General features: G+C 32.8%; 40 protein-coding genes and 3 pseudogenes. 11 read left to right on the forward strand and 32 right to left on the reverse strand.

Going from position 1 to position 43139, the window contains the following annotated elements:
- The 4 genes from Q428_RS08025 to Q428_RS08040 form a co-directional block, all read left to right on the forward strand.
- The coding region (locus tag Q428_RS08025; protein WP_035379862.1) for an ABC transporter substrate-binding protein at nt 1-965 on the forward strand (965 nt) is incomplete at its 5' end.
- 50 nt (nt 966-1015) lie between these two features.
- Nucleotides 1016-1762, forward strand: coding sequence for an ABC transporter ATP-binding protein (locus Q428_RS08030; protein ID WP_035379925.1), 747 nt, complete (start codon nt 1016-1018; stop codon nt 1760-1762).
- Nucleotides 1752-2558 (forward strand): ABC transporter permease, encoded by an 807-nt coding sequence (locus Q428_RS08035; protein WP_035379864.1) that lies wholly within the window; start codon nt 1752-1754, stop codon nt 2556-2558. Before Q428_RS08030 ends, Q428_RS08035 begins: the two co-directional genes overlap by 11 nt.
- A gap of 144 nt (nt 2559-2702) precedes the next feature.
- Nucleotides 2703-4676 (forward strand): methyl-accepting chemotaxis protein, encoded by a 1974-nt coding sequence (locus Q428_RS08040; RefSeq protein WP_035379866.1) that lies wholly within the window; start codon nt 2703-2705, stop codon nt 4674-4676.
- Between the two features lie 27 nt (nt 4677-4703).
- Here the strand turns inward: Q428_RS08040 and Q428_RS08045 are convergent.
- The 11 genes and pseudogenes from Q428_RS08045 to Q428_RS08085 form a co-directional block, all read right to left on the reverse strand.
- Nucleotides 4704-6436, reverse strand: a pseudogene (locus Q428_RS08045) (aldehyde ferredoxin oxidoreductase N-terminal domain-containing protein).
- A 3-nt stretch (nt 6437-6439) separates the two neighbouring features.
- Nucleotides 6440-6838: a 4Fe-4S binding protein gene (locus tag Q428_RS08050; RefSeq protein ID WP_035379868.1), complete on the reverse strand. Its 399-nt coding sequence runs from the start codon at nt 6836-6838 to the stop codon at nt 6440-6442.
- Between the two features lie 23 nt (nt 6839-6861).
- A complete protein-coding gene (locus tag Q428_RS08055; protein WP_035379870.1) occupies nt 6862-7512 on the reverse strand; it encodes a hypothetical protein in 651 nt (216 codons plus the stop codon).
- A 132-nt stretch (nt 7513-7644) separates the two neighbouring features.
- Entirely contained in the window at nt 7645-7929 is a 285-nt protein-coding gene (locus Q428_RS16550; RefSeq protein ID WP_035379872.1) for a hypothetical protein, read from the reverse strand.
- Nucleotides 7921-7974 (reverse strand): annotated as a pseudogene (locus Q428_RS16365) (hypothetical protein); the annotation flags it as partial. The pseudogene Q428_RS16365 and the gene Q428_RS16550, both read right to left, overlap by 9 nt.
- A gap of 14 nt (nt 7975-7988) precedes the next feature.
- On the reverse strand, nt 7989-8930 hold the full coding sequence (locus tag Q428_RS08065; RefSeq protein WP_035379874.1) for a helix-turn-helix domain-containing protein: 942 nt from the start codon (nt 8928-8930) through the stop codon (nt 7989-7991).
- A gap of 206 nt (nt 8931-9136) precedes the next feature.
- The gene (locus tag Q428_RS08070; protein WP_035379876.1) at nt 9137-10441 is read right to left on the reverse strand and encodes a helix-turn-helix domain-containing protein; all 1305 of its coding nucleotides are present in this window, start codon (nt 10439-10441) and stop codon (nt 9137-9139) included.
- A 139-nt stretch (nt 10442-10580) separates the two neighbouring features.
- Nucleotides 10581-10757 (reverse strand): YtxH domain-containing protein, encoded by a 177-nt coding sequence (locus Q428_RS15160; protein WP_152539093.1) that lies wholly within the window; start codon nt 10755-10757, stop codon nt 10581-10583.
- Between the two features lie 57 nt (nt 10758-10814).
- Nucleotides 10815-11759 (reverse strand): hypothetical protein, encoded by a 945-nt coding sequence (locus Q428_RS08075; protein WP_035379878.1) that lies wholly within the window; start codon nt 11757-11759, stop codon nt 10815-10817.
- 110 nt (nt 11760-11869) lie between these two features.
- Complete coding sequence (locus Q428_RS08080; protein WP_035379880.1) at nt 11870-12409, reverse strand: pyruvate kinase alpha/beta domain-containing protein; 540 nt, start codon at nt 12407-12409, stop codon at nt 11870-11872.
- Between the two features lie 2 nt (nt 12410-12411).
- Nucleotides 12412-12966: a flavodoxin family protein gene (locus Q428_RS08085; protein WP_051515055.1), complete on the reverse strand. Its 555-nt coding sequence runs from the start codon at nt 12964-12966 to the stop codon at nt 12412-12414.
- A 148-nt stretch (nt 12967-13114) separates the two neighbouring features.
- Between Q428_RS08085 and Q428_RS08090 the strand changes: the two genes are divergently transcribed.
- Both Q428_RS08090 and Q428_RS08095 read left to right on the forward strand, forming a co-directional pair.
- Complete coding sequence (locus Q428_RS08090; RefSeq protein ID WP_035379882.1) at nt 13115-14863, forward strand: ABC transporter ATP-binding protein; 1749 nt, start codon at nt 13115-13117, stop codon at nt 14861-14863.
- Nucleotides 14864-14866: 3 nt separating this feature from the next.
- Nucleotides 14867-16894: an ABC transporter ATP-binding protein gene (locus tag Q428_RS08095; protein ID WP_035379884.1), complete on the forward strand. Its 2028-nt coding sequence runs from the start codon at nt 14867-14869 to the stop codon at nt 16892-16894.
- A 346-nt stretch (nt 16895-17240) separates the two neighbouring features.
- On the opposite strand, the gene Q428_RS08100 is transcribed toward Q428_RS08095, so the two are convergent.
- Nucleotides 17241-17642 (reverse strand): hypothetical protein, encoded by a 402-nt coding sequence (locus Q428_RS08100; RefSeq protein ID WP_035379886.1) that lies wholly within the window; start codon nt 17640-17642, stop codon nt 17241-17243.
- Between the two features lie 507 nt (nt 17643-18149).
- On the opposite strand from Q428_RS08100, the gene Q428_RS08105 reads away from it, so the two are divergent.
- Nucleotides 18150-19895: a methyl-accepting chemotaxis protein gene (locus Q428_RS08105; RefSeq protein WP_051515056.1), complete on the forward strand. Its 1746-nt coding sequence runs from the start codon at nt 18150-18152 to the stop codon at nt 19893-19895.
- Nucleotides 19896-19911: 16 nt separating this feature from the next.
- On the opposite strand, the gene Q428_RS08110 is transcribed toward Q428_RS08105, so the two are convergent.
- Complete coding sequence (locus tag Q428_RS08110; protein ID WP_035379888.1) at nt 19912-21096, reverse strand: FprA family A-type flavoprotein; 1185 nt, start codon at nt 21094-21096, stop codon at nt 19912-19914.
- Between the two features lie 597 nt (nt 21097-21693).
- Between Q428_RS08110 and Q428_RS15165 the strand changes: the two genes are divergently transcribed.
- Nucleotides 21694-22386, forward strand: a complete 693-nt coding sequence (locus tag Q428_RS15165) for a hypothetical protein (RefSeq protein ID WP_161633609.1) — start codon at nt 21694-21696, stop codon at nt 22384-22386.
- 45 nt (nt 22387-22431) lie between these two features.
- Here Q428_RS15165 and Q428_RS08120 read toward each other — a convergent pair whose 3' ends face one another.
- The 8 genes from Q428_RS08120 to Q428_RS08155 form a co-directional block, all read right to left on the reverse strand.
- Entirely contained in the window at nt 22432-23388 is a 957-nt protein-coding gene (locus tag Q428_RS08120; RefSeq protein ID WP_035379892.1) for a sugar phosphate nucleotidyltransferase, read from the reverse strand.
- 137 nt (nt 23389-23525) lie between these two features.
- The gene (locus Q428_RS08125; RefSeq protein WP_035379894.1) at nt 23526-24044 is read right to left on the reverse strand and encodes a hypothetical protein; all 519 of its coding nucleotides are present in this window, start codon (nt 24042-24044) and stop codon (nt 23526-23528) included.
- Between the two features lie 235 nt (nt 24045-24279).
- Nucleotides 24280-24741 (reverse strand): peptide deformylase, encoded by a 462-nt coding sequence (gene def, locus Q428_RS08130; RefSeq protein WP_035379896.1) that lies wholly within the window; start codon nt 24739-24741, stop codon nt 24280-24282.
- Between the two features lie 34 nt (nt 24742-24775).
- Complete coding sequence (locus Q428_RS08135) at nt 24776-25207, reverse strand: MOSC domain-containing protein (protein ID WP_035379898.1); 432 nt, start codon at nt 25205-25207, stop codon at nt 24776-24778.
- A gap of 4 nt (nt 25208-25211) precedes the next feature.
- On the reverse strand, nt 25212-25685 hold the full coding sequence (moaC, locus tag Q428_RS08140; RefSeq protein WP_035379900.1) for a cyclic pyranopterin monophosphate synthase MoaC: 474 nt from the start codon (nt 25683-25685) through the stop codon (nt 25212-25214).
- A 2-nt stretch (nt 25686-25687) separates the two neighbouring features.
- Nucleotides 25688-26632 carry a GTP 3',8-cyclase MoaA gene (gene moaA / locus Q428_RS08145; protein WP_035379901.1) on the reverse strand — a complete coding sequence of 315 codons (945 nt, stop codon included), beginning with the start codon at nt 26630-26632 and terminating at the stop codon, nt 25688-25690.
- 11 nt (nt 26633-26643) lie between these two features.
- Nucleotides 26644-28518 carry a molybdopterin biosynthesis protein gene (locus Q428_RS08150; protein ID WP_035379903.1) on the reverse strand — a complete coding sequence of 625 codons (1875 nt, stop codon included), beginning with the start codon at nt 28516-28518 and terminating at the stop codon, nt 26644-26646.
- Between the two features lie 4 nt (nt 28519-28522).
- On the reverse strand, nt 28523-29719 hold the full coding sequence (locus Q428_RS08155; RefSeq protein ID WP_035379905.1) for a molybdenum cofactor synthesis domain-containing protein: 1197 nt from the start codon (nt 29717-29719) through the stop codon (nt 28523-28525).
- Between the two features lie 107 nt (nt 29720-29826).
- Here Q428_RS08155 and Q428_RS08160 point away from each other — a divergent pair, with 107 nt between their 5' ends.
- Genes Q428_RS08160 through Q428_RS08170 form a run of 3 tightly spaced genes read left to right on the forward strand, consistent with a single transcriptional unit; the run spans nt 29827 to nt 31337 of the window.
- Nucleotides 29827-30315, forward strand: coding sequence for a MogA/MoaB family molybdenum cofactor biosynthesis protein (locus Q428_RS08160; RefSeq protein WP_035379907.1), 489 nt, complete (start codon nt 29827-29829; stop codon nt 30313-30315).
- Between the two features lie 32 nt (nt 30316-30347).
- Entirely contained in the window at nt 30348-31067 is a 720-nt protein-coding gene (locus tag Q428_RS08165; RefSeq protein ID WP_051515057.1) for a HesA/MoeB/ThiF family protein, read from the forward strand.
- Nucleotides 31068-31112: 45 nt separating this feature from the next.
- Nucleotides 31113-31337: a MoaD/ThiS family protein gene (locus Q428_RS08170; protein ID WP_035379908.1), complete on the forward strand. Its 225-nt coding sequence runs from the start codon at nt 31113-31115 to the stop codon at nt 31335-31337.
- A gap of 19 nt (nt 31338-31356) precedes the next feature.
- Here Q428_RS08170 and Q428_RS08175 read toward each other — a convergent pair whose 3' ends face one another.
- From Q428_RS08175 to Q428_RS08225, 11 genes and pseudogenes are all read right to left on the reverse strand, one after another.
- Complete coding sequence (locus Q428_RS08175; RefSeq protein WP_035379910.1) at nt 31357-31878, reverse strand: hemolysin XhlA family protein; 522 nt, start codon at nt 31876-31878, stop codon at nt 31357-31359.
- A gap of 189 nt (nt 31879-32067) precedes the next feature.
- Nucleotides 32068-32631, reverse strand: coding sequence for a Uma2 family endonuclease (locus tag Q428_RS08180; RefSeq protein ID WP_035379912.1), 564 nt, complete (start codon nt 32629-32631; stop codon nt 32068-32070).
- A gap of 151 nt (nt 32632-32782) precedes the next feature.
- A complete protein-coding gene (locus tag Q428_RS08185; RefSeq protein WP_035379913.1) occupies nt 32783-33412 on the reverse strand; it encodes a V-type ATP synthase subunit D in 630 nt (209 codons plus the stop codon).
- Nucleotides 33413-33414: 2 nt separating this feature from the next.
- Nucleotides 33415-34797: a V-type ATP synthase subunit B gene (locus Q428_RS08190; RefSeq protein WP_035379915.1), complete on the reverse strand. Its 1383-nt coding sequence runs from the start codon at nt 34795-34797 to the stop codon at nt 33415-33417.
- Nucleotides 34790-36510, reverse strand: a pseudogene (locus tag Q428_RS08195) (V-type ATP synthase subunit A). Before Q428_RS08195 ends, Q428_RS08190 begins: the two are co-directional and overlap by 8 nt.
- A gap of 55 nt (nt 36511-36565) precedes the next feature.
- Entirely contained in the window at nt 36566-36895 is a 330-nt protein-coding gene (locus Q428_RS08200) for a V-type ATP synthase subunit F (protein WP_201769268.1), read from the reverse strand.
- Complete coding sequence (locus Q428_RS08205) at nt 36882-37871, reverse strand: V-type ATP synthase subunit C (protein ID WP_035379917.1); 990 nt, start codon at nt 37869-37871, stop codon at nt 36882-36884. The genes Q428_RS08200 and Q428_RS08205 overlap by 14 nt, the downstream gene beginning before the upstream one ends.
- Nucleotides 37872-37891: 20 nt before the next feature.
- A complete protein-coding gene (locus Q428_RS08210) occupies nt 37892-38497 on the reverse strand; it encodes a V-type ATP synthase subunit E (RefSeq protein ID WP_035379919.1) in 606 nt (201 codons plus the stop codon).
- A 17-nt stretch (nt 38498-38514) separates the two neighbouring features.
- Nucleotides 38515-39018, reverse strand: coding sequence for a V-type ATP synthase subunit K (locus Q428_RS08215; RefSeq protein ID WP_035379921.1), 504 nt, complete (start codon nt 39016-39018; stop codon nt 38515-38517).
- A 13-nt stretch (nt 39019-39031) separates the two neighbouring features.
- On the reverse strand, nt 39032-41257 hold the full coding sequence (locus Q428_RS08220) for a V-type ATPase 116kDa subunit family protein (RefSeq protein ID WP_051515058.1): 2226 nt from the start codon (nt 41255-41257) through the stop codon (nt 39032-39034).
- 199 nt (nt 41258-41456) lie between these two features.
- On the reverse strand, nt 41457-43139 hold a 1683-nt coding region (locus Q428_RS08225), incomplete at its 5' end, for a B12-binding domain-containing radical SAM protein (RefSeq protein ID WP_152539095.1).

Below are 43139 nucleotides of genomic sequence, written 5' to 3' on the forward strand. Positions count from 1 at the left end.
CTGGCTTTTACGGATGTGGTAAACAAAAGGATGATAAATTAGTAAAAATTCGATTAAATGAAGTGGTTCGTTCCATTTTCTATGCACCAATGTACGCTGCAATAAATAATGGATACTTTAAAGATGAAGGTATAGAAATAGAACTTTCAACTGGTCAGGGAGCAGATAAAACAATGCAGCAGGTTTTATCTGGAAATGCCGATATCGGTTTCTGTGGTCCAGAGCAGGTTATCTATCTTTATAATCAAGGAAGAGATGATTATGCAGTTTTATTTGCACAACTTACTAAAAGAGATGGCTCATTCCTTGTTGGTAGAACAAAGGAAGAAAATTTCCAATGGGAAAATTTAAAGGGAAAAACAGTAATAGGCGGCAGACCTGGCGGGGTACCTGAAATGAGTTTTGAATATGTCTTAAGAAACCACGGCCTAACACCTGGAAAGGATGTAAATGTAATAACTAATCTTGCCTTTACAGCAACTGCAACGGCTTTTAAATCTGGAACTGGAGATTATGTAACACTATTTGAACCTACAGCAAGTATGCTTCAAAAGGATGCTTCAGGATATATAGTTGCATCTATAGGTAAAGCATCAGGAGAAATACCATATACTTGTTTCTTCAGTACAAAATCATATATGGAGAAAAATCCTGACATTATAAAAAAATTTACAAGAGCAATTTATAGGGGTCAGCTTTGGGTTGAAAAAAGCAAGTCAGAAGACGTTGCAAAGGCAGTAATAAGCTTTTTCCCAGGTTCAGATATTGACGTTTTAACTATGGTTGTTGATAGATATAAAGCACAGGATACTTGGAATAAAACACCTGAATTAAAGGAAGAATCCCTAAGCAGATTAATGGATGTTATTCAATCATATAAAGCTGATTTGATTCCAAAACGACCACCTTTTACTGATATTGTAAACAATAAATTTGCTGAGGATGCAGTAAAAAACATTAAATAGTTATTCTGGAGGGGATAATAGTGGCTCTTCTTAAAATAGAAAACTTATCAATGAGATATCACACATTAGAAGGTGAGACTCCTGCCTTAAATAACCTGAACTTTGAAGTTAATTCAGGTGAATTTGTAAGCATAGTAGGTCCATCTGGCTGTGGAAAATCAACCCTTCTTTCATTAATTGCAGGTCTTATTCATCCTTCTGAGGGGAAAATATTATTAAATAACAAGGAAATACAAAACCCTTGTAATGAATGCAGTAAAATCGGTTACATGCTTCAAAAGGATCATCTTTTTGAGTGGAGAACTATCTACAAAAATATAACTCTAGGCCTTGAGATACAAGGGAAACTGAGCAGTGAAAATATCCAAAGGGTTGATTACATGATAAAAAAATATGGACTTGAAAATTTCAAAAACTATTATCCCCAACAGCTTTCCGGTGGTATGCGTCAGAGAGTTGCATTAATAAGGACACTTGCTGTTAATCCTGAAATACTACTGTTGGATGAACCCTTCTCTGCACTTGATTACCAAACAAGACTGGCAGTTTCAGATGAAATTTATAAAATTATAAAGGATGAAGGTAAAACTGCTGTTATGGTAACCCATGATATCTCTGAGGCCATTGCAATTGCTGACAGGGTAATAATTTTAACTAAACGTCCTGCAGAAATTAAAGACATTTTAAATATTAACCTTTCTATTGAAAATAGAACTCCACTTAAATCCAGAGAAGCTCCAGAATTCAGGCATTATTTCAATGCCATATGGAAGGAGCTGGATGTCCATGTTGAATAATAATTTATCAAAGGAACATCAGATTTTCTTAAAAAGAGTTAAGAGAAGAAAAAATCTTATAGTTTTAACACAGATTATAATACTTCTTGTATTTTTCATACAATGGGAGCTTACCGCAAGATATAAGCTTGTTGATCCATTCCTTGTGAGTCAGCCTAGCAGAATGTTTAAGTTTTTAGTGAAGCTTTACGGTGAAGGAATGCTCTTTAGGCACATTTTTGTAACTTGCTATGAAACAATCGTAGGCTTCCTCTTAGGCACAGTAATCGGAACTCTGATTTCAATAATTTTGTGGTGGTCAGACTTTATATGCAAGGTATTAGACCCTTATTTAGTTGTTCTAAATGCCCTACCTAAGATTGCACTTGGGCCTATATTGATTTTCTGGATTGGAAACGGTCAGCCTGCCATTATAATGATGGCACTTATGATATCCCTTATTGTAACAATAATCTCTGTACTCTCTGGATTTAAAGAGGTTGATGATGATAAGATAAAACTTATAAAAACCCTTGGAGGAAACAAGTTTCAGATACTAAAATATGTAGTTCTTCCAGCCAGTATACCAACGATGATTTCGGCACTTAAAATAAATGTCGGACTTTCCTGGGTTGGTGTTATTGTAGGTGAATTTCTTGTAGCCAAAGAGGGACTAGGATTTTTAATTGTCTTTGGCGGTCAGGTTGCTCAACTTGATATGGTAATGGTCAGTATATTGATTCTTTCAATAGCTGCCTATCTTATGTATGAAGCAGTAACTGCCCTGGAGAGACGATATATTAAATATAGATCCTGAAACAGGAACCATATTGATGGTTCCTGTTTTTATGGTAATTATAGCTTGTTTTAACAATATATTTAATTATTTTACAATTTGTATAAAGTTTTAGAATTTTTTCTCGAAAACTATTTATGTAATAGCTATTGAGGAGGATTCAAAATGAGAAGAAAAAGTTCTATCAAATTTAAGCTAATTTCAATCTTTATTATTTTATCAACGATTCCTATAATTATTGCATCTACCTTTTCAGTTTTCCAGGCAAATAAACTTGTAATTGAAAAGGTTAACGAATTAACCCATCAAATTGCAACTGAAAAGGCTGCTTATATTGATTCTTTTATTATTTCAGTTGAAAATTCTTTAAATGCACTTTCATCTATGGATTCAGTTATAAACCTGAATGAAACTCCATTGATGGCTGAACTTAAAAGAACACAGGAAACCAACGGAAATCTGTTATTTGCATACGTTGGAACAAGTGATAAAGAAATGTTTAAATATCCTTATACCAAGCTCCCAGATGGTTATGATCCAACACAAAGACCTTGGTATAAACAGGCTACCCAGTTTCCTAACACTATAATTATTACAGAACCATATAAAAGCTCATCAACAGGAAAATTAGTCGTTACACTGGCAAAGTCAGTTATGACAACCAAGGGAAAAACTGCCGTTGTTGGACTTGATGTTGAACTTACAAAGCTTTGTGAACAAATAGCACAGACTAAAGTTGGACAGACAGGTTATGCTTCTTTATTACTTCCTAATGGAGTAATTTTAGCCCATAAGGATAATAATTTAATCTTAACAAACATTGCAGAAAAATATGACTGGGGAAAGGAACTTATAAGCAAAAAAGAAGGAAATATTAAATACAACTTCCAAGGCACAGACAAGATAATGGGTATAAGCCAATCTAAAAAAACTGGCTGGCTCTCTGTGGCAAGTATAGGCTCAACAGAATATGCAAGCAACTTAAAACAGTCTACATATATTATATTTGCTTTAGTTGTTATAATGGCAATAATAAGTTCATTTATAGGATTTGTTTACACCAAGAAGATAACCAATCCACTTAACAAACTTTCAGAACTTATGAAAAAAGCAGAGGAAGGTGACTATACTATTGATATAGATGCAAATAGGGCTGATGAAATTGGTCAGATTCAGCTAAGCTTTAAAAACCTTGTTGAAACCCAGAGAAATCTATTAAAGGATATAGTATCTTCATCAAAACAGCTTTTAGGTGCATCAGAAGATATGCTTAAAACTTCAGCGGTTTCAGTAAATGCCATGAATAACATCAACGATTCAATAGGAGAGATAGCAGCCTCTGCACAAAACAACGCTGCAAGCCTGGAAGAAGCTAATGCAGGAATTGAAGAGATGGCTTCAAATGCTCAAACCGTTGCTATGGCTGTTCAAAAAGTAAAGGACAATAGCGAAGAGTCTGTAAAAATAGCAACCTCAGGTTATGAATCGGTTGATTTGGCAGCAAAATCTATGGCAAAAATCAAGGATTCTGCTGAAGATATCAACCTTGTAGTTGGTGAGTTATATGAAGCTTCAAATCAAATAGATACTATTGTAAAAACAATTACTACAATTGCTTCCCAGACAAACCTTCTGGCTTTAAATGCTGCTATTGAAGCTGCAAGAGCTGGGGAAGCTGGCCGTGGTTTTGCAGTTGTTGCAGATGAAGTTAGAAAACTGGCTGAGGAAAGCAGCTCAGCTGCTAAAAATATTGAAAATCTTATTGTCAGCATACAAAGTAAGGTCAAGGCAGCTGTAAGTACAACTGAACAGGAAATCAAACTTGTTGAAGAAGGAACACAAAATTCATTGCTAGTTATGGAAGCCCTTGATAAAATAGTTTCTTCAATAAAATCACTTAACAACCACATTGAGGAGGTTGCAGCTGCCTCAGAAGAACAGTCTGCAGCTGCTGAGGAGATGTCTGCTGTTATTAACAATATAAATCACTCTATTGAACAAACTGTTAAAAATACTGAAGAAATGGCAGGTACAACTAACGAGCAAAAAAGAGTTATTCTTGAAGTTGAAGAATCAGCAAAGCAGCTTGAGCAACTGGCAAATACCTTATCTTCACAGGTTGAGAAATTTAAAATATAACATAAAAGGATGGGGTTTTCCCCATCCTTATAATTCTTCTATCATTTTCTTATACATCTCAACCATTTTCTTTGCCTTTTCACTATCCAGTTTTCCATTTAAAGTTTTGGTCTGGAAAAATCTTTCTGGTATTTTCACACTGTCAAGACTGTAGCCTAATTTTTTCTTTATTTCATATTTTAGTTTTAAAATTTCTTTTGCTGTTTTTGTAAGTTCCTCATTTGTAACTTTTATTCCTACAGAATCAAGTGCTTCGATTATAACTTCCCTTGAATATACTTTTCTTGCAAATAAACATATAACAAGGCTTGTTAAAATGTTTCTCTCTAGTTCTTCAAAGAGAAGATTTTTTAATATATCTTCTTCCTTAACTCCTGCCTGGTCAAAGGAATATCCACCATTATCAAGGTGTGAATGTCTTGAACCCACAGCAAATCCAACAACACTGCCATATCCTGTGTGATAACCTGGCATTTCGTTACCACCAAGATGACAGCAAAATCATTACCTCCATATATATTTGATGCATAATCAACGCCATATCCCAGATCTTTGTAGAATTTATTTTTCCTTGATGCTATGTATTTGACAGCAACCATATAGTTCTGAAGTATTCCAAAGTCTAATGGCAGCAAAGTATCATCAATGGTTATGATACCCCTTTTATAGGCCTCAGTTGCCCATCCTAAAGCAACTCCGGTTGAAATAGCATCAAGTCCTTCACTCTCAACAACATCAATAAGTTGAAGAATCTCATTTGTTGTTTTTAGTCCTAAAAAGCTTCCAAGTGCAAATACAAGCTCATGATCATAAGAGACATCAACTGTTTCAAACTCATAACCTACATCAAATTCCCTTCTAAATTGACCTATGTGAATACAGCCAATAGGGCATCCTGAACAAGCAACCTTTCTGACTAAGGTTTCCTTTGCAAACCTCTCCCCTGAAATATCATCAGCAAAATCAATTTTCGTATTCTGCAGATTTAAGGAAGGTAAAGAATTCATTTCATTTAGTGGAATAACATTAATTGATGTTCCAACCTCATGATATTTTTTCATTACGTCGGTTTTTATTACTGTATCATATATTTTATCATATACATCTCTGTATTTCTTTCTATAACCATTGTCTATTGGTATAGAATTATCACCTATAATAACTATACCCTTTAGCAGTTTAGAGCCAAAACAAGCCCCAAGTCCAAGTCTGCCAAAGTGTCTGTAGGTATCTACATTTATCCCCGCATATGTAACCAGATTTTCTCCTGCTCTTCCTATTCTCATGGAACTTCTTATACCACTGCCACCTGTATGCTGTCTGAAAATTTTCCCTGTTTCCTCAACAGAGAGTCCCCAGATTGCCCTTGCATCCTTAAATTTTACCTTATCATCAATAACAAGATACTCAGGATGCTTTGCCCTTCCTGTAATAACCATTGCATCTATCCCACTGAAACGCATAGCCATAGCCAACCTGCCACCTGCGTGACTTTCCCCATATTCCTTTGTATGAGGGGAGTAAAAGGTTGCAACTACCTTTGTACAAACCGGCATAACAAAGGACAATGGTCCATTTGCAAATATTATAGGCTGCTCAGGATCAAGCGGATCTAAATCAGGTTTTATGTTTTCATCTAGTAACTTTGCAGCAACACCTGTTCCACCTATGTATTTTACTAAATCCTTTCTCTCTTCATATCTGAATTCTTCTTTTTCTAAGTCTATATATAAGACGTTAATATAATCTTTACCAAGCATATTCTAAACCTCCTTTGTGGTTATGCACCTATGGGGACAGTATTTTGCACAATATCCACAATGGCTACATATAATAGGATATTTATCCTCATCCATCCTTATGGCGGATACAGAACAAGCCTTCGCACACTGACCGCATCTTACACAATTATTTTTGTGGAAAACAACTCCCCCGCCTTTTCTTAAAGTTAATGCATTAAATTTACAAGCCTCCATACATGCTGGCTCATTGCAGGCTCTACATATGTTTATAACAAATTCCCCTGTAAAACCACCTGATGTTTTTACGTCTATAGCTGAATTAGCAGCTGAAAATTCACCCCTTAACCTGGCACAAGCCTGACGACAAGAGAGACATCCTATACATCTTCTTCTGTCCACAACCTTTAAAACCTTAGGCATCCTAACTCCTCCAAACTCTTTAATTAAGAAATTTTCTCTATCATTTCCTTTACATTTATCAATGAGTTGTACGATAGATTTACTAAATTCTTTCCCTGCTTGATACATTCATTTTTGGGGTAAGAATAACCTATCTTCAAGTTAAAAATAAAATTATCTTCTTTTATATTATTCTCAATAAACAAAATAAAATTATCATAATTTTTATTGTTTATCTCAAGGGAATTTAACTTCAGTTCATTGGATTTTCTATTTTTTTTGCTAAATTCAACATGCATATGCATAAACTTGCTTGATAATACAAACTCCCATAATTTCATTTTTTTACTGGTTAAAATATCAATTATTTTATAAGCCTCATCCTTCGTAGAGGAAGAAAATATGGCTTCAATACTGAGGGCATCCTTATCTAATTTTATAATCACCTTGGAATCATTAAAACCACCCTTGTATTCACTATATATATCAGTACTCTTCTTGTTAAAACTATGAAAATCCCTCTGTAGTTCCAGCACTCCCCCAGTTTTGCTATGATGATTTTTCTGCATTTGATAACATAGTGCTCTAAAATGCATTTTTAAATCATTTCTAACCCTTTCATACTCCTCCTTTGCTAATTTATCCTTATTTTTAAAATAATCAAAGTCTACCCCAGTTAATCCATTAAACTCCATATTAACTCCCCCTCATTCTATAAAAAAGATGTTAATTCCATTTTCTATTAATTATACACAAATAATAACAAAAATGATATTAACACCTTTTGACTTTTTTCTACCTATATCTACTTTTTTAACACTATACTATTAAATCTGTTCAAGGAGTTTATTAGCTTTCATCATATATTCTAAAGCTGCCTTTTCATCATTGTTGTTTTTATACATCTCTGATAGCTTTAAATACATTTGTGCTTCCTCCTTTATGTCCCCTATTTTTTGTATTAAATCTACAGCTAAAAATGCAGTAATCTCGGCTCTCATAAAGTCTTTAAGCTCTGCTAAATATTCAAATTTTGTTTTAAAAACTGAAACTAACCCATCTGTATTATTATCCTTTATCATAACGTTTTCAGCCTTCTCTAAGACTTCCATTGATTTATCCAGTTTATTAAGCTGTTTATAAAAATCCGCTAAATTTAAATAACTCTCAACTAGATACTATCCTCACTATTCTCCTTATATTCGATAGCTTCATTTATATATTCTATAGCCTTTTCCCTATCCCCAATTTCCCAAAGACAAAGAGCCGCGTTATTTCTAGCCCTTCCCATACCAGCAATATCCCCTTCTTTTTTATATCTCTCAAAGGCTTCATCGAAATTTTCTATTCCTTCCTGATTTTCTTTCTGTTCAATTATTATGAGTCCCTTCATCATTTCTAATCCAGGATATAAGCTTTCTTTTTTGCTGAAATCGTTTTTATTAAGAAAATCATATGTTTTTTCGATAAATTCCTTTGCTTCGTTATATTTTTTAAGACTTATATAGCATAGGGATATGTTGTATAGAATTTTTGCAACAAGATTTTTATCTGTTTCTTGATTAGCGTTTCTGTATGCACTTAAATAATATCCAACTGCCATATCATACTTCTCAGTATGATATAAACATGTACCTATTTTAAAGAAAATATCAACTATTGTCTGAATTTCTTTTGTCTTGAGGTAATATGTAAGAGCCTGAATATTAAGTTCAAAAGCTGCATTATAGTTATTCTGAGTATAATGGCATTTTCCCTTTATATAGTAAAAATAGCCTTTCTGCGAATCATCCAGATATTGAAATATATCCTTAGCCTTTTCAACATTCTCAGCAGCAGCATCATATTTTTTTTCATTAAATAGGTTTTCACATTCTTCCTTTATTAAGCTGAATTTTTTTCTATATCTTTCTTCTTCTGTTAATATAAAATAATCAACATCAACTTCTAATTTTTCTGATATATATTCTAATAAAGCACTGCTGGGTTTGCATTTTCCCTTTTCTACAGCACTTATCTGAGCAGCCGTAACCCTGTCACCAGCTAACTCCTTTAATGTAAGTCCCATCTGTTTTCTTCTCTTTCTTATTTTTTCCCCCAGATTTAAATTCATAATTTCACCTACTTCATAACCTTAAGCTGTTCACCAGAATAATACATTATTTTCTATAATATTCTTCAATTTTTATAAAATTCCTTCTTTTTTATAAAATCTACTTAAATTTGACATGTTATATGTTTATAATATTATTCTTTAATCCTGATTAAAGTTTTAAAATAAAAACTGTACTCTTTGTACAGTTTTTACTAAATTTTTATTTATTCATTTAATATAATTCCCATTTCTTTAAATATTTCTAATCCCCTGTTTATATAATTCAATGCCAGCTCCTTTTCACCTATTTCAATATAGAATTTACCAAGAAGTATTGAAAAGTCAGCAAGCTGTTTTTTATATCCTAAAGTTTCAATGTATCTTATTGCTGTTAGTAATGTTTCTTCTGCTTTAGGGGCATTATTCATTTTTTGATTTATTTTATAAAGATATTCATAGCATTTAATTCTATACATGTGCTGCTCATCATCAATTACATTTAAAACCTCATCAACGATTTCCTTAGCCTTCTCATAATCACATATCTGTATATAATTATCACATATCTTTAACATTGTATCAGCCAAAGTCTCATCCTTAATATCCTGCTTTAATTTTATAGCTTTATTTAAATGCAAGAAGGATTCATCCATGTTGTTTCCCTTGGCAAATATCACTCCAAGGTTTGTTTCAATATCTGCCATTTCACGAACATCATTTATTTCATTAAATATTTTACTTGCTTCCTTTGCATATTTCAGTGCTTCTTTAATTTTCTTTTCCTGACTGTATGCAATACTTAAAATCATAAGGGTTTCAGCATATTCCTTCTTATTTCCAAGAACATTGAGCTTGTCCCTTGCCAGCATAGCAAAATCTATTGCCTGGGAAACGTTGTTCATCTTACTATGGCAGGATGCAATGTAAAAGTATATCCTTGCCTTTAGCATTTCATTCATATAGTTACTTTCATTTAAAATATTATCTGCCTGCATAAAATAGTTTAAAGAGGTAGGTATGTATCCCATCTTAAGTGTAATAATTCCAAGAAGAATAAAACTTTTTACAATTTCTTCTATATTCTCAGTTTTTAAAAACACACTGTTTGCTGAAAGACAGTATTGTTGAGCCTCTTCATATTCTTCATTGATAAATTTTAAATTTGCCAGGGCCATTTCAAGTTTTCCCTTGAAATAACTTAAATTATATTTCTGAGCATAATGAATTCCCTTATCAATTACCTCCTGTGCCCTTAACTTGTTGCCACTATTAATAGCTGACTCAGCAATATTAGAATAGAATTCACAAATCTTAGCCGCCTGTTTTTCTTCACTTTCCATAAAATATTCAATATCGGTATTTAATTTCTCTGCCATGTATTCCAGTAAATCAATACTTGGATTGGATTTACCTGATTCAACGAGACTTATTTGTCCAGGAGTAATTCTATCTCCTGCAAGCTCCTTCAGTGTCATATTCATTTCTTTTCTTTTTGCCTTTATCTTTTCCCCTAAGGTTAATATTTCCATATTCATCACCCTCTGTTAATATATACTGTTTCTATTATACAAAAAAATTACAAAAATATATAGATATTTGTCAAATTGTTAAAAAAATTACTTTAAATAAATGAAAAACTTTCAAAAAAAATAAACCGGGAATTCCGGTTTATCTTCGATATTCTCTCATATTGTCCATTAAATCCTGAGTCATGTGTCCTAATCTCTTTCCTGCTCTTTTTACCCTTCGTCTTGTTCTATAATCCATCTGTGGCATCATCATCATTCCTGCTGCTGCACCTAACAAAGCTCCAGCTGCTAAACCACTGAAAAAACGTCCTCTCATTTTACACACTCCTTTCATTTTATTAATTATAGAGTGTGCAGTTTAGCATATTGTAAACTAGTAAACTGTATCCTCAATTGTTTTAAATTGGATAATTTTGAAACCATTAAGGGTTTCTATTATATATCTTATTTTATTGGTCTCAATATTATTGCTTTTATTTCCATCTGCTATAAGATACGAATTCCATTGCTCTATAACATCAATATAAATAGTTCCATTACTGTCTATAACAGCATTTTCTGTTTTAAGGGATATAAATTTCTTGTTTATCTTATAGTCCTGCTGATTTAACCATTTAATTTCTTCAGCAACTTCATTATAAACCCCTGAATTTTTATCTATACAATTGATTTCTATTAGCTTCCTATTATTAACAGCATTTTCCTTAAACTTTAAGTACTCCTTTATTATTTCTTCACATTTTTTTACCACTTCCTTTGAAACATTAAGCTTTATCTCCATATCCTGACCAGCCATCAACCTTGAATGGTACTTATCACAGTTTTTCATTTCAACATCTACATCGTAGGTTGCAAAGGGGATTTTGCTAATTAAAACTTCTCCATCAATATTTTTAAATTCTTCACCATTAATAAATAACCTTGCATTGTTTGGTAATTTAATATGCCAGTTATAGATATAGTCATTAAATATCCAAACATATTTTCCTTTAATTTTATTTACGCTTATATTTTTTACTCCCTGATCAGTCTGTAGGTTAAAAACAATCTCATCTTTTAAATTATTTTTACCAACTATCTCATAATTTTCACCAAAGTTATGTTTCATATATGACTTAAAAATATTTTCTGAAAAATCTGGGCTTTCAATATAGCTGTAAAGTTTTTTGTAATCCATATTCTTCAATGCTTCTTCAAAGGAATTCTTAAAACTTATTGATGATATAATTAAATAAAAAAGCATTATAATTAGTGCTGCTGAAAAAGATTCCTTTAAAAGAAAAATCTTTTCCTGCTTATACAATCGTCTTATCTCCATAACCTGCCTCCCAAAAGTACTAATAATTACTCATTAATGAGATTCTATCCAAAATGTCAGGTTATATACATGTATATGCACCTATAACGCTTATTATTCATTCATTTATGTTACAATGGCTTACAGATAATTTCTTTAACTTTAGTATCCAATATTGTAGCTGCATGTGAAGGTCTTAATATAACTGCAGTATCTGCACCATAGCCAGTTCCACCTATCGCTATAATATCCTTGCCATAGGGTATTAAACCTGCATCTAGTGCCATTACTGAAATCTCCACAGCAACTTTAACCCCCTGTCCAAACATCCTTAAAGAATTTGCAATTATTTCCACAGGATAAACTCCTGTAAACTTTCTTGAAAGTCCTCTTTCTGCTCCTGATAAAACATGGGTACCAGTATAAACATTAAATCCATAGCCCTTTAATTTTTCTATAGTTTCCCTAGGCATTTCCATAACTCCTGGTTCTTTAAAACCATTTACATGTGTTACAACTACAATATTTTTATCAAGTCCCTTTAAAAACTCAGCTGTATATCCTGTATTAGATGCTACAACAATATCTTGAATATTCCTATCCATAGAAGCTTTTATTGCCAGTTCTATTGTCTTTTGAGTATTTAATTTTCCTGCACTTTCAAAATACATTTTTATAACCTCCCTGCTTTAATTCCTTTTTTATATATGCTTTTTAAAAATTCATCATCAATTTTTACTCTATCTAATCCCATTGCATAGATACTTTCTACAAGTGTACTATTACATGATAACATGAAATATTTTGCACATAGTTCCATTGATTGAAGCATTTTTTCACTACTCCTCCCTGAAGTAAATATTAAATATCCTCTTTTCTTATCACTTAAAGGTAAGTTACCCTTAAAGTTCTTACTAAACAAAGCTTGACACCTATCAATAACCAATTTCAGCTGAGCTGATACTCCAGCGAAATATACCGGAGAGGATAAAATCAATATCTTACAGTCCTCTATTTCTTTATAGATCAAATTCATATCATCACTTATGACACACTTCCCAGTTTTTTCACAGGCAAGGCAGCCATTACATGGATTGACCTTCATTTTTGTCGTATCAATAAAAACTACCTCAATATCTGCCTCCTTTAATCCCTTAATAAACTCATTTGTTAATAACCAGGTATTTCCTTTTTCCCTTGGGCTTCCAAACAGCACTAGTGCTTTCATACATACCACCGCCAAAATTTCTATTCTTGTAGCTTACTATAACCATATTATAGCATAATATTAATTTTTCGTATTTCGAAAATTTCGACTTGATAAATTTTGTAAATTAATACTATAATTATTAATACAGAGGGAAGGGAGGAATTATATGAATAAATTTAAATCACTAATCAGATATACTTCTAAATATAAATTTAGATACTTAATAGGAATTACATTCCTGCTGTTAATAGACTTAATTCAATTGATACCTCCAAAACTTATTGGCTATTTAACTGATTTATTGTCAAAGGGAAATGCAACAAAGGCTCATCTTATAAAATATATATCCCTCATAGTTTTAATTTCATTTTCAATGGCAATTGGTAGATACATCTGGCGAATTTATATTTTCGGCTCCGCACGCCTTGTAGAATTTGATATGAGAAATAAACTTTTTCAACATCTTCAAAAACTCTCACAAAACTTTTATAATCAACACAAAACAGGGGATTTGATGGCACTGGCGACCAATGATTTAAATGCAGTCCGAATGACCTTAGGTCAGGGAATTATCATGATAACCGATGCCATTGTATTAACAATTACTACACTTTCAATAATGCTTTCTATAAATGTTAAATTAACCTTAATCTCACTTATACCTCTACCCTTCGTAGCTCTAGTTGCCACAAAATTTGGTAAGATAATTCACAACAAATTTCTAAAGGTTCAGGAATCTTTCTCAAAACTTACAGATATAGTTCAGGAAAATTTTTCAGGTATAAGAATAATTAAATCCTTTGTTCAAGAAGAAAAGGAATATATAAAGTTTACCAAGGAAAATCAACATAACTATGAGACAAATATGGAATTAGTAAAAATATGGGGAATGTTTTTTCCTCTTGTTGAATTTATTGCTTCCCTAAGCTTTGTCTTTCTCACTGGTGTAGGAGGAACATATGTAATATATGGATATATTTCATTAGGGGACTTTATTGCCTTTAACATGTATATAGGAACTTTAGTATGGCCTATGATGGCATTTGGTTGGGTTATTAACATAATTCAAAGGGGACTTGCTTCACTTGAGAGAATAGAAAATATACTACACCAAAAACCTGATGTTTTTGATAATGATGTTAAGGACCTTAAATACCTGAATGGGGATATTTCAATTAAAAACCTTACTTTCAAATATCCTGATACTGAGTCACCTGCACTGGAAAATATTAATCTTACAGTAAAAGAAGGTCAAACACTAGGTATTATAGGGAAAACAGGAAGTGGAAAGAGTACTTTGGTAAACCTCTTACTTAGACTATATAACGTTAATGATAATACTATCTTTATTGGCGGAATAGATATCAACAGAATCCCTTTAAAAATATTAAGGGAGAGTATAGGTTTTGTACCACAGGATTCCTTTTTATTTTCTACTACAATAACTGAAAACATAAATCTTCCTTTGGAGCAGCTTGATATGGCTGAAATAATTGAAAGCACTAAAGCAGCAGATATTTACGACAATATATTAAACTTTAAGGATGGATTCGATACGATAGTTGGAGAAAGAGGGGTTACATTATCTGGGGGACAAAAACAGAGAATAAGCATTGCAAGGACCTTGATTAAAAATCCAAAAATCCTTATTTTCGATGATTGTCTTTCAGCTGTTGATGCTAAGACCGAAGTGAATATACTCTCTAACCTTAAAAATATAATGAAGGAAAAAACTTCTATAATTATTTCCCATAGGATTTCAGCTGTTAAGGATGCTGACCTGATTGTTGTCCTTGATGATGGAAAAATCGTTGAAATGGGACTTCACAGCCAACTGATTGAGATGAATGGAATTTATAAAAGTATATTTGATAAACAGCAAATAGAAGAAAAAATTCAGAGTGAGGAGGTGTAGGATATGGAAAATTTTCAGATGGAAGAAGCTGTAGTAAAAGAATATGATTCTAAACTAATGAGAAGACTTCTTACATTTACCAAACCATACCTTTCATCCTTTGGCCTTGTTATTATAATAATGTTTGTTTTAACAATAGCCGATCTTTATATACCAAAACTTGTGAAGGATGTAATAGATAATAATATAAATGGCTATACAAGAGATTACAGCATCCTGAAATCTTACTCCCCTGAGAGCTGGAAAATTGGAGACCTTTATATTAAAGAAGGAAACATAAAAAATGCTGTTAAAGCTTCTATTGTTTATTCTGATAATGCCTACTATCTTGTTGAAGGCAGGGTCAATCATAAGGAACCCTATAAATTTGTAGGCGATAAACTTCTACAGGGTAAAAATATCTTCAAATCATATAAAATTAAACCTTCAGAAATAAAGGAAGTAAGAAGGTCGGATGCTAAAGGTGTTCTTAATAAAACCATGTTAATGCTTTTTTTATCAATCTTGGTATTTCTATTAGGATATATTCAGGTTTATCTTATTTCAAAGACGGGGCAGAAAATAATTTTTGATATACGTCAAAAACTGTTTAGGCATGTAGAAGATTTATCACTATCGTTTTTTGACAGCAATCCTGTTGGAAGACTTGTAACTCGAATCACCAATGACGTAGAAACACTTAATGAAATGTATACAAGTGTTTTACTTAATCTAATAAAAGACGCATTTTTAATCATATTTATTCTCGTTGCAATGTTTTTACTGAATGTCAAACTAGCTTTGATAACCCTCTTTGTTATCCCAGTGATAACGGCTGCAATCATTATATTTAAAAGATATGACAGAGAAGCCTATAGAGATGTCAGGGTAAAACTAGCCAGAATAAATGCCTTTCTCTCAGAAAATATATCAGGTATGAAAATAGTTCAGATTTTTGCTAAGGAAGAAAAAAAATATAAAGAGTTTGCGAATATTAATAGAGAGTATTTTGATGCCTCCTATCATCAATTACAGATAATTGCCATTTTCAGACCTTTTATTGATTTAGTATATTCCCTTGCTCTAGCAGCTCTTTTATGGTTTGGTGGAATAAGGGTTATAAATAATAATTTAACCTTTGGTATTCTTTTTGCTTTTGTAAGTTATCTTCAGAAATTCTTTCAACCAATAAATGATATAAGCGAAAAATATGATATCCTTCAGTCTTCTATGGCATCATCTGAGAGAATATTTATGTTACTTGACAAGGATGAAAGAATTAAAAATCCAGATAATCCTGTTAGCATAGAAACTTTAAAGGGAGAGATAGAATTTAAAAACGTTTGGTTTGCATATAAAGAAAATGATTGGGTTTTAAAGGATGTAAGCTTTAAAATTAACCCTGGGGAAAAGGTTGCTTTTGTAGGTGCAACAGGAGCAGGTAAAACCTCAATAATAAGCCTGATTAGCAGGTTTTATGATATTCAAAAAGGAGAAATCTTAATCGACGGTATCAACATTAAAAATATGAATAAAGAAGATCTAAGAAAAAATGTAGCAACAGTTCTTCAGGATGTTTTCCTATTCACAGGAGATATAAAGGGAAATATTCGTTTAAACAATGATGAGATTTCTGATGAAACCATCATCTCAGCAGCAAGATATGTAAATGCAGATAAATTTATTGAAAAACTTCCAGACAAATATGACTCATATGTGAACGAAAGGGGAACTACTTTCTCTCAGGGAGAACGTCAGCTTATTGCTTTTGCCAGAGCCATTGCCTTTAATCCACCCATTTTAGTACTTGATGAGGCCACTGCAAATATAGATACAGAAACAGAAAGCCTTATACAGGATGCCTTGGAGAAGATAACAGAAAATAGAACAACAATAATTGTTGCCCATAGACTTTCTACAATAAAAAAAGCAGATAAAATTATAGTTCTCCATAAAGGGAAAATACGTGAAACAGGTACCCATGAAGAATTATTGAAAAGGGAGGGTCTATATTATAATCTCTATCAGCTTCAATATAAAGATTTAGCTTAAAATAAAACACCCCCAAAAGGGGGTGTTTTATTACTTATAGGGGGTAACACCATTCCAGAGGAATGGCACATGGATCACATAATAATAAATTCTAATTTATTGAATTTTTATACAATTTGAAGTAAATTTATTGAATTAATTATAAACTTATTTTATCACTTTAAAGTCAAAAGGTCAATATTTATTGAAATTATTTTTTTAACAAATTCTATATTCAGAATTTTCAATTAATTATATTTTTTAGATGTTTTACAATAAATCTTATAACTTCATTTAATTTAAAATTGATTGACTAATTTCAATAAGCATAATATTTAACAAATAAAAAATTGCCATCAGGCAATTTTTATATTTCCAATTCTTCAAGTATTTCGTCAATATCAAAATCCTTATCCTCATCAGCAAAAACAATAGTAAACTCACATTGTTCATAACTGTTTTTATCCATTTCGTATGCAACAAACTCTCCCTGTATATCCATATCTTCACATATCTCTTCTACTATTTCTCTTACATTATCACTTGCTATGTCAGTAAGGTATGGTAAGAAATATACATCATACCAATCTGATTCTCCTTTTGACTCATCGTAATTTTCATTTGCATATTCCTTTGCCCCATCTAATTCTGTATCATCGAACTCGTAGAAAAAATTAAGTACAAGCATATCTTTTTTGTACTTTATCTCGTCGATTTCTGAGAAACCTTCTTTTTTAAGACGTTCAATTATTTCTTTTTTTTCTAACATTTTATCACCTCTTGGAAATTATATTTGAAGACTATCTTCCTTATGTTAATTTGTACAAATACATGAAAATTATACTTCATTAACCACAATATATTCAACTATCAGTAAAATTTATATAGAACTATTTTATATATTACTATAGCAAAAATAATTAACTGTCCCTATTCATTTATCCCTATCCATTTAACTATGATGTAGAGTATCACGAAGATTACTGGGGAAATGGCAATGATACTGTATAAAGTTAACAATTCTTTATAACTAATATTTTTCATCTCCATTCCTTCTTTCTTATAAAAATAATAATTTATATTGGATTTGAGTGATGCTTTCCCTTAAATTTATTATACTCTACGTTTTAAATTTTCTGATTAATTTTTATTGTTGAAATTTGATGACATTTGTAATATTGTTTTGTTAACTATTTATGTAAAAAATATTATTTTTTTCTTTTTTATATCGATAACTAAAATAATGAAATCTATACATTCTCTGGGGGGATACTGAATGAAAAAAAAGCAAAAAGTACTTAAGGAAAAAAATAAGGTAAGAAGAAAAAAAACTCATAATATAGGCCTTGTAAAGGGTATAATTTTTATGGCCTTAGTATCTGTTTTTTCTATATGTGCTATAGGAATTACAGGCTTCTTTGATATTTTTAAAATCAACTCAAACGTAGAAAAAATATATAAAGAAAGATTGGCATTATCAATGCAAATGAATCAGGTATTAAATGAAGTACAAACTATAAAAATGAATATTACAAACACAACTGACTTAGGTTATAATGAGGTCTATTCCGAAAATATTGATTCTTCTTATCGAGATATACAGCTTATATTAAATAGTAAAGAATTTAAAAATTTAACGGAAAATGAAGCAAAAACTCTGGAGCTCATAAAACAGTCTCTCTCTAAATATATGAATAACTGGATTAGTATAAGGGATAAATTTATCAACTTCTCCATGTATAGTCATTTGGAAGTTGAAGAACTTGAAACAAATGCCGAAGATGTTATTGCTCAAATAAACAAATTTATAGTTTTAAATAATAAAGCTTCAGAAAACCTTTACTTAGAAAGCAAAAATACATATAAAATCAGCATTGTTATTTTTGCCATACTGTTTCTATCCTGCCTGATTTTAATTTGTGCTTCTTCAGTAATATTACTTAAGTTAATAAAGAAATCCTTAAATGATTTAAGGGAGAACCTGACAAAAATATCTGAGGGTGATTTATCTATTGAAATCGATGATTCTGCTAAAAATGAGTTTGGACAGTTGAATTCTTATCTAAAAATGTCTTTATCAAATATCTATAGTATTGTTAGCTCAATTAAAAATACCTTTGAACAAATTAATGAAAATGCTCAGTCTTTAGCTGCTATATCTGAAGAGATGTCGGCCTCCTCAAGTGAAGTTTCAGGCTCTGTTCATGATATTACAAGTGGGACTTCAACCCAGGCTGATGAATTATCAAAAATCATGGGCATCTTGAACAATTTCGATAATGAAATGGATACTATATCCAATTCAATAAAGAATTTAATTTCAAACACAGAAAATATAAGTTCTATGGCAGATAACAGTAATAACAACCTACAGCTGCTTATTGATTCAATACATAATATTAACAGCTCATTTGATGATGTTAAAACAAAAATTTCAAAATTAAACATAAGTATAAATAAAATTAATGAAATAACTAATGTAATAAACAGTATCGCTGACCAGACCAATCTTTTAGCTTTAAATGCAGCAATAGAAGCTGCAAGGGCAGGAGAAGCAGGCCGTGGATTTGCAGTTGTTGCAGATGAAATAAGAAAACTTGCGGAACAATCAAAACGTTCTTCATCAAATATTGGTTTATTAATAAACGAAATTTCAAGTGAAACTTCAATAGTTGTTAATACAACGGACACCGTAAGCAATGCCCTTGTAAATCAATTAAATACGATAAATACTACAATTTCATCATTTAAAAACATTATAACTTCAATTTCTGAAATACTTCCTATGGTACAGAACATAGATAACTCTAATGAATCTTTAAATAAGGAAACAGATAACATTATGTCTCTTATTGAGGCAGCCTCCTCACTGGCACAGGAGATATCAGCCTCAACTGAAGAAATATCAGCCTCAAGCAATAATATGACAACTTCAACTTCAGAAGTTGCTGAATCTGCGGCAGCTTTAAGTAAACTCAGCAGGGGAATGATGACAGAGCTAAACAAGTTTAAATTAAAATAGGAGCAGTTTCCTGCTCCTATTTTATTAATGCTGCAATTTCTTTTCCAATTGATTTTGCTTTTTCAATATCTTCTTCTGTTGGTACAAACTGAACTTTTAAACCTGGCTCTATTGTTTTAAACTTTAGTCCTTTTAATCTGTCATTTATAAGCTGAACTGCCTCACCACTCCATCCGTAAGAGCCAAAAGCAAATGCTGCTTTACCCCTATTCATCATTGGAGACACAAGTGATAAAACGTCCCATACGGGTTTTACCGCATCCTGATTTATAGTAGGTGAACCTATAATAAGTGCCTTTGCTTTATCAACCTTTGTAATTATTTCATTCATATCAGTTTCTATAATATCATGGATGTCAACCTCTGCTCCTGTTTCCTTTAAACCTTCAGCTATTGCCTTTGCAATCTCTCTGGTATATCCGTAAGCTGAAACATATAAAATAAGTGCATAGTTGTTCTTTGGAATATCTAAAACATCCTTGCTCCAATCCCAGTAAATGTCCACATACTTTCTTGGATTATCTCTAAGAACTGGTCCATGACTTGTGCAGATAACGTCTATACCTAATGGCTTAATTTTTTCTATGGCGGAAATGACATTTTTCTTAAAAGGTCCCATAATTACATTGAAGTAATATTTATATTCATCAGAAAAATCTCCTGCTTCATCATTAAAAATTCCATCTCCACAATAATGACATCCAAAGGCATCCCCTGTGAAAATCACTTTATCCTTTTCATCATATGTAAAAATTGTGTCTGGCCAATGAAGAAGTGGTGCTGAAATAAATCTTAAAGTCCTTTCCCCAATCTTAAGAACATCATTTTCTTTAACTTCAACACTGTTGAAATCTTTATTTATTATATTTCTTAGGTTCATAATAGCTGCCCTTGAAGCATAAACAACAGCATCAGGGTAATATTCTAAAAGCTTTCCAGCAGAACCACTATGATCAGGTTCTGTATGATTAACAACTACGTAATCAATATTCCTATCCCCTATAACACTTTTTATGTTCTGGATAAATTCGTTAAAATATCCGTCTTTAACTGTATCTACTAAAACTATCTTCTCATCAACAATTAAATATGAATTATATGTAGTTCCATTTTCAGTTTTCATAACAATATCGAAAATCCTAAGATCTGGATTTTTGACCCCAACCCAATAAATATTGTTTTTAATTTCTATTGCTCCCATAAAAAACACCTCCAAACAGTTTTCAAGGATATATTTCCCTTTATTTAACATTGTTATTACATATATTATACAACATAAAAATTTTATATAAAATACATTATGGAAAATATTTATCTGAAGAAACTATTTATTTATTTTTTCTTTCACTTATTTCTTACCTAATAACTCATAACCTGTTTGTAATTAAAATATACTTAATATGTAGGATTTATGGAGGTGTTTTTGTTGCTGATTTTTTTATTTGCAGTTTTATGGGGTGGTATTACTGCACTTATTATGTGTGCTCCCTATGGATATTATCCCCTTTTCATCAGCTTGCTTATAATTTCTATTGCTGCTTATTTTATTTCAAATAAGTTTTTTAAAAAGCCCAGTAGATATATGTGTTTGTTATCCATCGCTATTTTTTTACTTTTTTACTCTCTGTGCTCATACATAATTTTTAAACCTTCAAATTACTATTTTCATGATGTAACAAATCTTACTAAAAATAAAAAAGCAATTATTTTTTATTGTGAAGGTGAAATGGAAAAATACACCCCTTATTATGCAAATCACTATTACGAAAATGTACCAGTCATATTTAAACCCTTTTACATGCTGAAATTGAAAAGAATCTACAGTTCAATTGGAATAAACACAAAAAACAAAGATTTATTAGCAGTGGCAGCAGACACAAAAAACTCATTGCTTAACTATAAACCATACTATTTCTATATTGCCTTTAAAGGATATTCACCTGATATTAAAGATTCTGTTAATTCTGCAATAACCGATGGCTGCAGTGAGATAGTTTTTGTAAATTATACTCATAACCAGGAAATTAAAGATATTATATCTAAAGAAATCCCTATTGAAATTCTCTCATCTAAAGGGATAAACTTTAAATTTTCTGAATCTGTTTATCTTAACGACAAATTTGCCAATACCTTTGTTACAAAAATCATTAATATGCCATTTAAATGGGACGGAATTTTGCTTTTAGATAATGAAACAAGAACTTCCAATCTTATAAAAAACGAGCTTATAAATCTTGGGTACTCTACTTCTCAGATTGTAATTACAACTGATATTGATAATGCAATGAAAAGTTTTAGAGAATTAAATGCAAAGAATATACTATATGTAAACCTGTTAGAAAGTGGAAACGGAATAAAATCTGAGATAACTATACCTGAAAGTTTTGAAAAATACAGCAGTGAGTTTAAAATAACAGGTATAAAGCACTGGGGTTATGATAAAAACTATGTTAAGGCTGTTATAGATGTAATATTAAAGACTGAAGAATAATAATTTGGGCACTTGATTTTATAAATATCAAGTGCCCATACTTTATCATCGATTTGTTATAAAAAGCTTGCTCTTATGTCCAAAGACTCCTCTTATTTTTCCATTTCCAGAGATAGTTGAAAAATTTCCAACTATACTGTCACTGATCTCAACTCCATCAATTATGCAGTCATCCATAATTATGCTGTTCACTATTTTGGAATTCTTGATTACCGTTCTTTTCCCAATAGATACAAATTCTCCAATTGTACTATCTGAGATTTTTGAACTAGAGTCGGCTATATTTTTCTCTGTGCCCTTTGAAAGTACATATTTGTTGCACTGAATCAAGTTTTTTATTTTTCCAATGTTTATGCACTCAGAAGTTATCATCTCAGAATGTATATGGGCATCTTTCTCAATTAAATTCTGTATAATCTCTGCTATACCATTTTCTCCTTTGTCAGGGTGCCTTAACTTTGATAAACCCCTTATTGTTTCTTCTTTGAACAAATATATTCCCATTATAGCTACATTGCTTTCATTAATCTTAGGTTTATCAATTACCCTTACAAGTCTCTTGTCCTTATACAGTCCAATAGTATGTTCCCATATATTTTCAACTTCCTTTGTAAACACTACTCCATCATATCTTTTTACTCTAAATTCCCGGATTTGATTTTTTATAGAAAAATCAAAATAGTTATCTCCTGATATTACAACAACATCATCATCTATAAAATCCTTCGCCCTTAAAAGAGCATTAACTGTCCCTGCAGATTTGTGATGAAAATAATACTTTATTTTACAATTTAACCTATTTCCATCCCTTAGATAATCCACAAACTGCTGCCCATTTTCCCCAACCACTATTGCAATGTTTTTTATTCCATCATCAACAAGTTGCTTCACAGTATATTCTATCAAGGGTATATTGGCAATAGGGAGCATTGGTTCAGGACAGGTGTAGTTAAGGGGATCTAATTTTGTTTTTATCCCACTACACAATATAATACCCTTCAATTTTTACCACCCCATACACATTACTTTAAGTTGTAAAAATGCCATAATATAAATTATGCAAATTTTATATGTTTGTTAACTTAAAATCCACATATATATGGGGAGTTTTAAAGGTATCTTTAATTTAAAGCTTTATACTAACTTACTTTTTTATTACCAAAAATCTGGATATCATTTAATTTTAGTGACTTTTTTAAAATCCCTGCGATGAAAACAGCTATAGCTGAATCTATTGCGTGGTGAATTGCAGTACCTAGAGCTACCACTACCAACACCTTATATAGATTAAGACCCATAAATGGGATTACTACTAATGCCTCTAAAATTGCATGGATAGGTAATGTAATTCCAAGGGCAGCAGGATAAGGTAGTCCCCTTTTAATGAGCTTTGCTCCAACAAATCCAACAATGGCATGCATAAGTGCCCTTGATCCTACAATTGGTCCGAGTTTTATAAAAAAGCCTAGTGCAGAAACAAGTCCAACCATTACTGCAGCTAACGGACTTATTAACATTGATAAAAACAATGGTACATGGGACATTATCGTTGCAGTAAATGGAGGTATAGAAACCATTAAAAATCCTCCAAAAGCAAGTGGAATTAAAAGTGCCATAGCAGAAAGTAAAGCCGCTACAACTAATTCTTTAGTCTTCATGTTAAAACCCCCTATAATTTTTTTCCTTTGTTATTATTATACTGTAAAGACACCTGTATTGTCTACACTTTACATCTGTTTTCTCATATATTTTTATTTTAACTTATCTATTAGTATTATTAATTTCATTATTTTTTAGCCATATTTGTTGTTTAAAGTCAACATAAGCTAAATTTACATTAAAATCAAAAGGGAGCTAATGGTTTTATCCAATAACTCCCCTATATTTTATCAGTTATTCTTCTTTATATAATTCGTATGCCTTGTCAGTAAACATAATTCCATCTAGATGATCTATTTCGTGACAGAATGCCCTGCAAAGAAGCTCTTCCCCTTTGTATTCAACCTCTTGTCCTTCTACGTTAAGTCCTCTGACAACAACTTTTTTAGGTCTTTCAAGGAAACCATAATATCCTGGATAGCTTAAACAACCCTCTTCACTTTCCTGTTTTCCTGTTTTTGCAACTATCTTAGGATTTATTAAAACTATTGGCTCCATTCCATCCCTTAGATCTATCAGTATAACCCTTTTATTCACAGCAATCTGGGGTGCAGCAAGACCTATGCCTGTCCCTGCATAAAGAGTATCCTTTAAATCCTGAACTAAACTTAATATACTATCATCTATGTCTTTAACTGGTTCGCTTATCTTTGACAAAGCTGGATGTCCTTTTTGAACAATTTCCCTTACAGCCATTTATTCAACCTCCAAACTGCAAATTAAATTACTATCATAGAATCTCTATTCTATCTTCAGGTCTTATTTTACCACCTTTAATTACTCTTGTGAATATACCTTCCCTTGGCATAACACAATCTCCAACAATTTTTTTAATTTGACAGGAATTATGACATTCCTTTCCTATTTGCGTTACCTCTAAAACCACTTCATTTATCTTTAACTTTGTTCCAATCTTCAATGTATGAAGGGTTATACCTCTAGTAGTTATATTTTCCGCAAATACTCCATAGTCTAAATTTTCTCCTCCAGCTTTTTTCATTTTCTCTATACTTTCTACCGCAAGAAGACTAACCTGTCTGTGCCATTTTCCTGCATGGGCATCCTTATCTATTCCGTAATCTTCAATCAGTGTTATTTCATCAACAGGTTTTTTAATTACTCCCTTTTCACTGCTTATGTTAACTGCTACTACCTCCAAAATTCATCTACCCCCTTATAAACTCTCCTGATTTTCCGCCTTTTTTCTCTAAAAGTTTTATATCTCCAATTATCATATCCTTTTCAATTGCTTTACACATATCATAAATTGTAAGGCCAGCTGCTGAAACTGCAGTTAATGCTTCCATTTCAACCCCAGTTTTTCCAAAAGTTCTTACAGTTGAAATAATATATATCCTGCAGCTTGTAAAATCTATCTCAAAGTCTATATCACAACCTGTAAGAGATATATTATGACACATTGGAATTATTTCTGAAGTTTTCTTGGCAGCCATTATTCCAGCCACCTGAGCAACAGCCAGTACATCTCCCTTTTTTACTTTCCCATCTGTAATGGCCTTTAATGTTTCTCTTTTCATTTCAATATAACCGCATGCCTTGGCATATCTTTCAGTATCTTTTTTATCTCCAACATCAACCATTTTTGCCCTTCCTGAAGTATTAAAATGTGTTAGTTCCATTTTCATCCCCCTATTCTAACCATTTCTCTAATGCTGTTACTAATGTTATCTATGTTTAATCTATGTTCCTTCTCCTTTTCTAAAATACCCTCAGCGATTTTATTTTTTAAAAGTTCAATATTATGGATAACTGGGACTAAATCGATTTCATCTCTGCTATGAAGGCATGTCTTTAACTTTCCGTCAGATGTTATTCTCAATCTGTTACATGTAGCACAAAAGCTGTGGGATATAGGAGAGATAAAACCAACCCTTCCTTTATACCCAGTAATCCTATAAACCTCCGATGGTCCACCACTGTTTTGTTCTTTGCCTACAGGGGTTAAGTTTTTAATCAAACCCTTTATTACATCTGAGCTCATACCTAAATAATTTATACCTGGACCTAGTGGCATCAGTTCTATAAATCTTACATCTATATCCTGATTTTCAGTTAAATTTATAAAATCCATTATCTCGTTATCGTTAATACCACGTATTGGTACCATATTTATCTTTACTTTCATTCCAAGTTCAATACAATGTTCTATACCATTTAATACCTCTGATAAACTACCTCCGGTAATTACTTTATATACATCTTTCTTTAGTGAATCTAGACTTACGTTAACTCTATTAAGCCCTGCCCCTTTAAGTTTTTCGGCATATGCAGACAATAAAGTTCCATTAGTTGTAATCCCGATATCCTGTATTTCACTGTATTTCCTGATGCCATAAATTATTTCTATAATATCCTCCCTTAGAAGTGGTTCTCCTCCAGTTATCCTTATCTTTTTAACTCCAAGTCCAACCAGTGCATTAATTATATTATCTATCTCTGATAAATTAAGTGATTTATAATTCTTTGCAATATATCCCTCCGGCATACAATATATACATCTTAAATTACATAGGTCGGTTACTGATATCCTTGCGTAATCTATATTACGCATATATCTATCCCTCATGATACACTCTCCTAAACATAAATAATTTTACCTGTGTCCTCTAAATCATATCCTCCAATACTCATTACCTTGTCCTTAAAACCCTTTGATGTGATTATTTTATAAAAGCATTTAAACCTCTCATCCTCCAGCATTGACTTGTGAAAAACAATATCATAATCCTCATTAGCAATTGGAATAAAGTCTAAATTCATACAAATTGCAGCAGATAAAACTCCCAAGCCACAATCTCCACTTTTACCTGCTATCTGGGCAGCAACAGTTAAATGTGTTAATTCCTCTCTGGTATACCCATTAATTTCATTTTTATCAACTTCGTTCTTTTCAAGAAAATAATCTAAAAGAAGTCTTGTACCTGAACCTTTTTGTCTATTTACATATCTTATCCTTGTTAAATCCTTAAAATTATTTATATTTAATGGATTCCCCTTTTGAACCATAAAACCTTGAACCCTTTTAATCAGCTTTAAAATAACATAATCCCCCAGATATCTCTTAACATAATCAATATTATATATTCCATTTTCACCCAAAAGATGAATAGGAGCTATGTGGGCTTCATTTCTTTTTAAAGCCATTATTCCCCCCATACTGCCAACATGACTTGAGCTTAAATCATAACCCTCCATATTCATCATATCAGAAATAATATCCATTACTATGTCATGGCTTCCTATAGAAACAAGGGTTTTATCAATGTTGCTTTTATTTTTTAAAATCTCAACCATTACCTTTTCTCCAGCTTCTATCCCCTCATGATTTTTGTCAATCTTAACAACCCCGTCAGCATTTGTTAATGACATAGTTACCCCTGCTCCTCTTCCTAGGGGACTGGCTACTAATTTTTGACCAACCTTTCCCAATTTTACTCTTAAAAATTCATCATTTTTCAAGGATGAAACTACCTTCCTTGAAATATATGCCTCTACCCTTTCTCTTTCCCTGAAGCTTTCATTTTTAACTTTAAAAAAGGCATGCTTTACAATATTATCCATAACAAAGAAAGCTGAAACAGGGTATCCTGGGACTCCAAAGACAGGTGTATCTTTTATAAGTGCAAAACTGGCTGGCCTTCCTGGCTTTATTGAAACCCCATGAAATTTAACTTCCCCAAGGGATTTTAATACCTCTTCTGTAAAATCTCCCCTTCCCTTTGCAGATCCTGCATTTAAAATTACCATATGACATTCATTAACAGCTCTTTTTAGGGTATCCCTAATCAATTCATAACTGTCCCCTACTATGTCATATCTTATTGGATTACCTCCCCATTCCTCAATCATAGCTGCAAAGGTCCATGAATTATAATCAATTAACTGTCCCTTATCAGGTGATTCCCATACATTTACAAGTTCATCTCCTGTTGGAATTATGCCAACCCTTATTTTTTCATAAACAGAAACTTTATTTATTCCTGCCGCAAGTAATGAGGATATGTCTATTGCCCTGATTTTATGCTTAGATGGCAGAACCATTGTACCCATTGCAATATCTTCTCCTATTGGTCTTATGTTTTGATATGGCACAGCAGGCTTTCTTATTACTACTCCCCCCTCAACCTCTTCTATATCCTCAACCATTATGACAGCATCAAAATCATCCCTTACCAAATCCCCAGTATCAACAACTTCATATTTACTATTTTCCAAAAACACTGGTTTTGTAATATCCGCTTCTAACGTGTGAAGATAATTTACTGCTATTCCATCCATTGCTGAAGCTGTAAAATGGGGTGATGAAATCATTGCAAAATGGGGTTCATATGTTGTTCTTCCTAAGGAAAATCTGGTATCTATCTCCTCATTTTTCAATTCAAGTGTTCTGCAGCCTTCTTCAATTATTTTTTTTGCTTCTTCTAAGGAAATATTGTTTAAAAATATCCCCATACTTTCACCTCATTACAATTATTTTTTCTCCTTTTTCTATTCCTTCACAATCCCTTGGCAGTTTTATAAAACCATCTGCTTTTGATAAAACACTGATTGCCGAAGATTTAGCATATAAAGGATATATAACCCCTTCTTCAATCTTTACAGGTAAATACTCCTCTCTGCCCCTTGCCTTGTGATAATTAACACCCATTGTGCCTTCAGTATTTATATCATCTGTTATTCTTCCGTACATTTTGTCAAGGATTTTCTTTACAATAAATTTATATACAACAGCACATGAAAGGGGATGTCCTGGAAGTCCAATTATATACTTCCCATTACACTCTGACATAAGGGTTGGCTTACCTGGCTTTATTGCTAATCCATGAAACAACACTTTCCCATGTCTTTCCATTATATCTATGGTAAAATCCTTATTCCCAGCTGAACTTCCCCCAGATATTAGTACTATATTATTTTCATTTAATGCCACTTTAACAACTTCATTTAATTTTTCCTTATTGTCAGAAACTATTCCGTAATACCTTCCTTCACAACCATCCTCCTCAACTGCTGATTTTAAGTAAAAACCATTTATATCCCTGACTTTAGGTACAGGACAGCTGCTATATGGTGACACCAGCTCGTCCCCTGTTGATACAATCCCTATCTTTATTTTTTCTTTAACACAGACTTCAGTTACTCCAATACCTGCAAGTACTCCTATATGGTGTGGTTTTATTGTAGTTCCTTTTTTTAATAGAACCTCATTCTTTACAACATCCTCATCTGACATCACAAGGTTTTCTCCCTTAGCTACCGGCTTGTTTATTAAAACTTCATTAAATGCATCTTCGCTGTCCTCAATCATAACAACTGCATCTGCACCGCTAGGCAACATTCCTCCCGTTGGAATGTAAACAGCTTCACCCTCTGAAATTACAAAGGGAGGGATTTCACCAATTTTAACTTCTCCTAAAAGTTTTAGAACAGATGGCATACTATCACTGCATAGATATGTATCATTTGCCTTTACAGCATATCCATCAACGGAAGAACGATTAAAACCTGGTAAATCGCAAGGTGATATTATATCTTTACTTAAAACTCTATTATATATTCTATCTATATCAATTATTTCTTCCTGTAATTCCTGTAATTCCTTTATATTCTCAATTAATTTTATAAATTCCTCTAAAGTTATAACCTTTAACATGGAAAATTCCTCCCTAATAAGTTATACTTATATTATAACACCATTTTTTGTAAATAACAGATGATTCACTTTTATCTCAGTGATATAATTATTTTAAGGGAGGAGATATCTTGAAGGCTGGAATTATTACTGTAAGCGATAAAGGTTCACTTGGTTTACGCACTGACACTTCAGGACCCAAAATAAAGGAGTTGCTTTGGAAAATAGGATGTGAAGTTGTTGATTATGTTATCATCCCAGATGAGAGAGAAATTATTTCCCAAGAAATTATTCGAATGTGCGAAAAGGATTTACATATGGTTTTTACAACTGGTGGGACAGGTTTTTCAAAAAGAGATGTCACCCCAGAGGCTACAACTGATGTTGTAGAGAGGTTGATACCAGGGATTCCTGAAGCTATGAGGATGAAGTCTCTTCAGATTACACCAAAGGCTATGCTCTCAAGGGGAATTGCTGGCATCAGAGGAAATACTATAATTATAAACCTTCCTGGCAGTGAAAAGGCTGTTAAGGAACATCTGGAAGTTATTCTTCCTGTATTAAAGCATGGTGTAGAGATACTTCGTGGTGAGAGCTTTGAATGTGGAAATGGCTGATATCCAGAATCCTGAAATAAGGGGTGGTTTAGATGTTAGAAAGATATGACAGGCAAATTGCCTATGAAGGTATTGGTAAAGCTGGTCAAGAGAAAATAAGCAAATCAAAGGTCTGTGTCATTGGCTGTGGTGCCCTTGGAACTACAATCTTAAATTCTCTTTGCCGCTCTGGCATAGGCCACATCATCTTTGTAGATGATGACACGGTAGAGTTAACAAACTTGCAGCGCCAGATGTTATTTGATGAGAATGATGTTGGAAAATATAAGGTTCATGCTGCTTTTGAAAAGTTGGACGTTATAAATTCTGAGGTGATTATTGAGGGTTATGTAGATAAAATTTCAGCTGATAATATATCTATTTATGCAGAGGACTGTGATATTATTTTAGACGCAACTGACAACTTTCAAACAAGGCAGGTTATAAATACTTACTGTATAGCAAATAATAAACCATGGATTTATGGTGGTGTTGCTGGCAGCTGTGGTATGGCTACTACTATAATACCTTTTAAAACTCCTTGTTTAAACTGTCTCTCTGACTTTAAGACCAATGAAGGTTATACTGCAAAAACATCAGGTATAATAAATGCCATAACTGCCTCAATAGGTTCAATAGAGGCAAATCTGGCTATAAGATATCTTATTGATAAGCCATCGGATAAGTTTATTTATCTTGATTTATTTAATGATATCTTTGAATGTTTTGAGTTGAAGCAAAATCCAAACTGTAAAATCTGTGGAAATAAGTAAAAGATATTTGATTGCTTTGTAAACCAAAAGAAAAGAGTTGATTATATGATTAAAATTACAGTTAAGGCATTTTCATTTCTTGAAAAATTTATAACCGAAACCACTTTAACCCTACCTGAAGGGGTTTCCTGTGAAGATGTTTTAAGAAGGCTTAACATTCCTAAGAAAGATGTTTTTGTTTGCATCGTCAACGGAAGTAATGTTCCCTTTAATACTAAATTAAAAGACAATGATAGTTTAAGCCTTCTTCCACACCTGGAGGGCGGTTGATAAAATTTATCTGTATTATTTAACCTTTAATTGTTCTTGTTGCTTTGAGGTAACTAATATCATAAGTATTTTGTTTAGTTACAATTTCCACTTCACTAAGTTCGTTTTTAATTTCCTTTACATCCTTTGAAATAACATGAACAACATTTTCTATCACATTAAATCTATCCTCGACTAATTTTGTATGTTCTTCAAATTGTCTTTGATTTTGCTCATAATGGCTTTCCTGTATCTCAGCCATCTCCTCTATTTTATTTTCTATAGCTTCGATTCTAATTGTATTTTTTGCCACTTCTTTTTCCAATAATAATTGTCCTTCTTCAATCTTATCAAGTCTTTCCTCTACTCTGTCTAGTCTTTCTTCTACTCTGTCTAGTCTTTCTTCTACTTTGTCTAATCTTTCCTCTACTCTATCTAATCTTCCCTCTACTCTGTCTAATCTTTCCTCTACTCTGTCTAATCTTTCGTTTACACCTTTAAACCCCTGCTGCATTTCTGAATACATTTTTTCCATAAATTCAAATAGCTTTTCGTTATCCATTTCATCATCTCCTTAGTGTCCTTTATATATATTTTACTATAAATTATGCTATGTTTGTAGTTAATGTTTTTTACAAGCTTAAAATACCAAGGATATTACAAATGACAATCGATTAATATTATCTTGTACCTATTGTATATTTGATACCCACTATAAATATATATAATTTCCATTATATGGTCGCCACTATTATTTATAAATATATTCTAAATCTATACTAAATCCATCTAATATCTTAGATTTAACTTCTCCTCTAATTGCTTTCATATCATATTGTTCATACATCTCTTCATCATTTAATGTATATACTGTTACAGATTCAAGCATTGGATTTACTATCCAATACTCCTTTACACCGTATTTCATATAAAGGTTAAGCTTAGTTATTAAGTCATGTGACTGATTAGATGGACTAAGTATTTCTACAATAAGTGCTGGAACACCTATATATTTAGCTTCTGTAAAACCACTTTTGTCACATATCACACTTATGTCCGGTATAACTATTTTAGTTCCTTCAATATCTTCTCTTTTTAATTCTATATCATAGGGAGCACCAAACACCTCACATGATGTTCCCTCTACAAATAGTCCAAGTTTTATTTGAAGCCTACTTGAAACCCTTTGATGCTTTGTAGATGGTGAAGGTGTCATATATACAACTCCATCTATATATTCCAATAAACTTTCACTGTTATCTCTCATTTTATAGAATTCTTCTATAGATATGAATGAACTTTTAGCTAATGCCATTGCACTCACCCCTTTATATACTTATTAATCGAACCTATGCGTTCTAAGTTCCCTATTCTCTCTTTTAATTACTATTATTATACTTATTCTTTTAATATTTTTCATCCTCTTTATGTGAAAATAATCCCTGGGGATTCTCCCAGGGATTATTTTATTTTTGTATCATTGATTTAACTTTCATAAGTCTTGTTAATGTTCCTCTTTCGTTTTCCTCAAGCTTCATTGTGATGTACTTAATTGTTTCTTTGAATTGAGGTATCATTACGTATTCAAGGGCATTAACTCTACGTCTTGTTTTTTCGATTTCGTCAGCCATTAGCTGGCAGGACTTTTCTACTTCTGCAAGCTGTAGAAGTTGTGGAAGAACGTTGTGAAGCTTTTTGATGGCTCCGTCAAGTTCTGCTGAGGTTTGAGCAAAACCATATGGGTAAATGCTTGCACCCTCTTTTCCTTCCCTTACGAATTCCATAACTGGAACGTTAACGCTCATAATATTCTTCTTAGAAACGTTTAAGCTTATCTTTTCAGTTGGCATTATGATAGCTTCTTCAAGCATTTCTGTTCCCATTACTGCCTTTGCCATCATAAAGTCCTTTAAGCTCTCTGTCAATTCGTCCTCTACTGCTCTTCTTAATTCGTCATTTTTTCTAACAAGATCAATGAATTTTTTCATTAACTCGTCCTGTTTATCCTTTAAAAGCTTATGTCCTCTTACCGCAACCTTAAGCCTTGTTTTAAGTCGGGTAAGCTCCATTCTGGTAGGGTTTACGTTAAGCTTCATTTTTATTCAACCCCTTCTTTTGGAAGGTATTTTTCTATATATTCATCTCTTATTCTCTTAAGCTCGCTCTTTGGAAGTATAGCAAGGAGTTTCCAGCCTATTTCCAAGGTTTCTTCTATGGTTCTATCAGTATATTCTCCCTGTGATACATATATCTTTTCAAATTGATCTGCAAATTTTGCATAGAGCTTATCTGTATCTGATAATGCTGATTCTCCAAGGATAACTGCCAGTTCCTTTGCCTGCTTGCCTTGTGCATAAGCTGCAAAGAGCTGGTTCATTGTATCTGCATGGTCTTCCCTTGTTTTACCTCTTCCTATACCCTTATCCTTAAGTCTTGACAATGAAGGAAGAACGTCTATTGGAGGCATAACCCCACTTCTATAAAGCTGTCTGCTTAATATTATCTGTCCTTCTGTAATATATCCTGTAAGGTCTGGTATTGGGTGAGTTTTATCATCTTCAGGCATTGTAAGGATTGGAATCTGTGTTATTGAACCTTCCTTGCCCTTAATTCTTCCTGCTCTTTCGTATAATGTTGAAAGGTCAGTATATAGGTATCCTGGGTAACCACGTCTTCCTGGTACTTCTTTTCTTGCTGCTGATACTTCTCTTAGTGCTTCAGCATAGTTTGTCATGTCTGTCATTATAACTAGAACGTGCATTCCCTTTTCATATGCAAGGTACTCTGCACATGTAAGTGCCATTCTTGGCGTTGCAATTCTCTCAATTGTTGGGTCATTTGCAAGGTTTATAAATAGAACCGCTCTGTCGATAGCTCCTGTCTTCTTAAAGTCTGATATAAAGAAGTCTGCTTCTTCGAAAGTTATACCCATTGCTGCAAAGACAACGGCGAACTTTGAATCGGCACTTCTTACCTTTGCCTGTCTTGCAATCTGAGCTGCAAGGTTGGCATGTGGAAGTCCTGAACCTGAGAATATAGGAAGCTTTTGTCCTCTAACCAGCGTGTTAAGACCATCTATTGCAGAAATACCTGTTTGTATAAACTCTGATGGATAATCTCTGGCAACTGGATTTAACGGGTTACCATTAACATCAAGTCTCTTTTCTGGTATTATCTTTGGACCTCCATCCTTTGGTCTTCCAAGTCCATCAAAGACTCTTCCAAGCATATCCATAGATACACCAAGCTCCAATGTCTTTCCTAAAAATCTAACTTTACTATCTCCAAGGTTTATACCAGCTGAGCTCTCAAAAAGCTGTATTAAAGCCTTATCCCCATTTATTTCAAGAACCTTACCACGGCGTACTTCACCTGTTTGTGTTTCAATTTCAACTAGTTCGTCAAACATTGCACCTTCCACTTGATCAACAAGCATAAGTGGACCTGCAACTTCCCTTATAGTTCTATATTCCTTAATCATTTAAAAGGCCTCCCTCCATTAAAGCTTCTATCTCTGACTTGAGGGCTGCTGATATTTCATCTAACTTATACATTTCACTTTCAGGAATATACTTAGCTCTTGCTATTCTCTCTCTAACTGGCAGAGTTGATAGCTTGCTTAAATATACTCCAGCCTCAAGAGCCTTTTGTCCTAGATCATTAAAATCTAATATTAATTTCAACATCTTGTATTGCTTATCAAGTGAAGCATATGTGTCAACTTCATGGAAAGCATTCTGATGAAGATAATCTTCTCTCAATGACTTAGCTGCTTCAAGTGTTAATCTATCCTTTTCTGATAGTGCATCTATACCTACTAGTCTTACTATTTCTTCCAGTTCTGCTTCTTCCTGAAGTATACCCATTGCTTTTTGTGTCATTTCAACCCAGCCATTTAATCCTCTTTCCTTTTCAATATAAGGAGCAATCTTGTTAACGTACAATGAGTAGCTTAAAAGCCAGTTTATTGCTGGGAAATGTCTCTTTTGTGCCAGTGAAGAATCAAGTCCCCAGAAAACTTTTACTATTTTAAGTGTTGCCTGAGTAACTGGTTCTGAAAGGTCCCCTCCTGGAGGTGATACAGCACCGATTGCTGTAAGTGCTCCTACCCTTTCTTCGCTTCCTAAACAATAAACCTTACCTGATCTTTCATAGAACTCAGCAGCACGTGATGTCAGGTATGCTGGATATCCTTCTTCACCAGGCATTTCTTCAAGACGTCCTGACATTTCACGAAGCGCCTCTGCCCATCTTGACGTTGAGTCAGCCATAAGTGCAACTGAATATCCCATGTCTCTGAAGTATTCTGCTATTGTTATACCTGTATATATTGATGCTTCACGGGCAGCAACAGGCATGTTTGATGTATTTGCTATAAGAACTGTTCTCTTCATTAAAGGTTCACCTGATTTAGGGTCCTTAAGTTCAGGGAACTCCATAAGAACGTCTGTCATTTCGTTTCCACGTTCTCCACATCCGATATAAACAACTATTTCAGCATCTGCCCATTTTGCAAGCTGATGTTGAACTACTGTTTTACCACAACCGAATGGTCCTGGAACACATGCAGTTCCTCCCTTAGCAACTGGGAAGAATGTATCGATAACTCTTTGTCCTGTAATCATAGGTTCCTCTGGAGCAATTTTGCCCTTATATGGTCTTCCACGTCTTACAGGCCACTTTTGCATCATCATAAGGTCCTTTATATAACCATCATTTAATTTAACCTTTGCAACAGTATCAACTACTGTAAACTCACCTTCATAAATTTCTACTATTTCTCCCTCAATACCAACTGGAACCATTATTCTATGCTCAACAAGTGTTGTTTCATTTACGATACCTAATGTGTCCCCAGCTAAAACTTTATCTCCAACCTTTTTAACTGGTTTAAAAAGCCACTTCCTTTCTCTATCAAGGAAGGTACTTCAATTCCCCTTGTTATGAAATCCCCTGCTATTCTCATTATTGCATCAAGTGGTCTTTGAATACCGTCAAACATCGCTTCTATAAGTCCTGGCCCTAATTCAACACTTAAAGGCTCTCCAGTCGTTTCTACTGGCTCCCCTGGTCCTAGACCTGAAGTTTCCTCATAAACCTGTATTGAAGCTCTGTCGCCTCTCATTTCAATTATTTCGCCTATGAGCTTTTTATGTCCAACTTTAACCATATCAAACATTTTTGCATGTCCCATTTTCTCTGCTATAACCAGAGGTCCTGAGACCTTAACAATACTACCCTTCAAGCTATCAACCTTCCTTCTTTGATAAAATATCAACTCCAACGGCCTTTTCAACGTTATCTTTAATCTTTGCAAGTCCTATTCCAAGACTGCCTTGGCTGCCTGGAATCAGGATGATTGCTGGAAGCATTTGATTTTTATATCTTTCAATAGTTTCTTCTATTTCCTTAGCAGTAGTTTCTGTAACGAAAATAACTCCATTTCCTTCCCTTGCCATTGTATCTACTGCCCTCATGGCTTCCTCAGGAGTCTCAACTGCCCTAACCTGTAAACCAAGTGCAAGAAAGGCTATTACCGCATCTCTCTCACCGACAACTCCTATTTTATACATACAAATCACGCAGCCTTTCCCTTATAATGTCGGGTAAAACCTTGTTCTTCTTACCTGTTAAAACTATCCTTACAGCTTTTATTTCCGTTTCCCTGGCAATTATATATGCTACAATTGGTTCAGGACCAAAGCTTACAAGCTTCGCATTTTTTAGATAATTAATCATGAAATTATCCGATAACTTTTCAAGTTTACCTATATCTTTAGTCTTAACAAATTCTTCAATACCTTCCTTTACCCACTTATAGTGGTCTGTATGGGCGATTTTACCTGCAAAGTTATCTAAGGAGTCATTTAGGTTATTGATAAATAAATCAATATCTATTTTTCCTCCCCTGATAAAAATCTTCTGTAAAAATTCTCTATCTTTGTCCTGTAGTTTAATCCTTATAAAGGATTTAATATTAATAACATCTATCATTGTTTTTGTTATCTTTACCAGGTAATCCAGTTTGCTGTTTGAAGCTATCTCCAGCATGTATTCATATACGCCCTTGTCAATTATTATATCTATCTCCTGTGGGTCCTGATGATTTTTATAACTTTCAATAGCCTTTTCAACATATTTCCTTAATGTCATTGGAATATCTCTGAAACTTTCTTCTTTAATCATGACTTTAAGGCTTTCTACCGGTATTGTACCTGCATCCACCAAGATATTATAGGTATCTATTCCTGAAAACTTACCCTTTATTAAACTTTTTATATTGTGGCCATCGTATCTTACTGCAAGAACATCAACAATTTCTTTTACTGGTGTTAATTTATACATCTCTTTATAAAAACTTTCAAGGGATTCTTTGAGTCCTTCTTCATATGAAGGCTTATTTAAATACTCTGCATATTCAGAGTCTTGAAGCATTCTAAGTGAATCAGCAAATCCGGCTGATTCAACTAAAGCCTCCAGCTTTGTTCTATCCAGCATCTTTGTTTCTTTAAATCTAATACGAGCAATACTCTGTGCAAAAATAGTGTTATCCATTACTCACCCTCCTTATGAGGTTACCTACCTTCAAAAAGAAGATTTGCTATTTCTCCTTCAAGGCTATCTCTAAGTATTCTAATTTGTGAGTCTATTGAACAGTTGATTTCTAGACCACCCTTTTTTAATATAAATCCAGATTGAATGTTTCTAACTTCATCAACTAGTTTTATCTGACCTTTTTTTCCATTAGAAACAAGTTTTCTGTTAACATTTTCAACAACATCCGGATTAATCCTTGCTTTATCCTTTTGTGAGAGGATAACTTCCTCATCACCTGTTTCTATATTGTTTAATAACATACATTCTATAAAGCTTGAATAATCCTCAGAGCTCATATTTTCCAGTTTATTTTTTGCTGCTTCAAGAACCTTATCAATAGCTTCCTGTTTTGAAGATAATAATTGGTTTCTTGCTTCCAGCTGAGCCCTGGCAATCAGTCTTTCTTTTCTCTCTTTACCATCCTTCTCAGCCTTAGCTTTCATTTCCTCAAAAATAGTTTCCGCTTTATTCTTTGCAGCATTGAGAATCTCATCAGCCTTTGTTTTAGCTTCTTTCTCTATTTCATTAGCCTTTGCCCTATCATCGTTTAAAAGTCTATTTTTTAAATTATCAATGACAGCCATCTCGTCACTCCCCAATACTAAACAACTTTAACTATCATAATGATTGATGTAATAAGTGCTATAACAGCATATGTTTCAACCATTACCGCATAGATAACTCCGTTAAAGAACTTTTCTGGTTTCTTAGCAAGTATTTGTATACCTGCAGCTGCTGCCTTTCCTTGTGCAATAGCTGATGAATATCCAACGAATGCCATTGGTAAAGCTGCTGCTAATAATAAGAATCCTTTTTCTAGTGGAATGTTCATGTTACCTGAGAATAATCCTATTCTTTGAAGGATTATTAAGGCTGTAATGAAACCGTAAAATCCTTGCGTACCTGGAAGTACCTGTAGGATAAGTGATTTACCAAATTTTTCTGGATCTTCTGCAATGAGTCCTGATGCTGACTCACCAACTATTCCAACTCCCCTTGCTGAACCTATACCTGCAAATAAAGCTGCTAATGCTGCCCCTAAAATAGCCATTATTGGGCCACCAAACTTTGTTAAGAAATCAATAAATGTAATTTTTACGTCCATTTTAAAATCCTCCTTAAACTTCAGTATTTACCTTTATAAATTTATTGCTTATTTTTAATGGTTGGAAGGTTTTACCTCCACCCTCATAAAATTTACCAAAGAATTCAAGATATTGTAATCTACTTGTATGAACAAAGGTACCAAGGGTTCCTATTGCAAGGTTAAATGTATGTCCTGCAAGGAATATAATTGGCCCTGCTATATAAACCACTGGTCCTGAGAACAGTCCTATAAGAAGATTAAATGACCATCCTATAAGACCTGATGCAAGCCCTAATGCTAAAAGTCTTGCATAGGATAGCGCATCTCCAATGTATCCAGTAACTCCGTAAAGTCCATAGACTCCACCAAAGAATTTCCCAACAATGCTCTTATTTTCTCTTCCAGCTGTTAACAGAATAATGGCTGCACCAGCTATTGCCAATATCTTTGCTGCACTTCCGCCACCTAAGAACATCCAGATTGCTCCTGATAAAAGCATATACCATGATCCTACGTCAAAGAAGGCATCTAAAATCTTACCTGATTTAATTAACTGGTATGCCTTTACTCCAAGTCCAACATATAAGTGAACTAACCCAAGGGCTATTGAAGCAACCAGAACCTGCATTGGCTCCTGTACCGGGTCAATCCACAGCGGCTTTATAGGAATAATGCCTCCAAAGAAGCCCCCATACATCCAGCCGAAGAATATTGTTGGAATACTACAATACATAACAAGTTTTACAATTTTCCTTAAATCTCCCTCAAGGTCCATTTTCTTAAGTGCAAAGAAGGTAAGAATAAACAGAACTAATCCATATCCTATATCTGCTGCCATCATTCCAAAGAATATAAGGAAGAATGGAGTCAGTAATGGTGTAGGATCTACCTCCTTTGGTGTTGGTAAAGCATACATTGAGGTAACAACCTCAAATGGTTCTGCAATAACGTTATTTTTAAGTACTATTGGTGGATTTTCATCCTCCACAGGCTCTTCAAATGAAAAATATACATCCTTAAACCTGTTCTCAATAGCTTTAGCCAGCTTATTTTTATTTTCTTCTGTTATCCAGCCTTCAAGAATAAATGATTTTTTAGTTTTAACAAGGTTTGAAATTGCTCTTTCCCTTTCAACCTTAGTCAGTATATAGTCATAAATTTTTTCTATATCCTTAGTATTGGCAGCCAGTCCTGAAGCCCTTGATTTAAACTCCTCTGCTTCGCTATCTAGGGCATCTATTTCCAGCCTTAGCTCCTCCATTTGTTTGACAGGAGTTTTGTTCAGTTCTAAACTAATCCTCACAAAACCATAGGTTTTTAAAATGTCAGCAATTTCATTTTTATTGTCAATATGTGACAGAATGATAATATTAACATCCTGCTGTTTTTCAGCTATCTTTTCCAGATATATATCCTTGAACTTTTCTGTTAAGGTTTCATATAGTTGTGCTTCATATTTTTTACCAATTGTACCTATGAAGTAAGCTACATTTTTTAGTTTAGCTAATTCATCATCACAAACATCAAGACTGCTCCACTGTCCATATTGCTCTAATAGTGAAACCATCTTTGCCTTTTTATTTTTGTTGTGATTCAACTCTTCTTCTATTTCTTTACATTGGAAATATATATCCTTCCAATCAATAAGGCTCTCAAGGTTATCAAACTGTTTCTTTGATAATATATCCCTTTTTGTAAAAAGTCCTTCCTTAACAGTATCGTATTGTTTTAAAAACTCGTATGCAAATTTTATATGATTATAATCCATTTCTGTTTGGCTGAGAGTTTTAGCTTCTGAAAAAAACCCTACTCCTTCAACCTCTTGGAATTTTTCCTTTAAATCTATCAACTGTACACATTGTTTTTCCTGGAGCAGATCTAGAATTTCATCCCTCTGGTCAATAGGAGCTGCCAAAACTAGTCTATTCATTTTAACAATTGCCATGCTGTTCACTATCCTCTCAATAACCATATTAACAGATCTAGCAAGTAAATCCTCAGGAATATTCTTAAGTCTTTCAATCTCCTTTTTGTTGTTTTCAATTATAGGCATTGATTCGACTTTTGCTTCTTCTTCGTATTTTTGAAGCGTACTTACATAATACTCCTCAGATTTTTTCTTAGCCTCTTGTATTATCTGTTCTGCCTGCTCTTTAGCTGTTTTTTGAATTTCAATTGCTAAAGCATTTGCCTTTTTTACTAGATCTTCCCCCTCTCTTTCAATGTCAATAAGTTGCTTTACTACATCCAATGCCAAGGTATCACCACCTTCTTAATAATGATGTTTGATTATACATAACAGATTATAATTATTATACTACAGATGTTAATAAAACTTAATAGTATTATGAAAATAATTTAAAAAAATTTGCACAATTTGTCATGCTATGCGAAAATTATACCTAAAATTTTTTATTTTGTATAGCCTAAATTTCAAAATTATATAACATTTGAAATCAGATATACGTGTAATCTCCATTTTCAAGATTCAGAGCCATTACTGCTTCATCTTTTACTACATCATACCCATTTGTACTTTTCTTTACTTTGTAATTAACATTAAAATATGCAATTTTTTTAGTATTTTCCTGCTTTAAATGGTCTTTTACATTTTCCTTTTGGCAGCCTACTATTTCCTTTAAATCTGGTGATTCCTGCCTTTTTAGAAAAATAGGAACAGATGATTTTTTTGTGTTAATTAAAAAATCATGAAGCATTAAATCCTTCAAAATTTCATTATCATATTTTTCTTTTGCAAAATCAAACAAAAATTTAAATCTATCCCTTAAATCAAATTTTCTTTTAAAATAACCATTGCAGTATAAATATTCATAAAATTCAAATAAAATATCGAATTTCGACTCTGTAAATGACAACATATAATCCATAGTAATTTTAAAAATCCCACTGTTATAGTATGATTCAAAAACCTCCTCAAATTTAAGGAGCTTATCCATTTCATCTAGTGAAATGGCTTCTGTACATAAAACTTGATACGGAGGAAAATTTATATTTTTTATACCATATAATTCTTTATCGTAATATATTTTACATCCCTTTAGTACCTTCAAAAAACCTAGCTGCAATACATCTGGCTTAATTTCCATGCACATATCAAAGGATTTTTTAAAGGAATCAAAACTTTCACCAGGCAAACCTGCAATTAAATCAAGGTGACAATGAATATTACCAAACTCCTTAATTTTTGAAATATTTTCTTTAATTTTTTCAAAATTCATAATTCTATTTATATTCTTTAGAACCTCTGGATTAGTTGTCTGCACCCCAACCTCAAACTGAAACAGGTCCTCTGGAGCTGTAGATAATAGTTTTAACATTTCATCATCCAGTATATCTGCAGCAATTTCAAAGTGAAATTTAGTTTCATCTTTATTTTTAATTAAAAACTCCAATATTTCTGTTGCGAATTTTTTATTAGAGTTAAAGGTTCTATCTACAAATTTTACTAGTCTTACCTTATTATCAACAAAATGTTTTAAGTCTTTCTTTACCCTATTAATATCAAAATATCTTACCCCTTTTATTGTTGAAGATAAGCAATAGGCACAATTAAAAGGACATCCTCTAGATGCCTCGTAATAAACTATTTTATCTGGTATTTCGTTTCTATAGGGAAAAGGTATAATATTTAAGTCCTGTATCAATTCTCTAGGAGGATTGACAATTACATCTTTCTTATCTCTGTATACTAATCCTTCTATATTTAAATTACGCCCATTATTTTTAAGTACTTTAAGTGTTTCTGCCAGTGTTACCTCTCCTTCTCCCTGTATGATAAAATCAATAAAACTATTTTTTTTCATAATATCTTCACTATCGTAGGACACCTCTGGCCCTCCAAGTATAATTCTTAAACTGCCATTAATTTCTTTTAGTGTACTGCAAATCTTTAGTGTCTGTTCTATATTCCATATGTAACATGAAAATACAATAACATCGGGATTTTCTATTAATAGTTCCATGGATACATCCATCAGATTATCGTTTATTGTGTATTCCTTTATCGTCAGCTCTATCCCTTCATAGTATTCACTGCAATACTCCTTTAAATACCTTATTGCAAGATTTGAATGAACATATTTTGAATTAAGTGATGTTAGTATTACCTTCATTTGTTT

This window comes from Fervidicella metallireducens AeB, assembly GCF_000601455.1.
GTDB classification, from domain to species: domain Bacteria; phylum Bacillota; class Clostridia; order Clostridiales; family Caloramatoraceae; genus Fervidicella; species Fervidicella metallireducens.

Excerpts from the sequence above, each read along its gene's own strand:
- Q428_RS08030 (WP_035379925.1), top strand. The coding sequence starts at position 1,016 with ATGAGATATCACACATTAGAAGGTGAGACTCCTGCCTTAAATAACCTG.
- Q428_RS08035 (WP_035379864.1), top strand. The coding sequence starts at position 1,752 with ATGTTGAATAATAATTTATCAAAGGAACATCAGATTTTCTTAAAAAGA.
- Q428_RS08040 (WP_035379866.1), top strand. The coding sequence starts at position 2,703 with ATGAGAAGAAAAAGTTCTATCAAATTTAAGCTAATTTCAATCTTTATT.
- Q428_RS08050 (WP_035379868.1), bottom strand. The coding sequence starts at position 6,838 with ATGCCTAAGGTTTTAAAGGTTGTGGACAGAAGAAGATGTATAGGATGT.
- Q428_RS08055 (WP_035379870.1), bottom strand. The coding sequence starts at position 7,512 with ATGGAGTTTAATGGATTAACTGGGGTAGACTTTGATTATTTTAAAAAT.
- Q428_RS16550 (WP_035379872.1), bottom strand. The coding sequence starts at position 7,929 with ATGGAAGTCTTAGAGAAGGCTGAAAACGTTATGATAAAGGATAATAAT.
- Q428_RS08065 (WP_035379874.1), bottom strand. The coding sequence starts at position 8,930 with ATGAATTTAAATCTGGGGGAAAAAATAAGAAAGAGAAGAAAACAGATG.
- Q428_RS08070 (WP_035379876.1), bottom strand. The coding sequence starts at position 10,441 with ATGGAAATATTAACCTTAGGGGAAAAGATAAAGGCAAAAAGAAAAGAA.
- Q428_RS15160 (WP_152539093.1), bottom strand. The coding sequence starts at position 10,757 with ATGAGAGGACGTTTTTTCAGTGGTTTAGCAGCTGGAGCTTTGTTAGGT.
- Q428_RS08075 (WP_035379878.1), bottom strand. The coding sequence starts at position 11,759 with ATGGAGATAAGACGATTGTATAAGCAGGAAAAGATTTTTCTTTTAAAG.
- Q428_RS08080 (WP_035379880.1), bottom strand. The coding sequence starts at position 12,409 with ATGTATTTTGAAAGTGCAGGAAAATTAAATACTCAAAAGACAATAGAA.
- Q428_RS08085 (WP_051515055.1), bottom strand. The coding sequence starts at position 12,966 with ATGAAAGCACTAGTGCTGTTTGGAAGCCCAAGGGAAAAAGGAAATACC.
- Q428_RS08090 (WP_035379882.1), top strand. The coding sequence starts at position 13,115 with ATGAATAAATTTAAATCACTAATCAGATATACTTCTAAATATAAATTT.
- Q428_RS08095 (WP_035379884.1), top strand. The coding sequence starts at position 14,867 with ATGGAAAATTTTCAGATGGAAGAAGCTGTAGTAAAAGAATATGATTCT.
- Q428_RS08100 (WP_035379886.1), bottom strand. The coding sequence starts at position 17,642 with ATGTTAGAAAAAAAAGAAATAATTGAACGTCTTAAAAAAGAAGGTTTC.
- Q428_RS08105 (WP_051515056.1), top strand. The coding sequence starts at position 18,150 with ATGAAAAAAAAGCAAAAAGTACTTAAGGAAAAAAATAAGGTAAGAAGA.
- Q428_RS08110 (WP_035379888.1), bottom strand. The coding sequence starts at position 21,096 with ATGGGAGCAATAGAAATTAAAAACAATATTTATTGGGTTGGGGTCAAA.
- Q428_RS15165 (WP_161633609.1), top strand. The coding sequence starts at position 21,694 with ATGCTGAAATTGAAAAGAATCTACAGTTCAATTGGAATAAACACAAAA.
- Q428_RS08125 (WP_035379894.1), bottom strand. The coding sequence starts at position 24,044 with ATGAAGACTAAAGAATTAGTTGTAGCGGCTTTACTTTCTGCTATGGCA.
- def (WP_035379896.1), bottom strand. The coding sequence starts at position 24,741 with ATGGCTGTAAGGGAAATTGTTCAAAAAGGACATCCAGCTTTGTCAAAG.
- moaC (WP_035379900.1), bottom strand. The coding sequence starts at position 25,685 with ATGGAACTAACACATTTTAATACTTCAGGAAGGGCAAAAATGGTTGAT.
- moaA (WP_035379901.1), bottom strand. The coding sequence starts at position 26,632 with ATGAGGGATAGATATATGCGTAATATAGATTACGCAAGGATATCAGTA.
- Q428_RS08150 (WP_035379903.1), bottom strand. The coding sequence starts at position 28,518 with ATGGGGATATTTTTAAACAATATTTCCTTAGAAGAAGCAAAAAAAATA.
- Q428_RS08155 (WP_035379905.1), bottom strand. The coding sequence starts at position 29,719 with ATGTTAAAGGTTATAACTTTAGAGGAATTTATAAAATTAATTGAGAAT.
- Q428_RS08165 (WP_051515057.1), top strand. The coding sequence starts at position 30,348 with ATGTTAGAAAGATATGACAGGCAAATTGCCTATGAAGGTATTGGTAAA.
- Q428_RS08170 (WP_035379908.1), top strand. The coding sequence starts at position 31,113 with ATGATTAAAATTACAGTTAAGGCATTTTCATTTCTTGAAAAATTTATA.
- Q428_RS08175 (WP_035379910.1), bottom strand. The coding sequence starts at position 31,878 with ATGGATAACGAAAAGCTATTTGAATTTATGGAAAAAATGTATTCAGAA.
- Q428_RS08180 (WP_035379912.1), bottom strand. The coding sequence starts at position 32,631 with ATGGCATTAGCTAAAAGTTCATTCATATCTATAGAAGAATTCTATAAA.
- Q428_RS08185 (WP_035379913.1), bottom strand. The coding sequence starts at position 33,412 with ATGAAGCTTAACGTAAACCCTACCAGAATGGAGCTTACCCGACTTAAA.
- Q428_RS08190 (WP_035379915.1), bottom strand. The coding sequence starts at position 34,797 with ATGATTAAGGAATATAGAACTATAAGGGAAGTTGCAGGTCCACTTATG.
- Q428_RS08205 (WP_035379917.1), bottom strand. The coding sequence starts at position 37,871 with ATGGATAACACTATTTTTGCACAGAGTATTGCTCGTATTAGATTTAAA.
- Q428_RS08210 (WP_035379919.1), bottom strand. The coding sequence starts at position 38,497 with ATGGCTGTCATTGATAATTTAAAAAATAGACTTTTAAACGATGATAGG.
- Q428_RS08215 (WP_035379921.1), bottom strand. The coding sequence starts at position 39,018 with ATGGACGTAAAAATTACATTTATTGATTTCTTAACAAAGTTTGGTGGC.